At 35.0% G+C, this 57,671-nt stretch carries 47 protein-coding genes, 1 tRNA gene and 1 pseudogene (2 of these 49 running past the window's edge); 24 read left to right on the top strand and 25 right to left on the bottom strand.

Translation table 11 applies throughout. From position 1 onward, the window contains the following. Positions 1-410: the 3' portion of an invasion associated locus B family protein gene (locus ACFIML_RS01280; protein WP_375610352.1), read on the top strand. The gene continues 202 nt to the left of window position 1, outside the view; the window shows 410 of its 612 coding nt (coding positions 203-612); its start codon lies off the left edge, out of view; the stop codon is at positions 408-410. 89 nt (positions 411-499) lie between these two features. Here the strand turns inward: ACFIML_RS01280 and ACFIML_RS01275 are convergent, their stop codons facing one another. Then, complete coding sequence (locus ACFIML_RS01275; RefSeq protein WP_375606849.1) at positions 500-3,130, bottom strand: Rne/Rng family ribonuclease; 2,631 nt, start codon at positions 3,128-3,130, stop codon at positions 500-502. A 606-nt stretch (positions 3,131-3,736) separates the two neighbouring features. Between ACFIML_RS01275 and ACFIML_RS01270 the strand changes: the two genes are divergently transcribed. The 4 genes and pseudogenes from ACFIML_RS01270 to ACFIML_RS01255 all read left to right on the top strand — a co-directional run. Further along, positions 3,737-4,966 carry an N-acetylmuramoyl-L-alanine amidase gene (locus tag ACFIML_RS01270; protein ID WP_375606850.1) on the top strand — a complete coding sequence of 410 codons (1,230 nt, stop codon included), beginning with the start codon at positions 3,737-3,739 and terminating at the stop codon, positions 4,964-4,966. A 170-nt stretch (positions 4,967-5,136) separates the two neighbouring features. Beyond that, positions 5,137-7,602, top strand: coding sequence for a penicillin-binding protein 1A (locus ACFIML_RS01265; protein ID WP_375606851.1), 2,466 nt, complete (start codon positions 5,137-5,139; stop codon positions 7,600-7,602). Between the two features lie 166 nt (positions 7,603-7,768). Next, a protein-coding gene (prfB, locus tag ACFIML_RS01260; protein WP_375606852.1) for a peptide chain release factor 2 occupies positions 7,769-8,897 on the top strand; the annotation gives its coding sequence in 2 pieces (ribosomal slippage) (positions 7,769-7,837 and positions 7,839-8,897; 1,128 coding nt in all). 462 nt (positions 8,898-9,359) lie between these two features. Then, positions 9,360-9,788: pseudogene (locus ACFIML_RS01255) on the top strand (hypothetical protein); the annotation flags it as partial. A 193-nt stretch (positions 9,789-9,981) separates the two neighbouring features. Here ACFIML_RS01255 and ACFIML_RS01250 read toward each other — a convergent pair. The 3 genes from ACFIML_RS01250 to ACFIML_RS01240 all read right to left on the bottom strand — a co-directional run bounded on the left by ACFIML_RS01250 (position 9,982) and on the right by ACFIML_RS01240 (position 12,935). Continuing rightward, the gene (locus tag ACFIML_RS01250; RefSeq protein ID WP_375687195.1) at positions 9,982-10,467 is read right to left on the bottom strand and encodes a peroxiredoxin; all 486 of its coding nucleotides are present in this window, start codon (positions 10,465-10,467) and stop codon (positions 9,982-9,984) included. A gap of 213 nt (positions 10,468-10,680) precedes the next feature. Next, on the bottom strand, positions 10,681-11,934 hold the full coding sequence (gene tyrS, locus ACFIML_RS01245) for a tyrosine--tRNA ligase (RefSeq protein WP_375606854.1): 1,254 nt from the start codon (positions 11,932-11,934) through the stop codon (positions 10,681-10,683). A 320-nt stretch (positions 11,935-12,254) separates the two neighbouring features. After that, complete coding sequence (locus ACFIML_RS01240) at positions 12,255-12,935, bottom strand: alpha/beta hydrolase (RefSeq protein ID WP_375687192.1); 681 nt, start codon at positions 12,933-12,935, stop codon at positions 12,255-12,257. A gap of 161 nt (positions 12,936-13,096) precedes the next feature. Between ACFIML_RS01240 and ACFIML_RS01235 the strand changes: the two genes are divergently transcribed. The 10 genes from ACFIML_RS01235 to ACFIML_RS01190 all read left to right on the top strand — a co-directional run bounded on the left by ACFIML_RS01235 (position 13,097) and on the right by ACFIML_RS01190 (position 27,279). Then, a complete protein-coding gene (locus tag ACFIML_RS01235) occupies positions 13,097-14,272 on the top strand; it encodes a cysteine desulfurase family protein (RefSeq protein WP_375608373.1) in 1,176 nt (391 codons plus the stop codon). Positions 14,273-14,411: 139 nt separating this feature from the next. Next, positions 14,412-15,923 (top strand): Fe-S cluster assembly protein SufB, encoded by a 1,512-nt coding sequence (gene sufB / locus ACFIML_RS01230; RefSeq protein ID WP_375606857.1) that lies wholly within the window; start codon positions 14,412-14,414, stop codon positions 15,921-15,923. 159 nt (positions 15,924-16,082) lie between these two features. After that, positions 16,083-16,838, top strand: a complete 756-nt coding sequence (sufC, locus tag ACFIML_RS01225) for a Fe-S cluster assembly ATPase SufC (RefSeq protein ID WP_375606924.1) — start codon at positions 16,083-16,085, stop codon at positions 16,836-16,838. An 11-nt stretch (positions 16,839-16,849) separates the two neighbouring features. After that, positions 16,850-18,112 carry a Fe-S cluster assembly protein SufD gene (gene sufD / locus ACFIML_RS01220; RefSeq protein ID WP_375606858.1) on the top strand — a complete coding sequence of 421 codons (1,263 nt, stop codon included), beginning with the start codon at positions 16,850-16,852 and terminating at the stop codon, positions 18,110-18,112. Positions 18,113-18,122: 10 nt separating this feature from the next. After that, entirely contained in the window at positions 18,123-19,367 is a 1,245-nt protein-coding gene (locus tag ACFIML_RS01215) for a cysteine desulfurase (protein ID WP_375687190.1), read from the top strand. After that, on the top strand, positions 19,360-19,761 hold the full coding sequence (locus ACFIML_RS01210) for an SUF system Fe-S cluster assembly protein (protein ID WP_273787976.1): 402 nt from the start codon (positions 19,360-19,362) through the stop codon (positions 19,759-19,761). Before ACFIML_RS01215 ends, ACFIML_RS01210 begins: the two co-directional genes overlap by 8 nt. A gap of 83 nt (positions 19,762-19,844) precedes the next feature. Next, positions 19,845-21,485 (top strand): site-specific DNA-methyltransferase, encoded by a 1,641-nt coding sequence (locus ACFIML_RS01205; protein ID WP_375687188.1) that lies wholly within the window; start codon positions 19,845-19,847, stop codon positions 21,483-21,485. 22 nt (positions 21,486-21,507) lie between these two features. Then, positions 21,508-23,148, top strand: a complete 1,641-nt coding sequence (locus ACFIML_RS01200) for a site-specific DNA-methyltransferase (protein WP_375687186.1) — start codon at positions 21,508-21,510, stop codon at positions 23,146-23,148. A 22-nt stretch (positions 23,149-23,170) separates the two neighbouring features. Beyond that, positions 23,171-25,921, top strand: a complete 2,751-nt coding sequence (locus ACFIML_RS01195) for a DEAD/DEAH box helicase (protein ID WP_375606862.1) — start codon at positions 23,171-23,173, stop codon at positions 25,919-25,921. A gap of 425 nt (positions 25,922-26,346) precedes the next feature. Beyond that, positions 26,347-27,279 (top strand): COG2958 family protein, encoded by a 933-nt coding sequence (locus ACFIML_RS01190; protein ID WP_375606863.1) that lies wholly within the window; start codon positions 26,347-26,349, stop codon positions 27,277-27,279. A gap of 637 nt (positions 27,280-27,916) precedes the next feature. On the opposite strand, the gene sodC is transcribed toward ACFIML_RS01190, so the two are convergent. The 4 genes from sodC to ACFIML_RS01170 all read right to left on the bottom strand — a co-directional run bounded on the left by sodC (position 27,917) and on the right by ACFIML_RS01170 (position 31,227). Then, positions 27,917-28,444 (bottom strand): superoxide dismutase [Cu-Zn] SodC, encoded by a 528-nt coding sequence (gene sodC, locus ACFIML_RS01185; protein WP_375606864.1) that lies wholly within the window; start codon positions 28,442-28,444, stop codon positions 27,917-27,919. Positions 28,445-28,861: 417 nt separating this feature from the next. Next, positions 28,862-29,218 carry a hypothetical protein gene (locus tag ACFIML_RS01180; protein WP_375686526.1) on the bottom strand — a complete coding sequence of 119 codons (357 nt, stop codon included), beginning with the start codon at positions 29,216-29,218 and terminating at the stop codon, positions 28,862-28,864. Then, entirely contained in the window at positions 29,196-29,540 is a 345-nt protein-coding gene (locus tag ACFIML_RS01175) for a hypothetical protein (RefSeq protein ID WP_375606866.1), read from the bottom strand. The genes ACFIML_RS01180 and ACFIML_RS01175 overlap by 23 nt, the downstream gene beginning before the upstream one ends. Before the next feature lie 460 nt (positions 29,541-30,000). Continuing rightward, on the bottom strand, positions 30,001-31,227 hold the full coding sequence (locus ACFIML_RS01170) for a UbiH/UbiF family hydroxylase (protein WP_375610362.1): 1,227 nt from the start codon (positions 31,225-31,227) through the stop codon (positions 30,001-30,003). Between the two features lie 185 nt (positions 31,228-31,412). On the opposite strand from ACFIML_RS01170, the gene pcsA reads away from it, so the two are divergent. Genes pcsA through ACFIML_RS01155 form a run of 3 tightly spaced genes read left to right on the top strand, consistent with a single transcriptional unit; the run spans position 31,413 to position 33,708 of the window. Continuing rightward, positions 31,413-32,225: a phosphatidylcholine synthase gene (pcsA, locus tag ACFIML_RS01165; protein ID WP_375609478.1), complete on the top strand. Its 813-nt coding sequence runs from the start codon at positions 31,413-31,415 to the stop codon at positions 32,223-32,225. 26 nt (positions 32,226-32,251) lie between these two features. Further along, the gene (locus ACFIML_RS01160) at positions 32,252-33,298 is read left to right on the top strand and encodes an enoyl-CoA hydratase/isomerase family protein (RefSeq protein WP_375687184.1); all 1,047 of its coding nucleotides are present in this window, start codon (positions 32,252-32,254) and stop codon (positions 33,296-33,298) included. Then, positions 33,295-33,708, top strand: coding sequence for a DUF6163 family protein (locus ACFIML_RS01155; protein ID WP_375606870.1), 414 nt, complete (start codon positions 33,295-33,297; stop codon positions 33,706-33,708). Before ACFIML_RS01160 ends, ACFIML_RS01155 begins: the two co-directional genes overlap by 4 nt. A gap of 290 nt (positions 33,709-33,998) precedes the next feature. Here the strand turns inward: ACFIML_RS01155 and ACFIML_RS01150 are convergent, their stop codons facing one another. From ACFIML_RS01150 to ACFIML_RS01110, 9 genes are all read right to left on the bottom strand, one after another. After that, the gene (locus ACFIML_RS01150) at positions 33,999-34,358 is read right to left on the bottom strand and encodes a hypothetical protein (RefSeq protein WP_375606871.1); all 360 of its coding nucleotides are present in this window, start codon (positions 34,356-34,358) and stop codon (positions 33,999-34,001) included. 109 nt (positions 34,359-34,467) lie between these two features. After that, positions 34,468-35,277 (bottom strand): MBL fold metallo-hydrolase, encoded by an 810-nt coding sequence (locus ACFIML_RS01145; RefSeq protein WP_375687182.1) that lies wholly within the window; start codon positions 35,275-35,277, stop codon positions 34,468-34,470. Positions 35,278-35,287: 10 nt separating this feature from the next. Beyond that, positions 35,288-36,061, bottom strand: coding sequence for a TatD family hydrolase (locus tag ACFIML_RS01140; protein ID WP_375606873.1), 774 nt, complete (start codon positions 36,059-36,061; stop codon positions 35,288-35,290). Continuing rightward, positions 36,051-37,610, bottom strand: coding sequence for a methionine--tRNA ligase (gene metG / locus ACFIML_RS01135; RefSeq protein ID WP_375687180.1), 1,560 nt, complete (start codon positions 37,608-37,610; stop codon positions 36,051-36,053). Before metG ends, ACFIML_RS01140 begins: the two co-directional genes overlap by 11 nt. 76 nt (positions 37,611-37,686) lie before the next feature. Continuing rightward, positions 37,687-38,730, bottom strand: coding sequence for a DNA polymerase III subunit delta' (locus ACFIML_RS01130; protein WP_375687178.1), 1,044 nt, complete (start codon positions 38,728-38,730; stop codon positions 37,687-37,689). Then, positions 38,727-39,371, bottom strand: a complete 645-nt coding sequence (gene tmk, locus ACFIML_RS01125; protein WP_375614595.1) for a dTMP kinase — start codon at positions 39,369-39,371, stop codon at positions 38,727-38,729. Before tmk ends, ACFIML_RS01130 begins: the two co-directional genes overlap by 4 nt. A gap of 28 nt (positions 39,372-39,399) precedes the next feature. Further along, positions 39,400-40,563: a D-alanyl-D-alanine carboxypeptidase family protein gene (locus tag ACFIML_RS01120; RefSeq protein ID WP_375687176.1), complete on the bottom strand. Its 1,164-nt coding sequence runs from the start codon at positions 40,561-40,563 to the stop codon at positions 39,400-39,402. Between the two features lie 1,085 nt (positions 40,564-41,648). Beyond that, entirely contained in the window at positions 41,649-42,548 is a 900-nt protein-coding gene (locus ACFIML_RS01115) for a septal ring lytic transglycosylase RlpA family protein (protein WP_375606878.1), read from the bottom strand. Positions 42,549-43,077: 529 nt separating this feature from the next. Then, a tRNA-Lys gene (locus ACFIML_RS01110) sits at positions 43,078-43,153 on the bottom strand. A gap of 1,247 nt (positions 43,154-44,400) precedes the next feature. On the opposite strand from ACFIML_RS01110, the gene lexA reads away from it, so the two are divergent. Together lexA and rimO are read left to right on the top strand one after the other, a co-directional pair. Then, positions 44,401-45,105 carry a transcriptional repressor LexA gene (gene lexA / locus ACFIML_RS01105; RefSeq protein WP_375606879.1) on the top strand — a complete coding sequence of 235 codons (705 nt, stop codon included), beginning with the start codon at positions 44,401-44,403 and terminating at the stop codon, positions 45,103-45,105. Between the two features lie 498 nt (positions 45,106-45,603). Next, positions 45,604-46,917 (top strand): 30S ribosomal protein S12 methylthiotransferase RimO, encoded by a 1,314-nt coding sequence (gene rimO, locus ACFIML_RS01100; protein ID WP_375606880.1) that lies wholly within the window; start codon positions 45,604-45,606, stop codon positions 46,915-46,917. A 539-nt stretch (positions 46,918-47,456) separates the two neighbouring features. On the opposite strand, the gene ttcA is transcribed toward rimO, so the two are convergent. The 4 genes from ttcA to ACFIML_RS01080 all read right to left on the bottom strand — a co-directional run bounded on the left by ttcA (position 47,457) and on the right by ACFIML_RS01080 (position 51,042). Then, positions 47,457-48,332, bottom strand: a complete 876-nt coding sequence (gene ttcA / locus ACFIML_RS01095; RefSeq protein WP_375687174.1) for a tRNA 2-thiocytidine(32) synthetase TtcA — start codon at positions 48,330-48,332, stop codon at positions 47,457-47,459. A 265-nt stretch (positions 48,333-48,597) separates the two neighbouring features. Beyond that, entirely contained in the window at positions 48,598-49,215 is a 618-nt protein-coding gene (rpsD, locus tag ACFIML_RS01090) for a 30S ribosomal protein S4 (RefSeq protein WP_375606882.1), read from the bottom strand. Between the two features lie 170 nt (positions 49,216-49,385). After that, a complete protein-coding gene (gene murI, locus ACFIML_RS01085; protein WP_375606883.1) occupies positions 49,386-50,213 on the bottom strand; it encodes a glutamate racemase in 828 nt (275 codons plus the stop codon). Beyond that, positions 50,206-51,042: an RNA methyltransferase gene (locus ACFIML_RS01080; protein WP_375606884.1), complete on the bottom strand. Its 837-nt coding sequence runs from the start codon at positions 51,040-51,042 to the stop codon at positions 50,206-50,208. Before ACFIML_RS01080 ends, murI begins: the two co-directional genes overlap by 8 nt. Before the next feature lie 249 nt (positions 51,043-51,291). Between ACFIML_RS01080 and sfsA the strand changes: the two genes are divergently transcribed. From sfsA to radC, 3 genes are read left to right on the top strand one after another with little or no spacing between them, the layout of a single operon-like run. Continuing rightward, the gene (sfsA, locus tag ACFIML_RS01075) at positions 51,292-52,008 is read left to right on the top strand and encodes a DNA/RNA nuclease SfsA (RefSeq protein ID WP_375686520.1); all 717 of its coding nucleotides are present in this window, start codon (positions 51,292-51,294) and stop codon (positions 52,006-52,008) included. Continuing rightward, positions 52,001-52,831, top strand: coding sequence for a type I methionyl aminopeptidase (map, locus tag ACFIML_RS01070; RefSeq protein WP_375606886.1), 831 nt, complete (start codon positions 52,001-52,003; stop codon positions 52,829-52,831). The genes sfsA and map overlap by 8 nt, the downstream gene beginning before the upstream one ends. Before the next feature lie 17 nt (positions 52,832-52,848). Then, positions 52,849-53,643, top strand: a complete 795-nt coding sequence (radC, locus tag ACFIML_RS01065; protein WP_375606887.1) for a DNA repair protein RadC — start codon at positions 52,849-52,851, stop codon at positions 53,641-53,643. 45 nt (positions 53,644-53,688) lie between these two features. Here radC and ACFIML_RS01060 read toward each other — a convergent pair whose 3' ends face one another. The 4 genes from ACFIML_RS01060 to ACFIML_RS01045 all read right to left on the bottom strand — a co-directional run bounded on the left by ACFIML_RS01060 (position 53,689) and on the right by ACFIML_RS01045 (position 56,628). Further along, entirely contained in the window at positions 53,689-53,901 is a 213-nt protein-coding gene (locus ACFIML_RS01060; protein ID WP_375606888.1) for a DUF3126 family protein, read from the bottom strand. Positions 53,902-54,509: 608 nt separating this feature from the next. Further along, positions 54,510-55,283 (bottom strand): alpha/beta fold hydrolase, encoded by a 774-nt coding sequence (locus ACFIML_RS01055; protein WP_375608351.1) that lies wholly within the window; start codon positions 55,281-55,283, stop codon positions 54,510-54,512. Beyond that, on the bottom strand, positions 55,280-55,792 hold the full coding sequence (locus tag ACFIML_RS01050) for a DUF192 domain-containing protein (RefSeq protein ID WP_375687172.1): 513 nt from the start codon (positions 55,790-55,792) through the stop codon (positions 55,280-55,282). Before ACFIML_RS01050 ends, ACFIML_RS01055 begins: the two co-directional genes overlap by 4 nt. Positions 55,793-56,052: 260 nt before the next feature. Then, positions 56,053-56,628: a cold-shock protein gene (locus tag ACFIML_RS01045; RefSeq protein ID WP_375606891.1), complete on the bottom strand. Its 576-nt coding sequence runs from the start codon at positions 56,626-56,628 to the stop codon at positions 56,053-56,055. A 325-nt stretch (positions 56,629-56,953) separates the two neighbouring features. Between ACFIML_RS01045 and ACFIML_RS01040 the strand changes: the two genes are divergently transcribed. Then, positions 56,954-57,671, top strand: the 5' portion of a protein-coding gene (locus ACFIML_RS01040) for an ABC transporter substrate-binding protein (RefSeq protein ID WP_375606892.1). The gene runs 416 nt beyond the window's last position; only the first 718 of its 1,134 coding nucleotides appear in the window; its start codon is at positions 56,954-56,956; the stop codon falls past the right edge of the window.

The raw sequence follows: 57,671 nt of genomic DNA, 5'->3' as shown, positions 1-57,671 counted from the left end.
TTGTTGAAATAAAAGGGAAGCAAAATGAAAAACGTATAGGCATTCAAGTGCCGACAGGTCGTTTTTTGCCAGAAGGTGTTCATATTAAAATTGGTGATGATTTCTCTAAAAAAATCCCTTATGTGATTTGTAATGGACCAAGTTGTATTGCCAATGATGTTTTAGATGATAAGCTTATAGCAGCTATGAAAAGTGGTACAAAAATGGTTGTAACCACAGTTAATTTCCGTGGTTCAGCTAATCCTATTGAATTTTCTCTGAATGGATTTACAGCAGCCTATACCGGTCCTGGTATGGAAGAAAAAGATTTTCAACAAGAACAAATAAAGCTGCAGCAAGCTATTCAATCAAAACAAAAAGAAATTGAAGAGCGTATGCGTGCTGAGCAAGAAAAAGCAAAACAAAAGTAATAAAACCACACCATAAAATTTGGTCAAAACGTTTTCTATAATTGTTTATTTGAACCGCCACAGTTTTCTGTGGCGGTTTTTTAAAATCCTTAATTTTTCGAAAGAATTCTGCGTTTCCACCAACCAATACGTTCAGTTTTGGAAGAATCATTAGGCGTTGATGAAATAACAACGGGTTGATTAATTGTTTCTTCAATTTGGGAAGGAGAGGTTTCGATAATTTCCTCCATCTCGATTACAGTTTCTTGCTCTAATATTTTTTGTACTTGTGTTGTCTCTTTAGAAGATGATTTTTTACGTGTTCCACGTGTTGATTTTTTACTCTTTTCAAGAGCTTTATCTTCTACCTCATGAATAGATTTGTCTGCTTTTTTTGTTTTAGTTTTACGCACCGAACTGGTTGTAGGTTTTTCTTCAAGAGATTTTTGTTCTGCAATATTTTGATCATTCTCTAAAGAAAGTTGATTTTCTATTACTTTTGAAGAACGTGTTTTACGTTTTTTAGGTTTAATACTTGTATCATTTTTTTCAGATTCACTCTGTTGTTGTATACCTAGAGCTTGTGTATTATTTTTTGTTTCTTCAAGTTCAAAAGATTTAGCAGATGAAACACGACGTTTGCGATGCGCTGCTTTAATTTCTGCTAAAGCTTGCTTAGCAAAATCTCCCACTGGTTCTGCATAAGGAACGCGAATCTGATGAAAACTGTTATCTTGATTGCGTCGACCACCACGACGTCCTCGACGACGTCCTCGATGATAAGAATCATCATTCAAGGTATCTTCTTTTTTATGAACGTTGGAGAGAGAATGATCAGTAATTTCACCGTGACGATTTTTGCGCCGACGCTTTTGGTTTGTTTCAATGGGAGATGGATTTTCAATAGATTCACTCTTTATGAAAACAGAATCTTCAATTTCTTGCTTATTGTCACCTTCCAATGAAGATTGAGAAATTCTCTCTGCTATTGAGCCTTTAGAAATAACAAGATGTTGTGTTCCAATACTATCATCTGCTTCAATACTAATATTAAGTTTAAAGCGAGCTTCTAAATTAACAAGAATATTGCGTTTATGATTTAATACATAAAGCGCAGTTGCTACGGGAGTGCGCACGATAATATTATGTTGCGAATTATGAAGAAGATATTCTTCAATTGAGCGCATGACATGTAACGCAATTGATGATTCAGAACGTATAGTTCCTGTTCCTGCGCAATGTGGGCATGGCTGTGTCGTACTTTCTAAAACCGATATGCGAATACGTTGACGACTCATTTCTAAAAGGCCGAAGTGTGAAATATGACCAACTTGAATACGAGCACGATCGTTTTTTAAACAATCTTTTAATTTTTTTTCGACAAGCTTCACATTACGTTCTTCAAGCATATCGATAAAATCAATCACAATTAAACCAGCAAGGTCACGCAAGCGTAATTGACGCGCGACTTCTTCAGCAGCTTCAAGGTTAGTTTGTAAGGCTGTCTTTTCGACAGAGAATTCTTTTGTAGAGCGGCCAGAATTTACGTCAATAGCAACAAGTGCTTCTGTTTGATTAATAACAAGATAACCACCAGATTTTAAAGAAACTTGTGGTTGCAACATTTTATCAAGTTGAATTTCAATATTATTTCTTGCAAAAATGGGCGTAGGATCACGGTAAGGTTGCACAACTTTTGCATGACTTGGCATGAGCATACGCATAAAGTCTTTCGCTTCACGATATCCTTGGTCTCCAGATACAAGAATTTCACTAATGTTCTTATTGTAAAGATCTCGTATAGAACGCTTGATGAGATTGCTTTCTTCATGGACAAGGCATGGCGCCGTTGACTCGAGTGTCAAAGTGCGAATAGTATCCCATAACCGCATAAGATATTCATAATCACGTTTAATTTCAGCTTTTGTTCTATTGGCACCAGCGGTTCGTAAGATAACTCCCATACCTTTTGGAACGGCTAATTCTTTTACGATTTCTTTAAGACGCTTACGGTCTTGTACGTTCGTAATTTTTCGTGAAATACCACCACCACGTGCTGTGTTGGGCATTAGAACAGAGTAACGACCAGCTAGAGATAGATATGTTGTAAGGGCAGCACCTTTATTACCACGCTCTTCTTTGATAACTTGTACCAACAAAATTTGACGTCGTTTAATGACTTCTTGAATTTTATACTGGCGTCCTTGTTTTCTTTGATAAATCGGGAGCTCTTCACGGATGTCCTCAGCACCGACCATTTCAATCTCATCATAAGAGATATTGGCATTTAATGCTTCTTCTGTATTATCAATTATTGTCGCTTCAGATGTGATATCATTTTCAATATCGGCTGCTATAACATTGTTTTTTTCACTTTTTTTTGTTCTTCTGGAGCGTTTTTTATTTTTAGTTGCTTCTTCCGTAAAGGTATCTATAGAATTTTCTCCTACAGCTTCTTTTTCTTCTTCTTCAAGAAGAGCAAGGCGATCAGCAATAGGAATTTGATAATAATCAGGATGAATTTCAGAAAATGTTAAAAAACCATGTCGGTTTCCACCATATTCAACAAAAGCTGCTTGGAGAGACGGTTCTACACGCGTAATACGTGCGAGATAAATATTCCCCTTGAGCTGTTTTCTATGTTCTGATTCAAAATCAAGTTCTTCAATTTTGTTGCCGTGAACAACAACAACACGTGTTTCCTCCGGATGGGAGGCATCTATAAGCATTTTGTTTGACATAAGTTAATATCCTGAAGGCGACATGCACAATTTTATTCAAACGAATGCTATAACTATTCGTAAACATAAAAGGCTGTCTGCCATAAAAGGGAGGTACCAGAAAAACAGGACGGAACACCACGTGCAAAGGCATGACTGCATTTACACCATTTCTCATCATTATTTCCATCTGTTTTTTATGACTCATATTTCTTAAAAGTCTCCGGTAAAATAATCTTTAAAACAGTTCGGATATCCGAACCAACGAATCTTAAGTAATGCAATCCTAATGTTACAACATAGAAATTTTTCATCCATAAAAAAGTCTCAACGCATAATAGACAAAAAACCTCTAAAGACAACTTAATATGAGTTGTAGATAATTTAGATGACTATTATCAGCTAGGAAGCATAAATATTCTTTTATGTTGATATCATGCGTTTGGCAAGTAACAATGTAAATTTGGCAAGTAACAATGTAAATCATGTATAATTATAATATCTTTATGACCTTAATTCCATTTTGAGGTGTTTATTTAGCTTTTATTGAAAAATAGAGATAAATTGGTGTATTGTTTTATGTAACCAAGATAAATTATTACAAAGGTAATGTAGAGTATTTTGCTTATGATAAAAGTTTTTTTTACCAAAAAGCTGAAAACAGCTTATGGGGATGTTATTGTGCTCGTCACATACTTTTTATTATCTTTTTTGCTACTCCAAACTAGTGTTCAAGCCGCAGATCCTCTGAGACTTATTAATTTTCGAACCATTGGTGATAGTGTTCATACGCGTATTATTGCGGTTTTTAATTCAAAACCAAATGTTCGTTTACAGATTTTGGACAGGCCCGCACGTTTGGTTATCAATTTACCTACAATTGACTTTTCGATGCAAAATACGCCTTTAAAGAAACGGAATACATTATCCGTTATGCTTTCAGATGTGCGTTATGCTTTCTCTGACATACAGACTTCACGCATTATTTTGACAAGTAAAACGGCTTTTGTGGTTGAAAAAAATGTCGTAAAAAAATTAAATAATGGTTTATGGCAGTTGCTGATTGATATTCGTAAAAGTACACAAGAAAAATTTGATGAGATATTAAAAAAACAGCAAAGAAGCAATTTTGATACAAAAACACAGTTAATGCCAGCATATAATTTCCGTGTTGTTCTTGATCCTGGTCATGGTGGTATTGATGGTGGTGCACGGGGTGTTACTGGAATTTTAGAAAAAGATGTGACTTTAGACTTTGCGCGTGCATTGCGAGACGAATTACAAAAGGATTCTCATATTACCGTTGCTTTAACACGAGATTCCAATATTTTTTTAAGACTAAGTGAAAGAGTTAAAAAAGCGCAAGAGTTTGATGCTGATCTTTTTATATCTATTCACGCGGATACGATTGATCTACATTCTCTTCGCGGTGCCACAGTGTATACCATATCAGACAAAGCCTCTGATGCCATTGCAAAATCTTTAGCTGAAAATGAAAATAAAGTTGATTTGCTTGATGGTTTGCCTGCAGATGAAACGCTTGAAGTTACAGATATTTTGATGGATCTTACACGACGTGAAACACATACATTTTCGGTTAATTTTGCAAATAGTGTTATTTCAAGTTTATCAAAGAATCATATTAACTTGATTAATAACCCACATCGGTACGCTAATTTTCAAGTTTTAAGAGCTTCAGATATACCCTCAGTCTTGATAGAGATAGGTTATTTATCCAATAAAGAGGACGAAAAGTTATTAAATGATCCTCATTGGAGAAAACAAATGGCAGCCTCTATTGCTCATTCTATTCGTCAATTTGCTGATTATAGGCAGAAAATGATACAGCCTCTTTAAATTTGTGAGAAAATAGAGTATCAATAGGGGCTTCTAGTGTACCCTAGTATAAATAAAAGATAGAAAACAATTTCTCTTGATCTCAATCTTGTGGTGTTATCCACTTGGTGTGTTTGAAGTATAACGTATTTTTTCTTTGATTAATTCTTAAGAAAGCGATAGCCGTTTTTATGATGATTTTTTTAAGATATCTTCTTCGTTTTTTTGTTGCTATTGGACTTTGTGGTGCAATAATGTGGGGTGTTATGACCAGTGGTCAAGCAAATGCGCTTCCTGATTATGAAGTTCTTTCACTTTATGAGCCGCCAGTAATGACCCGCGTCCATGCTTCTGATGGTCGTCTTATGGCAGAGTTTGCAACAAAACACCGTCTTTATTTGCCGATTCAATCAATACCAAAGCTTGTTATAGATGCTTTTGTTTCGGCTGAAGACAAGAATTTTTATCATCATTTTGGTTTAGATCCCGAAGGGCTTTCTCGCGCTTTGATCAATAATATTCGTAATATTGGTTCTGGAAGACGTCCAGAGGGTGCATCAACTATAACGCAACAAGTCGCTAAAAACTTCCTTTTAAGTTCAGAAACAACGTTAGAACGTAAATTTAAGGAAGCTATTTTAGCAATGCGTATTGAGAAAACTTATTCAAAAGATCATATTCTCGAGCTTTACCTCAATGAAATTTATCTGGGTCGTGGCACTTATGGTATAGCAGCAGCTTCTTTGACTTATTTTAATAAATCCGTTAATGATCTGACGCTAGAACAATGTGCTTATTTGGCTGCTCTTCCAAAAGGACCAGCAAATTATGATCCATTTAAGAATACACAACGTGCTATTGAACGGCGTAATTGGGTTATAGACCGTATGATTGCAAATGGATATGTAACGCGTGAACAAGGTGAAAAAGCGAAAGCTAAACCTTTAGGAGCGACAATACGTGGGAGTGATAGCTATGTTTTTGCGGCTGATTATTTTACTGAAGAAGTGCGGCGTCGTTTAATACATCGCTATGGGGCTAAAACACTTTATGAAGGTGGGCTTTCCATTCGTACAACGCTTGATCCGCATTTACAACTTATTGCACGACGTGCTTTGCACAATGGATTAATTAGATTTGATCATGCGCAAGGATGGCGTGGAGCTTATGCGCATATTGATGAGAAAGGTGATTGGGGGACAGAACTTGCAAATATCACAGGGCTAAGTGATGTTCCTGAATGGCGTTTAGCTGTTGTTCTTTCTACTAATCCCAACAAAGTAGAGATTGGTTTACAGCCACAGCACGAAGCTTCAGGTATATTATCCCAAAAACGGGAAATTGCTGTTTTATCTGAAGCTGATTCAAAATGGGCTCTCCATGTTGTAAAAGAAAATGGTTATCGAAAAACTGTTCAGAACTTATCTCATGTTCTGCAAGTTGGGGATGTCATTTTTGTTGAAAAACTATCCAATACAAACAACACTTATCGTTTACAACAAATTCCAAAGGTTGAAGGTGCAATTGTTGCTATGGAACCTCATACAGGGCGTGTTCTTGCTATGGTGGGAGGATTTTCTTTTGCCGAATCTGAATTCAATCGTGCAACCCAAGCTTACCGCCAACCGGGGTCTGCTTTTAAGCCTTTTGTTTATGCAGCAGCTCTTGATAACGGATATACACCAGCATCCGTTGTTTTAGATGGCCCCATAGAAGTTCGTCAATATAATGGTGAAGTTTGGCAACCCAAAAATTATGGTGGTACCTTTGCAGGACCTTCAACGTTGCGTTACGGTATTGAGCATTCTCGTAATCTTATGACAATACGGCTTGCCAATGATATGGGAATGCCTCTTGTCGCTGAATATGCAGAACGTTTTGGGGTGGTAGATAAATTGCAGCCTTATCTTCCCATGGCTTTAGGGGCTGGTGAAACAACAGTATTACGGATGGTTACAGCTTATTCCGTTATTGCCAATGGCGGACGCTCTATTAAACCTTCTCTGATAGACAGAATTCAAGATCGTTATGGGAAGACAATTTATCGTCATGATGATCGTATTTGCGAAAATTGTAATACGAATTCATGGAATAATCAAAGTGAGCCCACATTGATTGATGAGCGAGATCAAGTTCTTGACCCTATGACGGCTTATCAAATTACATCGATGATGGAAGGGGTTGTTCAGCGTGGTACTGCGGCACGTTTACGTTATCTTAATCGACATATTGCCGCTAAAACAGGAACAACCAATGACTCTAAGGATGTCTGGTTTATGGGATTTACTCCTGACATTGTCGTTGGTATTTTTGTCGGTTATGATCAACCAGCTCCGTTAGGATATAATGGAACAGGAAGTTCATTAGCTGCACCTATTTTTGGTGATTTTATGGTAGATGCTCTTAAAGGGAAGCCAGATGTTCCCTTTAAGATGCCAAAGGGTATGATTTTAATGCCAATTAATCGAAAAACAGGAATGCTTGCCGAAAGAGGAGATCAAGATGTCATTATAGAAGCATTTAAACCAGGGACTGGTCCTGCTGATATCTATCAAGTCATTGGGAGTACGAATTCTTTTCAAGAAGGTGTTCCTGCAGTAACCACTTCTCCACAAGTCAATAAAGCTCTTGAAAGTGGGACGGGTGGGCTGTATTAATCGATAAATTTTTTTGCCATGAGTTATGGTTTTTATCTATTTTTACAATGTCGGTTCCGTAAATAGAATGATAAAACCCTACCATTTTCTGATAGCTGCTTTTAAATTTGTATAAAATGCTAAGAGACATAACCAGAAAGAGTATTAAAAAATACGGTGTTAAATTATGCGAGCAGAAATAGAAACATTAGTTGATGAAATCCAGAAAGCAATTCAATTGCTAAGGGGGCATCTTTGACTGGGATCAATCACTAAAACGTCTCGAATATCTTAATCAAAAAGCGGAAGATCCATCCTTATGGGATGATGCGCAACGAGCACAGGATATGATGCGTGAGCGTCAACGTCTTGATGATTCAATTAATGGCCTTTTATCATTTACAAAAACTCTTGAAGAATGCATTGAGCTTATCGCGATGGGCGAAGAAGAAAGTGATGTTGAAATTATCGCTGAAGCAGAAAATTCAATACGTAATCTTAAAAGCGAGATAGATAAAAAGCAAATTGATGTGCTTCTTTCAGGAGAGGCGGATCCAAATGATACCTATTTAGAAGTTCATGCTGGGGCAGGGGGAACTGAGAGCCAAGATTGGGCTTCTATGCTCTTACGCATGTATATGCGCTGGGCTGAACAGCATGCAATGAAGGTTGAAGTTTTAGAAATTCATGATGGAGAAGAAGCAGGAATAAAGTCAGCGACTATTCTTGTAAAAGGGCATAATGCTTATGGAATGTTAAAAACAGAATCAGGCGTTCATCGCTTAGTGCGGATTTCCCCGTTTGATTCGAATGCAAAGCGCCATACCTCTTTTGCAAGCATTTGGGTTTATCCGGTTATTGATGATAATATTGAGGTTGATGTTTCAGAGGCAGATGTGCGGATTGATACATATCGTGCATCAGGAGCAGGAGGGCAACATGTTAATACGACAGATTCTGCCGTTCGCATCACACATATAAAAACGGGTATTGTTGTTCAATGTCAAACAGAGCGTTCTCAACATAAAAATCGCGCTACGGCTTGGTCGATGTTGCGTGCACGGCTTTATGAAGAAGAGCTTAAAAAAAGAGAAGAAGAAACCAATGCTGCTGAATCTTCTAAAACAGAAATCGGATGGGGACATCAAATTAGATCTTATGTTCTTCAACCCTATCAGCTTGTCAAAGATTTGCGTACAGGAATTGAAAATACTGATCCACAATCTGTACTTAATGGTAACTTAGATGTATTTATAGAAGCAGCGCTTGCTCGACGCATTTATGGACAAGATAAAGAAATTGAAGATATTAATTAATTATATATCATCCTTCAAGGATGCAAATTTGTTTCTTAAGTTGTTCATTTTACTGAGGTTGTGATTTACGGTAGCTCTTGATACTTGAGAGGTTCAAAGAGGTATTCTCTTGTTTCTTTTCTTCAAGTTTTTTCTCACACGCCAATCCTGCTATATAAACGAATTGATTTATAATGATAATTCACTGTTTTGCCTATTGAATGAGAATCCCGCATATCGTAAGATTCTTTCATTTCAAACTTGTTTATGTTGAATCAATCAAAATCACTACTTGCACATAACAAACGGGATGAGTGTGTGGATAAAAATTATAGAAAAAAGGACTCAAAATGGCTCTTATGAACTGTCTTAAGTACTAGGGGCGGTCTCAATCATCCACGAGCTGGCAAAGTGTGTGATGGTGCCGGCTTGTTTCTTCACAAGCGTAAAGATGGGGGTGCTCAATGGATTTTTTATTATTTCATGGGAGATTTATCATTATACCATTCACGAGGTGTCGTCGTGAAATGGATTTTGGAGGCAGATGTCTCTTTAAAACAAGCTTGTGAATGTGCACCCTAATGGCGCTTCTGTTTTACGTGAGGGGCGTGATCCTATTAAAGAACGCAATAAACAAAAGCGTGAGATAATAAGCAATCTCCATTATTTAAAAGATATTGCTCTAGAGACTTTTGAAAGTTGTAAAACCGAACTAAAGAATGATGGCAAAGGTGGCAAATGGTTTTTATCTTTACGGCTTTAATTCTCCCACAATTAGGCTGTATTTCCGTTTCAGAGATTACACAAACAGAGATACACAATATCTTGCTCTTATTTGGCATACAAAAGCTGGCGCTGCTTACAAAGCTCTCATTTCGTTTCAATCGTTGTCTCAAACATGCTGCTGCACTATGACGGATGCAAGTGAATTGATTTTGATTCATTCAAAATAAGAAGAATTTACGATATTCAGGAGGATAATTTAAATGTAGAATAATCAGTTGTTCTTATAAAGCAATATATTATAAAAATTGAAACCATTGGAAAAATTAATATCAATTGGGAAGGAAAACTTTTGCTTTTTAAGATAAATCAAGCATTCTCTTTACAAGTCACCATTACGATGTAAAAGTGTTGCAGCAGCTAAAACATTCTCAGCATGTCCAGATACACTTACTTTGCGCCATTCTTCTGTTATTATTCCATATGCATCAATTAAAAAAGTGCTCCGTTCAACACCCATATATTTGCGTCCATACATACTTTTCTCCACCCAAACACCATAAGCTTCAAGGGTCCTTTTTTCTTCATCAGAAACCAAGATGACATCAAGTTCATGTTTTACTTTAAATTTATCATGTTTTTTTACATTATCTGGAGAGATTCCAATAACAACAACACCGATTTCATCAAATTTCGTCTTTAATTTCGTAAAATCAAGCGCTTCGCTTGTGCATCCACTGGTATCATCTTTGGGATAAAAATATAAAACAACAGGTTTTCCTTTAAAGTCAGAAAGACATACTGTCTCTCCTCCATCGCGTGGTAAATTAAAATCAGGAGCAAGAGTACCTTTCATTGAGTTTATCATTTTTTTATCTTTCTTTTTAAGCGCAAAGATCAATTACTAGCATACAGAGAAGGAATAAAGTTTCAACTCTCTAAAATAGAATTATTTTAAAGACTTTTTCGCCATCATATAAAATTATTCTGTCATAAGAATTAAATTAAAAAATGAGGGAAGAAAGCGTAAGAAAGATCAATATCATGGATATAAATATAGAATGAATGAGAAATCAATAGATTATAGCGGTTTGATCAAAATATGTTTTTTCTTTCCGAAAGAAAGTTTAATGATTCCTTCTGCTGTCACATCTTTTTCAATAATAAGGTGTGTTTCATCCTCAATAATTTGATCATTAACACGTACGCCCCCACCTTGAACGTGTCGGCGTGCCTCACTATTAGATTTAGCAAGTCCTGCTTGTACTAAAAGAGTGAGCAATCCAACACCTTTTTTTAATTTTGAGGAATTAATTTCAACAGTTGGAAGATTTTCTCCCAGAGTTTTTTCTTCAAACGTTTTGCGAGCCGTTTCTGCAGCTTCATCGGCAAGAGCGCGTCCATGCAACATTGCTGTAATTTCTGTTGCAAGAATTTTTTTTGCTTCGTTAATTTCAGTTCCTTGTAATAGAGAAAGTTTAAGAATCTCATCCATCGGTAATGGAGTATAGAGCTTTAGAAATCGTGTTACATCAGCATCTTCTGTATTGCGCCAGTATTGCCAAAATTGATAAGGTGAAAGCTTATCCGCATTCAGCCATACAGCCCCATTCAATGATTTACCCATTTTGGCACCGGAAGAGGTTGTCAGCAATGGTGATGTTAACGCATATAATTGCGGTGTTCCTAAACGATGCCCTAATTCGATTCCGTTAATAATATTGCCCCACTGATCAGAGCCCCCCATTTGCATACGCAACCCATAACGTTTATAAAGTTCAACAAAGTCATAAGCTTGCAGAATCATATAATTAAACTCTAAGAATGACAAAGAGTGCTCACGCTCAAGTCTGAGTCTGACAGAATCAAATGACAACATACGGTTGACAGAAAAATGCTTTCCTACATCACGCAAAAATTCTAAGTAGTTTAAATTGCATAACCATTCAGCATTATTCACAATACAAGCATCGGTTTCTCGGTCACCGAATGTCAAATAGTTAGCAAATACCTTTTTAATACCATCAATATTTGCAGCAATATCATCTTGTGTCAGAAGGCGTCGCGCTTCGTCTTTGAAGGAAGGATCACCAATCAATCCGGTCCCTCCACCCATTAAAGCAATGGGGCGATGACCCGTTTTTTGTAACCAATAAAGCATCATAATCTGAAGAAGACTTCCAGCATGTAAACTCGATGCTGTTGGATCAAATCCAGTATAAGCGCTTACAGTTTCTTTTGAAAAAAGATCATCTAAGCCTTTTTCATCTGAAATTTGGTGGATAAAACCACGTTCGCTCATAATATGTAAAAAATCAGATTTAAAGGCAAACACAGATTTAATTTCCTAATTTAAGAGTGCATTTATTGTATATAACAGGCGATTATATAATAAGTTATTAATGTGTTATCTATCATAACTGACGCACACCTCACAAGAGAAAGAGACATATTGGTAGTATAAAGATAATAACACAGGTATTATTTCTTTTTTACGCTAAAAAAGAGCCTTCTTAGTAATAGAAAAAAGGTATTCTGTTACTCTCATTTCTATCCTGAAATAAAATTTAGAAAAGTTTTAATATAGACTGAAAAAATACTTTGTTATGATCAGGGACGATTTTTGCTAATTTTTTATAAATCTATCGTATTTTCCTAAGTTAGTGAAAGTATTTCAGAAGGAGGAGCGAGAAGTTCATTGGAGATATGGTTATCCAAATATTGGGCACATCGCTCAATAAGTTCTTCATGACATCCACTGAAAAAGTGATTAGCCTCTTCCAATATTTCTTGTGTGATGATGATACCTTTTTGTGTTTTTAATTTATCGACAAGTATTTGAACATCTTTTGGAGGGGCAACTTTATCGATACCGCCATGAATGATAAGTCCAGAAGATGGACAAGGTGCAAGAAATGAAAAGTCATAAACATTAGGCTGAGGAGCAACTGAGATAAATCCCTCAATTTCCGGTCGGCGCATTAAAAGCTGCATACCAATCCATGCTCCAAATGAGTATCCTGCTACCCAACAATTTTTAGAGTCTGGATGTTGTGTTTGCACCCAATCCAGAGCAGCAGCAGCATCTGAAAGTTCTCCTATTCCATAATCAAATTCACCCTGACTACGACCAATACCACGAAAGTTAAAACGTAAAGTTGTAAAGCCACGTTGTTGGAACATATAAAAGAGGTCATAGACAATTTTATGATTCATAGTTCCACCAAATTGGGGATGAGGATGCAAAATGATCGCAATGGGTGCATTTTTTTGTTGTGAAGGTTGATAACGCCCTTCGAGCCGACCCGCAGGACCGTTAAAAATAATTTCTGGCATAAAATGCTCCCTTAATGCAATAAAAGGCTCTCTTTGACCCTGGTCGACTTTTACCATAGAATCTCTTAAATAATTATTAGATATTCTTTTTTTAGTGCACTTTTCAAGAAAATTGCGCTATTTTTTTAATCAATTCATAAGATTAATGATTGCGATGTAAAATGGTTATAAAACGCCGATATTTTGATCATAACGCAACAACACCACTCAAAAAAGTGGCACGGATGGCGCTACTAGAATCTTTAGAGATATTTGGTAATCCATCATCGGTTCATAAGGAAGGGCGTGCGGCTAAAACTTTGTTGCAAAAGGCCCGTCGGCAAATCGCTGAAAATCTTAAAACAGATCCAGATCACGTGATATTTACCTCTGGTGCGAGTGAAGCTGCAATGACTTTGTTAACACCCTTTTACAATATTGGGAAAGCAAAAGTTAAATTTTCTCATCTTTACCTTGGAGCGACTGAACATCCCTCTGTTGCAGAGGGAGGGCGTTTTTCTAAAGAGTTGATAAGCGTCATTGCTGTTGATCAAGATGGGCTCATTCAACAAGATAAATTAACATCACTCTTAGCGGCTCACGATAAAACAAAAGGTTTACCTCTTGTTGCTATTCAAGCTGCAAATAGTGAAACTGGTGTTGTTCAACCATTAAAAGAAATAGCTGCTGTTGTTCGCGATTTAGGAGGCACTCTTGTTGTTGATTTGACACAATATGTAGATAAAAATTTTGTTGATATTCATCAGTTAGGAGGAGACTTTTTTATACTGTCTGCCCATAAAATTGGCGGTCCTAAAGGGATAGGTGCTTTTGTTTCATGTGGTAATCTTCTCACTCCACATCCTCTTATTGTCGGGGGAGGACAGGAAAAAGGTTTACGGGGAGGAACAGAAGCATTGCCTCTTATAGCTGCTTTTGGAGCAGCAATGGCTGATTGTTTCACGCAAGAAGAAAGAAAACAATTAATATATTTACGCAATAAATTAGAAGATGGACTACAAAAAATAAGTAGAAATGTTGAAATTTTTGGTAAAAGAGTTCAACGTTTGCCAAATACAACTTACTTTACCGTGAAAAATATAAAAGCTGAAACGATGCAAATTGCTTTTGATTTAGAAGGGTTTTCTGTATCAGCTGGTTCTGCCTGTTCTTCGGGAAAAGTAAAACAAAGCAAAGTGTTGGAGGCAATGGGGTATCATGTTCCAAATGGTGCCATTCGCATTTCGCTAGGGCGTGGTACAACTTCTGAAGATATTGATGATTTTCTGTCGTTTTTTTCTCAAATTATAAGCAGGAAAAAAGGAGAAGATTTATCATCAGAAAGTTATAAAAATTAGAATTATTTTAAAAATAAAATAAGTTTGATTGAAATTTTTGCACTTTACCTATAGCCTAGGAGATAACTTGCTTACTTTAATCTTGTAAAAAACAAGACTTTAGTTACCGGTTTTTGACGCCAAAAAATGGAGAAAATTTATGCCGGCAGTACAAGAAACGATACGCCAAGTACGTGAAATAGATGTTGACCAATATAAATATGGTTTTGAAACCAATATTGAAACCGATAAAGCTCCAAAAGGCTTAAATGAGGATATTATCAAATTTATTTCCGTTAAAAAAAATGAGCCTGAATGGATGCTAACATGGCGCTTAAAAGCTTACCGCCGTTGGCTGACAATGCAAGAGCCTCATTGGGCGCGTCTTGAATATCCTAAAATTGATTTTCAGGAGCTTTATTATTATGCTGCTCCAAAAAATCATACAGGACCAAAATCTTTGGATGAAGTGGATCCTGAGTTATTAGCAACGTACGAAAAACTTGGCATTCCTCTTAAAGAACAAGAGATTTTGGCAGGAGTAAGAAAACAGTCTGATCCCTCCACTTTTGATGACAGTATGTCTGTATCGGGGCAGGTGGCTGTTGATGCAGTCTTTGATTCTGTTTCTGTTGTAACAACATTCAAAAAAGAGCTGGCACGTGCTGGTGTGATTTTTTGTTCTATTTCAGAGGCGATTATTGAACATTCTGAGCTTATTAAAGAATATTTAGGAACAGTTGTACCTATAAGTGATAATTATTATGCGGCTTTAAATGCAGCTGTCTTTACAGATGGTTCATTTGTTTATATTCCCAAAGGGGTTCGTTGTCCTATGGAGCTTTCAACTTATTTTAGGATTAATGAACGCAACACTGGCCAATTTGAACGAACATTGATTATCGCCGCTGAAGATTCCTATGTTTCTTATCTTGAAGGGTGTACAGCACCCCAACGTGATGAAAACCAACTTCATGCTGCTGTTGTTGAGCTTATTGCGCTTGAAAATGCAGAGATTAAATATTCTACAGTACAAAACTGGTATCCTGGCGATAAAGATGGAAAGGGCGGTATTTATAATTTTGTGACGAAGCGTGGAGATTGTCGAGGTGATAACTCTAAGATTTCATGGACACAAGTTGAGACCGGTTCTGCGATTACTTGGAAATATCCATCCTGCTTACTGCGCGGTGAGAACGCGCGTGGAGAATTTTATTCTATTGCTGTTGCAAACGGTCATCAACAAATTGATTCCGGTACAAAAATGATTCATTTAGGAAAAAATACATCCAGTCGTATTATTTCCAAAGGCATTTCTGCTGGTTTTTCAAATAACACGTATCGAGGACAAGTTACAGCGCATAGAAAAGCACAAAATGCGCGTAACTTTACGCAATGTGATAGTTTGTTAATCGGGAATGATTGTGGTGCGCATACAGTTCCTTATATTGAAGCAAAAAATGCAACAGCTCAGTTTGAACATGAAGCCACAACATCAAAAATTTCCGATGACCAACTTTTTTATGTTATGCAAAGAGGAATTCCTGAAGAAGAAGCTATCGCATTAATTGTAAATGGTTTTGTAAAAGAGGTCATTCAAAAACTTCCCATGGAATTTGCTGTCGAAGCGCAAAAGCTTATTGGTATTAGCCTTGAAGGTAGTGTTGGATAATTTTATTTAATGAGATAAATAGAAGACTTTATGTAACAAGGCTGTAACGGTAGCACATAATGCTAAAAATGACCTCTATGGTAATTACAAAAGTAGATGGATGCTAAGGTAAAATAATACGCATTGATATCTGAAAAACAGCCAAAACAGGATTAAATGATGTTAGAGATCAAAAATTTGCACGCCCGTATTGCTGAAACCGATACAGAAATTATTCGTGGTTTAAACTTGACAGTTCAAGACGGAGAAGTTGCCGCTATCATGGGACAAAATGGAGCCGGAAAATCAACTTTATCTTATTTGCTTGCTGGTCGTGATGATTATCAAATAACAGAAGGAGATATTCTCTATAATGGACAATCACTTTTAGAAATGGATCCAGCAGAACGTGCTGCATATGGTGTTTTTCTTGCATTTCAATATCCAATGGAAATACCAGGGGTAGCAACAATGGAATTTTTAAAAGTTGCGATGAATTCTCAACGCAAAGCGCGAGGTGACGAAGAACTTAAAATTCCTGAATTTATAAAATGTGTTAAAGAAGTTTCAGCCAAACTTGAAATAGATATGGATATGCTAAAGCGTCCATTAAATGTAGGTTTTTCAGGTGGAGAAAAAAAACGCGCTGAAATTTTACAAATGGCACTTCTTGAGCCTACACTTTGCATTTTAGATGAAACGGATTCTGGTTTAGATATTGATGCGCTAAAAATTGTTGCAGATGGTGTTAATAAACTTCGCGATTCAAAACGTTCATTTTTGGTGATTACCCATTATCAACGGCTGCTTAATTATATTATTCCTGATACGGTACATGTTCTTTATAAAGGACAAATTATCAAAAGCGGTGATAAATCCTTAGCACTTTATTTAGAGCAAAATGGGTATGCTGATCTTATTAGGGAAGCGGTTTGAGGTTATTAAATATGAATGCACAGCAAAACTTGTTAGCGGTTGAAGAAAATATACTCAGTAATTTTAATCAGTATGTAAACCACTTACCTGGTGATAAAGCTGTACAGGAAATCCGCAAGAAAACTATTGAGCAGTTTCAAACGACACGGCTTCCTTCCCGTAAAATCGAAAGTTGGCATTATACCAATCTGCGTACCTTACTGAAGTCTATTAGCAATTTTTCAAAAGTTCAAGACAATCAATTGGTTGATGCATTGCTTTCAGAAAGTGCTGTTTTCTCCATAAACAATGGAAAAACATCGATAGAGTCAAAGATAGACAATATTGCAGTAAAACGCCTTTCAGATGCATTAGAAGATAATTCTTTACAGATAAATCAAAACATTTCTGATGAAGATTTTATTGGACAGTTAAATACAGCTTTTGTTACAGATGGTTGGCTTTTTCACATCCCTGAGAATACAAAGTTAAATATCCCCATTGAGTTACAAAATATACAAATGGGGGGACAATCTCATATTTTTTCGGATATAAAAGTTGATAAAAATAGTCAAGTTATGTTTATTGAACATCAGGTTGGCAATGATAAAGATACCTTTGTCAGTTCAATATTTTCATTAAATGTTGCTGCTGATAGTGATGTTACGTGGATTCTCATTCGCAATCGTGATTTTAATTCTACACAATTTGGTCGATTTTGTGCTGTTCTTGATCAAAGAGCGAAGTTATCACTTTATGTCATTAATATAGGGAGTCAATTAAATCGCCAAGAAATCGATATTGAATTACAGGGAGAAGAATCTGACTTTCAATTACGCGTCATAAATTTATTATCAGGACAAACACATAGTGATCTTACAATGACTGTTCGTCACGTGGAAGAAAAATCAACATCAACCGAAATTATACGCAATGTGGTTACAGATAAGGCTGTTGGTGTTTTCCAAGGAATAATACGTGTTTCTCAAAAAGCGCAAAAAACAGATGCACGCATGGCTTGTAATAGCCTTATTCTTTCAGATGATGCAGAATTTAATGCAAAGCCTGAATTAGAGATTTTTGCTGATGATGTTGCATGCGGTCATGGTGCAACAGTTGCTAATATTAATCATGATTATCTTTTTTATCTCATGGCGCGCGGTATTCCATTTAAAACGGCTCGTGCACTTTTAATTAAAGGATTTATCTCTGAGCTTATTGATGACATCAAGCAAGATAATATTCAGATTATTTTGGAGAATATCATTGGTAAATGGCTTGAAAAAAATGTTTAAGGTGGAAAAAATGGAAAATAACGTACAAACATTTACTTATAATGTAGAAGAAATTCGGCGTGATTTTCCTCTTTTGCACCATCAAGTTTATGGAAAGCGATTAGCCTATCTTGATAGTGCTGCTTCTGCCCAAAAACCACAATCAGTACTCAGTGCAATGAATAATTATTATCACTATAGTTATGCTAATGTGCATAGGGGAATGTACTTTTTAGCCAATGCAGCAACGCAATCCTATGAAAATTCTCGTGAAACCGTTCGTGTTTTTCTAAATGCACAAAAAGCGGAGGAGATTGTTTTTACGAAAAATGCAACAGAAGCTATTAATACTGTTGCTTATGGTTGGGCTATGCCTAAACTCAAGGAAGGTGATGAGATTGTTCTAACGATTATGGAACATCATTCAAATATTATTCCTTGGCATTTTCTTCGGGAACAAAAAGGTGTTAAACTTATTTTTGTTCCTGTCGATGAAAATGGTGTTCTGCACATTGAAGATTTCCAAAAGTCTTTAAGCGAAAAAACGCGGCTTGTTGCTATAACGCATATGTCCAATATATTAGGAACTGTGCCTCCTGTTAAAGAGATTATTAAGCGAGCACATCAAAATTCTATTCCGGTTCTTGTTGATGGTTCTCAAGGGGCAGTACATTTAACCGTTGATGTGCAAGATCTCGATTGTGATTGGTATGTCTTTACAGGTCATAAGCTTTATGGACCTACTGGTATTGGTGTTCTGTATGGTAAAGAAGATAGATTAGAAGAAATGCGTCCTTTTCAAGGGGGAGGGGAAATGATCGAGGAGGTAACAACCGATAAGGTTTTTTATAATGCTCCTCCTTACCGTTTTGAAGCAGGCACTCCTCCTATCGTTGAATCTATTGGATTAGCAGCGGCTATTGATTATATACAAGAGAAAGGTTGTAGCACGATTCATGCCCATGAGAGGTCCCTTTTAGCTTATGCGCAGGAAAAACTTAAAATGGTTGAGTCATTGCGTATTTATGGTCATTCTCCCAATAAAGGAGCTATTATATCATTTACAATTGAAGGGATTCACGCCCATGATATCGCTATGTTTATTGATAGAAGAGGAGTTGCAATCCGCGCCGGAACTCATTGTGCTCAGCCTTTATTACAGCGCTTTGGTCTAGCATCTATTTGCCGCGTATCGTTAGCCATGTATAACACTCAAGAGGATATAGATCAATTAGTAAAAGCATTGCAAGAAACAAGGACATTTTTTAATGGCTGAATCAATTGAAGAGCGTCATTCTACAGAATCCGTTGAAACTGTAAGCGAAAATAAAAAATCTTACATATCAGCAATTCCAGCAGACGAAATTGATCGTATGACAAATGATATTATTGCTGCTCTCAAAACAGTTTATGACCCAGAGATTCCTGCTGATATTTATGAGCTAGGACTGATTTATCGTATTGATATTGAAGATGATCGTTCAGTAAAAATTGAAATGACTCTTACAGCACCGGGATGTCCTGTTGCAGGTGAAATGCCGGGGTGGGTAGAAAATGCAGTTAGTGCAGTTGAAGGGGTTTCGTATGTTGAAGTCACTATGACTTTTGATCCACCATGGACACCTGATTGTATGTCAGAAGAAGCTCAAATTGCTGTCGGATGGTACTAAAAGTATTGTTAAGAGACTCTAATCTAGCCATTCATGAATAAGCTGTTTACTTTTCACAAGCGTTTAAATTTAAGGGCGATCGCATGAGTTATAATAAACAAAAATTAGAACTCACTTGGATTGGAAAAGAAAAACGCCCCAAACTGGAACCTCGTATTTTATTGGAAGATCTTGAAAAATCTTATCACGCTCCGCACCAAGTATCTACCCAAGATATTTTTGATAATAAACTCATTTTTGGTGATAATTTGTTCGCGCTCAAAGCGCTGGAACAAGAATATATGGGGAAGGTAAAGTGTATCTATATCGATCCGCCTTATAATACAGGCAATGTCTTTGAACATTATGAAGATGGTTTGGAGCATTCCCTATGGCTCAGTCTTATGAGAGACAGGCTAGAATTGTTACATCGTTTACTGGCGGAAGATGGAAGTATTTGGATTTCCATTGATGATGATGAACAAGCCTATCTAAAAGTGATGATGGATGAAATTTTTGGTCGCCAAAATTTCATCAACAATATAATTTGGCAAAAGAAATATGCCCCACAGAATGATACAAAGTGGCTTTCCGATAACCATGATTTTATAATGGTTTATGCCAAAGATAAAACGATTTGGCGCCCTCAATTGCTTCCTCGTTCAAACGATATGGATGCGCGCTATAAAAATCCTGATAATGATCCTCGTGGTCCTTGGAAATCGGGAGATTTATCCGTGAAAAGAGTAACACCTAAGGACATTTATGAAATCATCACACCTTCTGGACGCAAGGTAATGCCTCCTAATGGTAGAAGTTGGGCTATGAATAAAAAAAAATTCTTTGAATTATTGAATGATAATCGTATTTGGTTTGGCCCCACAGGAAGCAATGTTCCTTCTTTGAAGCGTTTTTTATCAGAAGTAAAAAATGGTATGGTTTCAATGACCATTTGGCTTTATGAGGAAGTAGGGCATAACCAAGATGCCAAAAAAGAGGTTAAAGTTTTTAATTCTAAGAATGTCTTTACAACTCCCAAACCTGAGCGGTTAATGGAACGCATTATTCAACTTGCCACCAACTCTGGTGATCTTGTATTGGATTCCTTTGCTGGTTCTGGTACGACCGGCGCTGTTGCTCATAAAATGGGCCGCAAGTGGATTATGATTGAACTCGGTGAACATTGTCATACACACATTATTCCTCGTTTAAAACAAGTAATTGATGGAACTGATCAAGGGGGAATTTCTAAAAGTGTCAATTGGCAAGGTGGAGGTGGATTTCGTTATTATCGCCTTGCACCTTCTCTGTTGCAAAAAGACCCATGGGGACAATGGGTTATTAGTCGCGAATATAATGCTGCGATGCTTTCAGAAGCTATGTGCAAACATATGGGATTTACCTATGCGCCGGATGAAAATCATTATTGGATGCAGGGGTATTCAACGGAAACGGATTATATTTATGTCACAACGAGCGCCATGACCCATGAACAACTCCGTATCATGAGCGAAGAAGTGGGCTCTCATCGGACCCTGCTGATTTGTTGTACAGCCTTTGATACAAAATCATCATCCTTTGAGAATCTTACACTTACAAAAATCCCCCGTGCAGTATTGGAAAAATGCGAATGGGGAAGGGATGATTATAGTTTAAATGTAGCCAATCTTGAACCAATGATTGTGGTAAAAGAAAGCGACAAAGATAAAGATATTGCACAACAAGAATTAGATCTATTTGGATAAATATCAACGAGGCAGGTTACGAATGAGCCGTAATAAACAAAAATTAGAACTTAACTGGATTGGAAAAGAAAAACGCCCCAAACTGGAACCTCGTATATTGTTAGAAGATCTTGAAAAATCTTATCATGCCCCGCATCAAATATCATCACAGGATATTTTTGATAATAAACTTATTTTTGGTGATAATTTACTCGCACTCAAGGCACTTGAGCAAGAATATACGGGGAAGGTAAAATGTGTCTACATAGATCCACCTTATAATACAGGCAATGCCTTTGAACATTATGAAGATGGTTTGGAGCATTCCCTATGGCTAAGCCTTATGAGAGACAGGCTAGAATTGTTACATCGCTTATTGGCAGATGATGGAAGTATCTGGATTTCCATTGATGATGATGAACAAGCCTATCTAAAAGTGATGATGGATGAAATTTTTGGTCGCCAAAATTTCATCAACAATATAATTTGGCAAAAGAAATATGCCCCACAGAATGATACAAAGTGGCTTTCCGATAACCATGATTTTATAATGGTTTATGCCAAAGACAAAACGATTTGGCGCCCTAATTTACTTCCTCGTTCAAGCGATATGGATGCGCGCTATAAAAATCCTGATAATGATCCTCGTGGTCCTTGGAAGTCAGATAATTTATCTGCAAAAAGAGTAACACCTAAGGATATTTATGAAATCATCACACCTTCTGGACGCAAAGTTATGCCTCCCGCTGGAGCTAGTTGGCGGGTTAGTAAAGAAAAGTTTGCCAAGCTGTTAGAGGATAATCGTATTTGGTTTGGCCCCACAGGAAGCAATGTTCCTTCTTTGAAGCGTTTTTTATCAGAAGTAAAAAATGGTATGGTTTCAATGACCATTTGGCTTTATGAGGAAGTAGGGCATAACCAAGATGCCAAAAAAGAGGTTAAAGTTTTTAATTCTAAGAATGTCTTTACAACTCCCAAACCTGAGCGGTTAATGGAACGCATTATTCAACTTGCCACCAACTCTGGTGATCTTGTATTGGATTCCTTTGCTGGTTCTGGTACGACCGGCGCTGTTGCTCATAAAATGGGCCGCAAGTGGATTATGATTGAACTTGGTGAACATTGTCATACGCACATTATTCCTCGTTTAAAACAAGTAATTGATGGAACTGATCAAGGGGGAATTTCTAAAAGTATCAATTGGCAAGGTGGCGGTGGATTTCGCTATTATCGCCTTGCACCTTCTCTGTTGCAGAAAGATCCATGGGGACAATGGATTATTAGTCGCGAATATAATGCTGCGATGCTTTCAGAAGCTATGTGCAAACATATGGGATTTACCTATGCGCCGGATGAAAATCATTATTGGATGCAGGGGTATTCAACGGAAACGGATTATATTTATGTCACAACGAGCGCCATGACCCATGAACAACTCCGTATCATGAGCGAAGAAGTGGGCTCTCATCGGACCCTGCTGATTTGTTGTACAGCCTTTGATACAAAATCATCATCCTTTGAGAATCTTACACTTACAAAAATCCCCCGTGCAGTATTGGAAAAATGCGAATGGGGAAGGGATGATTATAGTTTAAATGTAGCCAATCTTGAACCAATGATTGTGGTAAAAGAAAGCGACAAAGATAAAGATATTGCGCAACAAGAATTAGATCTATTTGAATAATATATAAAAAGCGGAGTTTTTTATGAACAGTGTTGAAAAAAGGATTTCAGCTCGCTTATCGTTGCGTGATCCTCAACGTGAATCATTAAATATTTTGGTGAAAATTTTAGAAAATATAGAGCTTTCTAAAAATGCTGATTTAGTTTCGAAATTAGAAATAATAAAAAGTCTCTATCCTTCTGTACAAGATTTTGAACGAAGCTTTCCCTCTTTTTGTTTTGCCTTAGCAACGGGAGTTGGAAAAACGCGACTTATGGGAGCTTTTATTAGCTATCTTTATTTAACAGGTCGTAGCCGACATTTTTTTGTTTTAGCGCCAAACTTGACTATTTATGAAAAATTAAAACAGGATTTTAGTCCTCAAAGTCCGAAGTATGTTTTCAGTGGAATAAGTGAATTCATTGCAAATAGACCCATTATTATTACAGGTGAAGATTATGAAAGTGGTAAAGGTATTCGCGCTGATGAACACCACTATTACGGACAAAAACGTTTGTTTGAAAATCGGGATACGGCCTTTATCAATATTTTTAATATTTCTAAAATTAATACAACGGATAATAAAAAAGGCACACTAAAATCTAGTATTCCGCGAATTAAACGCTTACAAGAAACGATTGGTGAAAGTTATTTTGATTATCTCGTAAATCTTCCTGATTTAGTTTTGTTAATGGATGAAGCGCATCGTTATCGAGCGTCTGCTGGTGCAGCAGCAATTAATGAGTTAAAACCTGTTTTAGGAATAGAACTTACAGCGACACCGAAAACAATAGGTGCAAAACCTGTAGATTTTAAAAATGTTGTTTACAGTTATTCACTTGCAGAGGCTATGAGAGATGGTTTTGTAAAAGAGCCTGCTGTTGCTACACGTAAAGACTTTCATCCTCAAAATTATACATCTGAACAATTAGAACATATTAAATTACAAGATGCAATTCATGCCCATGAAAACGTGAAAGCAGATTTAATTGCCTATGCCAAAGATTATAACAAAAAATTTGTTAAGCCTTTTATTTTAGTTGTCGCTCAAGATACAAATCATGCACAGAAATTGCGTGATTTATTGGAATCAGATGATTTTTTTGCAGGAGCTTATAAGGGAAAAGTTATAGAGATTCATACAAAACAGTCAAATATAGAGGAAGATCAAAATATTCAAAAACTCATTGTGATTGAGAATCCTCATGAGCCAACAGAAATTGTTATTCACGTTAATAAATTAAAGGAGGGATGGGATGTTAGCAATCTTTATACTATCGTACCGTTGCGTGCATCGGCTTCAGAAATTTTAACAGAACAAACAATTGGGCGTGGATTGCGTTTGCCTTATGGGCATAGAACAGGCATAGAATCTATTGATCGTTTAACAATCATTGCGCATGATCGTTTTCAAGATATTATTGATCGTGCGAACGATCCGAATTCAATTATAAAAAAGCATATTGAGATTGGAACAGGGGGTGATATATCCTCTGAAAAATCGGATATAGTGGCAGTTCCAAGTCAAGCAGAAGCTTTATTTATAAAAACGATAGTAACACGTCATTCCGATATAAATGGAACATCTGATTTACACGGTATCATGTTACGTAATACAGATTCACCCACATTAACCTCTGAAGAACAAGAAATTGCTGCTATCGCATGGGATATTATTAAAGAGAATGATAATTTACCAAGTTCTCAAATGCTTTGTTCTGCACCGATACAAGAAAAAATGAATAATAAAATTATGAGTATTATACCGCTAGCACAAAAGTCTCTTGTGTCAAAAGTGGTTACAATTCTGACAAAACAATTACCAGAACTGATCATAGATATTCCTAATATTGTACTCATTCCTTCGCGTGAGGTTACTTATGGTTTTTCTGATTTTGATTTGGAGAATCTAGAAAGTTTAAATTTGCAACCTGTTAGTAAAGAACTTTTAATTCGAGAATTGCGTACCCATAAAAGCATTTTTCTCACTTCTAAAGATAAATATATTAAAGAACCTCATCTTGAAAATTACATCATTCGTGGTTTTATTGATAATGATTTTATCGATTATGATAGCCATACGCCATTATTACGAAAATTGGCTTGTCAGATGGTAGAGCATTTCCAATCTTATTTACCCAATGATATAGCTGTTGAGAACGTATTAATTCACTATCAGCATAAGATTAATACTTTTATTGTTGCGCAATTAAGAAAACATCAATGGGAAACACAAAAAGATTATGAGATTAAAGTTACACGAGGTTTTACAACTTTAACACCTATCCATTATGTTTTGCCGCAAGGAACATCTCCTATTGATTTTCGTAATATTCCTGCCATTAAAAGAGACATTAAGAAACTTATATTCAGCGGCTTTAGGAAATGTTGTTATCCTTTGCAAAAGTTTGACTCAGTAGAAGGGGAATTACGATTTGCTCAAATATTAGAAGACGATGCAAAAGTATTGAAATGGATGAAACCCGCTCGAGGTTTTTTCAAGATAGAATATGATAAAGGATCAGCCTATGAACCAGATTTTGTTGTAGAAACGAAGGATGCCAAATATCTTTGTGAACCTAAAAAAGCTTCTGAAATACAAAACGCTATTGTTTTAAAAAAGAAACAAGCTGCAGTTCAATGGTGTTGTCATGCAACGCATTATGCAGCTACTTACGGTGGTAAAAAATGGTATTATGTTCTTATTCCCCATGATGCTATTAAAGCAAATAGTAGTTTTGAAGGTTTGTGTGCAGAATTTACCATTTCAGAATCTATACTTGAGAGCACATAACTTTTTGCTTTAAAAAAAACATAAGTTTTTTAACTGGTCGATGCGAGAAATAATCAAATGTTTGAATATTATTTTTAATTTTGTTCCCTGTTGCACCATTAATTTAAGAATATGAGCTAATTCTTAAATCATGAAATTATTATTTTTTTCTAACTAACTTAAAGTAAAAGGAAAAATTTATAGGGAAATTATACAATATTATGCTTTTTTATGGGGATTTTCAGCCCATTTATGATTTTTGATAAAAATAGAAGCTTACTTTCTTTATATGAAACAAAACCTTGAATTTGTAGTCACAAATTCAGAAAAAATATTTTAATTTTATAGACAGCTTTTTTCAAAAAAATAGACAGTTTGTTGTGTTCTCTTTTGAAATATCTGAATATAATGGAATATCCAGAAGATAAAAGTAGGCTACTTTACATATGACTTTGAATTTAACAAACACTGTTTTTAATTTTTTAAAGAAAAACCCGACAAAAAAATTTACAGCTCGAGAAATTGCTCAATGGATATTTGAGAATTATCCAGAAAAATGCCACCAAAAACAAAAGCGTTCAACCGCAATAATCACTCCCCTTAACAGTGATGCAGCTCTTATTCAGCAAATTGTCGCTGAAATAGGGTCTCTGCGCTCTCAATTACAAAAGCGTTATCCAGAAATTAAAACCACTGAAGGACGACCACGGCAGTATTATTTTACTAAACAAACAGATAGCGCTGAAATTGATGCAGTAGAGGACAATGAAGAAAGTAGAGATTCTTCTGTTAAAGAGCGTGATCTTTATCCATTAGTATCTAAATTTTTATGGTCAGAGCTTGCAGTTTACAGCAAGCGCATTAATGAGAAATGTTCTCGTAATAAACATGGTGCAGGCGGCAATAAATGGCTTTATCCGGATCTCGTAGGGATACAAGATTTAAGCAGGGAATGGAATCGTGAAATCAAAGACTGTGTTTTGCAATATTTTGATAAAAAGACGAAACTTTGGTCTTTTGAAGTTAAAATTCTCATTAATCGTTCAAATTTACGGAAAGCATTTTTTCAAACAGTTAGCAATTCTTCATGGGCTAATTTGAGCTATTTAGTTGCGAGTGAAATTGAAGGTATTGATACATTAAAAGAACTTCGGATGCTTTCAAGCTTGCATGGAATTGGATTTATAAGACTCGACAAGGAAAACGCCTCTGAGAGTGAGATCATAATTCCAGCGAAAGAACGTAGTGATATTGATTGGGATACTGCTAATAGATTAGTGAAAGAAAACAAGGACTTTTTTGATTATATTAAACTCATTCGTCAATTTTATCAAACTGGTGAAATGCGTCCATTGGATTGGGATTATATGGATCCATGAGGAGTATTAAAAAAGCTCTATTGTTTAAAGGCTCTTTTTGTAGAGTGATAAAAAATTACTTTCATGGTTTTATTTGATGATTATATTTAGGTAATACATTGATTTATAATGATAATTGGTATTTTTGACTTAAATGAAAAGTCTGAATATCATAGCATTCAATCATTTTAAACTATCTTATATTGGTGTTAATCAATCAAGGTTGTTTTCGTGCATCTCACGAGAGAGGCGATAGGGAAGGGGCGTGTGGAAATTCTGTTTGGAGTGTTCTATTTTGTGCAAGAGATGTGATCCCATTAGATACTAGATTTAATGATTATAATTCATTACATATTTTGTATTGTAGAAAGTAAAATTAAACTTTGTTGTTTCTGTTTAACATAACATCAAGCATTGAAAAAATTTTCTCCTCATACTGAAGTTTCTTACAGAAAATTTATTCTGCTCTTTCTTTGTTTCCGATTTCTGTTCGTTCTGATTATTATTAAGTTCTTTATTCTCTGCATTAAATATTTAAAAAGAAATATCAATTTTATAAAATATTCACATAGTTTATTTCATTTCTTGAAATGGATTTAAAAAATAAATTTCTATCATATCTTATGCTCAAGAGAGTGTGTGTAACATAATATTCTATTTATTTTTCAATAATACCGCACGCTAAACGTGCTCCACCTCCGCCAAGCGGTAATGGTTTATCTGATTGATTATCAGCCCCTAAATGAATGACTAAAGAGCGCCCTTTAATTTCAGAGATTGTTTTTAATCGTGGAGCAAGAACGCTCATTACGGCATTTCCTTGCTTATCAACATAAAGTGCCGGTAAATCACCAAGATGACCATTGACATTATAGGGTCCTAAGTGTTTCCCAGTATGCTCTGGATCATAATGTCCACCCGCGCTTCCACCTATTATGCCATCTTTTGTATCACATGAAGGATTTACATGTACATGAAAACCATGAATCCCTTCTGATAAAGTAGATAAATTAGGGATAAAAATCAAACCGTGTATGTTTTCTTCAATTTTAATGCTACCAATAGCCTTTTTGGAATTGTTATTTTCTAATTTATAAATATTTATTTGTTTTGATAGTGCTAATGCAGAATTTTTATGAATTAAAAATGCCATAAAAAACAATAATGATAATAATATTTTTTTCATAAAATACCTTTATACTTATCTTTAAATAGATTATTATCTATAAATAATAATCTATACTAATTATATCTTATATAAGTGTCTTAAATTGAACTTTAAGAAAAATAATTTACATAGAAATATTAGTTCTTATAAAGAGCAAATAAATTAAAATATGTTTATATATTTCTGAACATAATTTTTATTTTTTGATCTATAAAAAATACAGCTTTATGGATGAATAATTATATCTCACTTACATTTCTTCAAGAGATGCTTTTAAAAAATCTACTTTTTGAGATATAATGAGAAATTAAATAAGGAATTCTAGTAAATTAGCTATTATTTCATTTATAATATGATGATCGTTTCATCAAAAAAAATAACATATAATTTGTTGATGATTTAATTGTTTTTCATAGAAAAAATGACGAGGAGTTTCTATTTATTATGAAATTTATAAGAGAAAGAATTATTATGATTCGTATAAATTTCCCATAAAATACAGCATATACCGACACTCCCTCCCATTCCTGATCCTATCAGTGCTCCTATTATTATTCCGGAAGAAAGTGCTACTCTTATACCCATTGCAATAATTGGACCAAATCCTGGAAGAGCAATATAACCATAAGCTGCAAGAGTTGCTGCGATTGCTCCTGATAGGCTACCATTTAAACCGCCAATAAAAGCAAATTCTTTAATAGAATGGCGGCACTTTTTTAATTTTTTTTTCTTACGGCTGTAAAAAGAAACGTTGCTGTAAATTTTAAAATCAATCATATTCTTTTCTCTCATTTTGAATGCTAACTGTTCCTGAATAGTCAACGGATACGAAAAAATGGGACTTTTTAAATTTTACCAAAGCACGCCAGATACCATTGTCATCTAAGCGTAATCGTTTAATATTCTCAAAACCATTTTGCATAAGACAATTTTTAACTTGTGAAGCAGTAAATGAGTTCTGACCTATTTTAGTGACCTTTTGAGTAGAGCTATAGGTAAAGGCTTGACAATAAGGAAGGTGAAAAACTTCACTTATTGAAGTCGTGACTATCAACGAGACACATGCAATCATTATAAAAAAAGTACTTAATTTCAAAAAATTATTTAGTGTCATCTTATTACCATTTGTTGAAACAACACTTCATTAACCTCTGTGTTACTAACAGGTTCCAAAGATGATTTTATTTTTAATATTATAATTAACAATAAAAAGTTTTGAAAATATATTGATTAAATAAAACTGTTTTTTATTTTTCATTTTCTTTATAGTTCTAAATTTAACAGCTATGATTTAGCAAGATATATTTATTATTTAATTTGTAGTATATAATTCAGTTTTCTCTTATTTCATATCAATATACTAATATATATAATAATTATTTAATAAAAAATAGATGTATAGTTATATTAATTATACATATTATTATTACAAATAAATTAAATAAATATAATTAATTATTTTAATATAATTTGTTAATTCTTAGAAAGAACAAAAATATATTTTTACATCAGTAATAGATATGATTAAAAATGCAATTTATTATTTTTTATTTTACGTTATTATCCATTATTGCTTAGTAGAGTTGTTTAGATGATTTTGTTGGAAATATTTGCATAATTTCCTTGAATCCATAACCGGGATACATTCCTTCGCGCATAAATAAATTACGTAATGGCGGGAAACTATGTAACAAACCAAGCCCAATGCTTCGTATGATATGAACAGGCAACATATGAGAAAGTAGAGCAGAGTTCAGTGTATGAACAGCTCCACTTCGGATTAATATATCTGGTTTGCGGCATTTGTTATAATGTGCAACAATCATTTCAGTGTTAGAGTTGGATATTTTATTGGGTAAAATATCAATTAAAGTTTGGACATCACGCAATCCTAAATTCAATCCCTGTGCTCCAATAGGGGGGAAAACATGAGCGGCTTCACCGACTAAAATTGTTCGGTTAGCAGCAAAATGATGAGAAAGAAGTCCGAAAAGCGGCCATGCTTGAATTGATGTTTCTAAGCTTAGCTTTCCAAGCATTGATTGCATTTTGTTTTCGATCATTTTTGCAATTGTTTTTGGTTCTATATTCAATAATTCTTCAGCAAGGGAAGGATGAACAACCCATACAAGACTAGATCTTCGTCCTGGTAGTGGAACCTGTGTAAATGGACCGTGTTCTGTATGAAATTCAGTTGATGTATTTTGATGAGAAAACTCATGAGAAAAGTTGAGAACAAGTGCTTTTTGTGGATAATTCCACTGTTTGACACTTATCCCTGCTGCGGCACGTGTAAGAGAGTGACGCCCATCGGCTGCAACAACAAGTGGTGTTTGAATGACTCTACAATCAGCAAGAGTAATACATACATGGTTTTTTGTATGATGAACAGATTTGGCTGCAGAAACAAATCTTGTAATATTAGGCGTATGTGTAACAGCATCGACTAAAGCACTGTTTAATTTTACATTAGGTATATTATAGCCAAAAGCTTTTTCACCAATTTCAGCAGAAGAAAAATGTACCGTAGGAGCATGCACAATTCTAGAAGTTATATCTATAATTCTCATGGACGATAAAGCAGCTGCATGTTTTTGAAGATTATCCCAAATATTGAGTTTTTGAAGCATGCGTATTGCAGGCATCATAAGAGCAGTTGTTCGTAACTCATCTGTATGAGCAGGGGGCCCAACAAGAAAAACAGAAAGCCCCTCATGTGCAAGACTCAGCGCAGCTAACATTCCGACAGGACCTGCACCAATAACAGCAATATCTTTATGCTCGTTTTTTTCAAAGATCACAACTGTTCGAACCTTTCTCCATTGAGAAAATATTTTAACATTTCCAAATGATCACTCTCTTTTTATTATATGAAGCTCTTCTATTATTATAGTATGTAATAAATAATGCGATATAAAAAAGTAACCTTTTTATGATTTTTTAAAATGTTGAGTTATATCATCGGTAAAAAATGGCGTATTGATAGATGATTGAAGACTTTAAAAACGAGGATAAGAAAACCTTGAAACGTAAACTAACAAAGAAAATCAAAACAAATGCTAAATTATTACGCCATAAAAAAGTAACAATGCCACAAGCAAAGGCCTTTTCCGTTCATTTACTAACAGCTTCGGGATCATTTTTAGCGTTTCTTTCTCTTATATCAGCCTCTCAAAAAGAATGGACAGCTATGTTCTGTTGGCTTGGGCTTGCCCTTCTCGTTGATGGTATAGATGGACCAATTGCACGCAAACTTGATGTTAAATACGTTCTTCCAACATGGTCTGGAGAGCTGTTAGATAATATTATTGATTACGTGACTTATGTCTTAATTCCTGCCTTTGCACTCTATCAAAGTGGTTTTATGGGGGTAGGGTTATCATTTTCATTGAGTGCAATCATTGTTATTTCATCTGCTATTTATTATGCAGATACTAGTATGAAAACCAAAGAAAACTTTTTTAAAGGATTTCCTGTTGTTTGGAATATGATGATTTTTACGCTTTTTGTCGTCAGGCCAGGAGAGTGGATTACTTTTATCATTATTGTTTTATCGGCGATTATATCTTTTTTGCCAATTTATTTTATTCATCCAGTAAGAGTCCTTCGTTTACGTAGAGTTAATTTTCCCATTTTTCTCTTATGGTGTGTTTTTGGTGTTTCTGCCTTCTTTTATCAACTAGAGGCTCCGTATTGGGTTAAAATAGGAATTTCGGTGACAGGAATTTATATATATTGTATTGGTGCAATCATGCAAATATTTCCTCAACTTGGGGGGGGGAATATAAAAAAACAATGAAATAGTTGTTTTTAAAAGGGTGTAAGATGCAAATTGACTTTGGAGCAGGTGATGATATTTCTTTTACGAAAGAAGGATGTGCTGGTATTATAAAGCTCACGCGTCCTTCAGCATTAAACGCTCTTAATCAACGAATGGTTTCAGCTTTAAGAAAAGCTCTCAGAACATGGGAAACAGATGACAATGTTTCTTGTGTCTTAATTGAAGGGGAGGGTCGTGCTTTTTGTGCTGGTGGAGATGTTGTGGAAATCCATCATATGGGGAAAAGTGCCTCTGCTTGTCAATACTTTAGGGATGAATATAGCTTAAATGCTTATATCAAACATTTTTCAAAACCCTACATTTCTTTCTTAAACGGTATTTGGATGGGGGGAGGGGTAGGTATTTCTCTCTATGGTTCGCATCGAATTGTTACAGAAAATACAGTTTTTGCTATGCCAGAAGGTGCGATTGGGTTTTTCCCAGATGTAGGTGCAAGTTTTTTCTTACCATCTCTTCCCAATCATTTTGGCATCTATCTTGCATTAACGGGCGCACGCATAAAGTGGGGAGATTGCTTAAATTTAGGATTAGCAACACATGCAGTTTCTGAAATTGAATTCGATAGGGTTAGAAAAGCTGTTATTGAGCAAGGAGATCCCACTTTAGCTTTAAACCAGCGAGCAATTACAAAAGATTATGAAACGAGTCATGAGATACGTTGTATTATTAACAGTTGTTTTAGTGCCCACAGCTTAGAAGAATGTCTTGAGTTGCTACATAAAAAAAGCAATGAAGATGTTTTATTTGCTAAAGAATGTTATGATATTTTGCAGTCACGTTCTCCGACAAGTTTAAAAGTTATTTGGAAACAAATGAAACAAAATTCATCTCAAACGTTGGAAGACTGTATGAAAATTGAAAACCGCATAGCGCATCATATGATTCATTCACATGATTTTTATGAAGGTATACGTGCTATGTTAATCGATAAGGATAAAAGACCTCAATGGCAGCCAGATAAACTTTCAAATGTGACAGATGAAATGGTAGATTCTTACTTCCAACCTGTTGAACAAGAGTTATTATTGTGAAAAATAATTCACACAAACAGATTTCAAAAATCAATTTAATCTATAACTGTTACTTACGGTTTTTGGCACTTATTTGCTTAGTTCTAGGTATTTTTTATTGGATACGCCTTGTGGGGGTCTTTCCAGGTGTTTTATGGCGTTTTGACCTTATGCCTTGGCAGTGGCAATTTGCATCAGCTATATTGGCTATTCTCTATCCTATTGCTTTAATTGGTCTTTGGATGTATTCACTATGGGGCATTATTTTATGGTGTGTTGCCGCATTGATTGAAACAATAGCAATATATTATTCCGATTTTATTTATCAGCCTTTTGTACCATTGTTTCATGGAATATTATTTTTAGCTTTTATTATCTTACAAATTATGATGATTTTTTTAAAAAGAGTAAAAAATAAAAAACCATTATGAAAAGTCATCAAAAAGTTTTTTAAGTAATAAGTAAAAGATATTCACCTCAATTATCAAACTTCTATTCTTATATATTAAAATACGCCCTTTCTAAAAAAGTTCCATAATATATATTATGCGATAACATGATACAGAAGATAAATCCTTTATCCCAAAAGAAAACCCTACTTTAAAACATCATCATATTTATATCATACAATTTACTTTTAAAATAAAATTTGGTCTTTAAAGTATATTCCTTAAAGACCAAAAATAGTGATAATAAAATTACATATAATAAATAAAAAAAATTACTGTACTATTTTACAACGTTTCATACGTGCAAGATCACTTAAAACAGCATTACGATTATTTAAAGCCGAAATTTCATTGCTTTCACTGGATTTAGGATCCATAAAAAACAGAGCAGGTAAAAATACAACACCTGCCGCTGCTAAAGCTACATTTTTATTTCTTGCTGTAGAACGCTCTCTAATTGTATCATTAATCTGTCGTTTATTAGCAAAAAACTCCCGTTGAATATCGGTGCAACTCATTGATCCATCATGTAATGTTGTCGTTGCAATATTTTTTTCTAAACGCCCCCCACATGCTGTTAAGGAAACTGCTAAAACGGCAATACATACACCCCGCTTAAAATTCTTATACATAAAAACCTCATTTTAAACATAAAAAAGTGACATTTATGTCAAAAATAAAACAAAATAAAGGATAATCTTCAAAAAATTTTATTTAACGTAAAATATTGTATGAATAAACTTATGCAGTTGTTTCGAAAGTAAGGCCCTGATACGCAGGCTTTACAGAGGATGGAACGTAATTTACGACTGCATTATAATCCAGCGATCTATCCATATGTGTGAGTATTGCTTGTTTTGGCTTTAAATATTTTATCCATTGTAATGCTTGATCAACAGAAAAATGACTTGGGTGAGGTTTAAATTGAAGGGCTTCAATGATGAGAACATCCAAACCCATTAATTTTGATAATGTTTTTTCAGGAAACTCACTAACATCTGTACAATAGGCAACATTTCCGATACGGAAACCTAAAGAATGAATATTTCCATGGTGTTGTAAATGCGTATTAACGCTTATTGCTCCACCCTCCCCTTGAATAATAAATTGGCTATCTTCATTGATAAGATGCTCTTTTAAAATAGGAGAATAAGATGAATCTTTTGGTGTTTGAAAACAATATCCGAAAGCATTTTTGAGATGTTCTAGTGTAAATCTGTCAGCATAGATATCTATTAAACATTTTTGTGCAAGTGCATAGCTGCGTAAATCATCAATACCGTGGATATGATCTGCATGAGAATGTGTGTAAAGAGCAGCATCAAGATGGTCCACATGCGCTTCAATCATTTGTGAGCGAAAATCCGGCCCCGTATCAATAACGATTGTTGTTTTTTTCCCTGATGGTTTAATGCGTTCAACTAATAAAGAACTTCTGTAGCGTTTATTTTTAGGATTATTCGGATCACATATTCCCCAATCACCATTAGGTCTTGGCACTCCTGGAGAAGGACCACACCCTAATATTGTAAATCGGTATTGATCACACATAGCTTTTGCCTTATTTCATTTTGCTAAATAAACGAAAAGCATTACGGGTTGTTATTTGAGCTGTTTCTTCAATGCTTAAACCAATTGTTTCAGCCAAAACAGCTGCTGTATAGCATACAAAAGATGGTTCATTTGTTTTCCCCCGATGAGGGGTAGGTGCTAAAAATGGTGCATCTGTTTCCACCAACAAATGTTCATGGGGCACAATTTTTGCTATTTCACGGATTTCAAGAGCGTTTTTAAAAGTAAGAATACCTGAAAAAGAAATATAACCACCAAGCTCAATTCCAGCACGAGCAAGTTGCATTCCAGATGAATAACAGTGAAGGATAAAGGGAAAAGCTCCTTCTTTTATCTGTTTGCGCAATATTTTTTCCATATCGATATCGGCATTGCGTGAATGGATAACAAGAGGAATCTGTGTTTCTCTAGAAGCGATGATATGTTCTTGAAAAACTTTCTTTTGTTCTTCTGGTGTAGAGTAATCATAATGATAATCAAGCCCCCCTTCCCCAAACGCAACAATTTTAGGATGATTCGAGAGCTGTATAAGCTCTTCCGCTGTAATATTTTGTTCTTCATGCGCATGATTGGGGTGTGTTCCAACGGAACAAAAGACTTGATCATAGCTTTGCGCAATAGCTAACAGCTTATCTAACTTATGAACATGGGTTGAAATTGTTATCATACGTTTAACGTTAGCATCTAAAGCCCGTTGGATAACATTATCCAAATCTTGTGAAAAATCTTCAAAATCAAGATGACAATGTGTATCAATCAACATGATGAGTATCTTCTTTCTTCAAGATATAACGAGGAAAAATTGGTTCTGGTGGTGGAAGATCAAGTCCTTCTTGAATTTTCGCATGGCTTATATGATACAAAAACCGATCATCTTCAGCAATCGCAAGGCTATCAAGAAGTTTTGCTGCTGATTGAGGTATGAAAGGCAAAAGCATTATTCCTATTCGCCGCAAGATTTCTACAGTTATATAAAGAACTGTAGAAAACCGATCTCGATCATTTTTACGTAAACTCCAAGGTTGTTCGTTGGCAAAATAGCGATTGGCATCTGCTACAATTGAAAAAATAGCTGAAAGGGCTAAATGCATACTATGAGAAGACATTGCTTGATGTACAGTTTCCAGCACCTGAAGAGATTGTTCTAAAAGCTGTTTATCTTGAACTAAGAATGAAGTTGGTTTTGGGACTTGTGCATTACAATTTTTGGCAATCATAGATAAAGAGCGCTGTGCCAAATTACCAAGATCATTAGCAAGATCAGCATTAATACGGTTCACTAAACTCTCATGGCTATAACTACCATCTTGTCCAAATGGCACTTCACGGAGAAGAAAATAACGGACCTGATCAAGACCGTAATGATCAACCATTTCAAAAGGATCAACGACATTTCCAATAGATTTTGACATTTTTGCACCACGATTAAGTAAAAAACCATGTGCAAAAATATTCTTAGGCAAATCAATTCCAGCAGACATTAAAAATGCTGGCCAATAGACTGCATGGAAACGAATAATATCCTTACCAATAATATGCGTATTTGCAGGCCAAAAATCACGTTTTGTTGAATTTTCATTGAAAAAACCAATTGCTGATAGATAATTTGTAAGTGCATCAACCCAAACATACATTACGTGCTTTGGATTATCAGGAACAGCAACGCCCCAATTAAAACTTGTGCGTGAAATAGAGATATCTTTTAAACCCGATTTGATAAAACTTATAATTTCATTTCGCCGCTCAAGTGGAGCAATAAAATCAGGATGTTTTTCATAATATTCAAGAAGAGCCTTTTCATAACGAGAAAGCCTAAAAAAATAACTTTCTTCTTCATTCCATTCAACTGGAGAGCCTAATTCCTTCTCGCGACGGATATTGTCTTGTCCAACTTCCGTATCTTTCTCTTCATAATAGGCTTCTTGGCGAATCGAATACCACCCCGTATAACGGCCGAGATAAATATCACCATTTGCTTCCATCTTTTTCCAAATTTCTTGACACGCTTGATAATGGCGTTCTTCTGTCGTACGGATAAAATCATCATTAGAACAATTTAATACTGCAAGCATTTTTTGAAATACCGCACTATTACGATCTGCAAGTTGCTGAGGTGTCATGCCTAATGCAGCTGCGGTTTGTTGCATCTTGAGACCATGCTCATCTGTACCAGAAAGAAAAAATACATTTTTCCCGTTTAACCGTTGAAAGCGGGCTAAAACATCGCTTGCAATGGCACTATAAGCATGTCCAATATGTGGAGCACCATTAGGATAAAAAATGGGAGTTGTTATGTAATATGTGTCACGCATGTCATACTCGTTGTAAAACGCTATAAATAGAAGATATTATGACATAGCGTTTGTTCATCGCATTGTCACGGAAAAACTAATTCTCATGAATGATCTTATGAACTTTAAAAAGTAAGTTAATAACAAACTGCTTTTTATCGAGATTAAACAGTTGTATTTCCTCTATTTCTTGATGAATCTCCTGCCATTTTCCCGCATATTTTTTTGAGAGAAATAAGTCTCCCTTTTCAACGAGCATGATAGCTTTTTTTTGAATTTTATTAAGAATTTCATCACAAAATTGTTGAAATTGGAATGTAGAAGAAACAGATGAAAATGTTTGTGCAAGAGTATGTACAATCGTTGCGTTACAAACAGGTTTCTCTAGGAAAGCATCAATTGTTTTAATAATTTCAAGACCGCCATGGCAAATAAGTAAAGCGGCTTTTCGAGGGCTTCCTTTAGATTTTTTAATAATCATTTCAATTGTTTTTTCATCAGGTAAATCCTGATCGGCGAAAATATGTATAATAACTTTTTTCATTTCATCGTTATTCAACGGACGAAAAGAAATTTTTTGACACCGTGAATGGATTGTTGGAAGCAATTTTCCTGAAGAATGTGCGATAATAACAAATAACGTTTTTGTAGGTGGTTCTTCAAGTATTTTGAGAATTGCATTTGCTGCATTTCTATTCATATCATCTGCAGAATCAATAATAACAATACGCCATCCATTATCTTGCGATGTTCGACTTAAAAAATGCATAATATCACGGATATCATCAACGAGTATTCCTGTTTTAAACTTTTGCGTTTTCACATCAAATCGACGTGAAATATACAAAAGACCAGGGTGACTTCCTTGTGTAATTTGGCGCCATGGGGTAGAATAAGGATCGGGTTTCAGGAAAGAACTCTGTTGAAAACTTAAAATATTCCAAGCAAGATGAAAGGCTAATGTAGCCTTTCCAATCCCATATTCTCCTTCAAATAATAATGCATGATGCAAACGCTCTTCTTTAAGCATTTGTGTCAAAAAATGACGAACATCCTCATGACCAAAGAGAACATTGTTCTGGGATGGTGATAAAATTGTATCAATATCATCATATTGGCGTAAGGTATTTACATTACTCATGAAAGCTGCTCCAACAATACCTGATGACAAATATTTTTTATTTGATGAGCAATGGCTTCCACTGAGCCAGTGGCATCAATGACTCGAAATCTATGGGGTTCCCGTTTGGCCAATTGAAGAAAAGCCTGACGCCTTTGTTCTTGAATTTCCAACTGATCTTTTTCAAAATAATCAATTTCTTCTGTTTTTTTTCTTCGCAAATTTGCACGCTTCATACCACACACTGCTGGCATATCTAATAAAAATGTTAAATGAGGCAAAATACCATTGAGCGCAATACACTCTAAAACAGAAAGAAGAGAAGAACTGACGGTATCATTGAGGCCTTGATAAACGCGTGTAGAATCAATAAAGCGGTCACATAAAACGATTTTACCTTTTTGCAAAGAAGGTGCGATAACCTCAGTAACATGGTCGACACGTGCCGCTGTAAACAAAACAGCTTCAATCAATGGTCCATATTGTTGTATCTTCCCTGACAATAAAATATGTCGGATTGCTTCTGCTCCTGCCGTTCCTCCTGGTTCTCGTGTTGTAACAACATCATAACCTTTGTGAGAGAGATACTCAGCAAGCAAAGAAATCTGTACTGTTTTTCCTACTCCTTCCCCTCCTTCGAATGTAATAAAATAACCTGACACGTATGACCTTAACCTTATTAGCGCGTAACTATAAATATTTCCGTAACCATCCAATTGTGATTTCATAGAATGCATTTTTTACTTTTGCAAAGAAACTTCCTTCCTGAACATTCATTCCGGCAAAAACTGGTTTTTCCAGAAGAACCTTTTTATCTTCTAAAATTTGAATAACGCCAACTGATTGCCCAGAAACGATGGGGGCTTTCAATGGACCAAGATATTTAATTTTTGCTTTAACATTTACTTTTTTTTCATTCGAAAGCATAAAACTTATTGGTGTTTTAACAATGAGTGGAACAAAATTTTGCTTACCACCATAAACAGGAGCACGACCAACCGTTTCTTCTCTTGTGAAAATCGTTTTGAGATCAAATGCCGTCATTCCCCATTGAAGAATGCGTTCTATTTCTTTTGTATATTTTTTTCTATCTTGCAAACCATTGATTGCTAAAAAAAGACGTTGATGATTTTTAGAAATGGTGGCAACCATTGAAAAACCTTCTTTTTTACTGTAGCCAAAACCAAATCCTTCTATACCAATTTCCTTAGAAATAAGAGGGTTTTTGTTACGTTGAAAAATATTATTCCACGTAAAATGAGGTTCACGATAAAGTGCATAATAATCTGGATATTCCTGAGTAATGTAACGTGCTAATATAATCATATCACGCACTGTTACAAATTGTCCCTCTTCGGGAAGCCCTGTTGCATTAACAAAATGACTCTGAGATAATCCAATCATTTTAGCGCGCTGATTCATCAACTTTGCGAAATGAGCTTCATCTCCTGATATGCCTTCAGCAAGAATAATAGCAGCATCATTTCCATTGACAATAATTAAACCACGCAACAGATCATAAACACTGATTTCTGTTTTTATCTTTGCAAACATAGTGGTTGTACCAGAAGGTGCTCCACCCTTGCGCCAAGCATTTTCACTGACCTTAAATTTCTGCGTACTTTTTAATAATCCTTTTTTTAATTGATGAAATACAACTTCTGCTGTCATCAATTTTACTAATGAAGCAGGGAAAAAAGGAATAGCACTTTGTTTTTCATAGAGTACTGTCTCTGTATCATCATCGAGTAATAACAATTGGGATGCGGGAGTTTGAAAATCTTGCGCTCTCCCCCATGTATCAAATGCCAATACTCCCCATAATATTAATAAGATCCTTAATACTGTATACATAGCCGCTCCTCCCATCTAAAAATCAGCATAAAGAATTTACTATATAGGAAAAAACTTTTTGATTGCTGCAAATTGAGGAATTATTTACAACTCACAAAAAGATTTTATTTTCATTTAGCTTTAGAAAAAAATAATATGACACGCTTTTTATCTTCCATGTAGGTTCAGTTTAATTTTAAAGTATGAGAGACAAAATATTTTTTCCTATTTTTATTGATAGTATTTTGATTTGTTATGATAAATTATAATCTTTTAACGTGGATTTGATTCAAAATACTGTAAGATTCTCTCATCCCCTCCTCTCATATTAAATTCAATAAAATCACTTGCTTACGCGTCATAAGCAGGGTTCGTATATGGATAAAAATTATTAAAAAAGAGAGTAAAATACTTCTTATCAACCTCTCAAGTGTTAAGAATTATCGCACAAAACATTGGGGCTTGCAAAGTCTATGACGTTGTCGGTTTATATCTTCATAAGTGTGAAGATGGTGATATCTAAAGGCGTTACAGTTATGCCATTCACAGGCGCTGTCGTAAAATAGGCTTGTAGCGTGTTGAAATATATCTCTTTTAAATAAGTCCATGAATTGGCAATGTAAGTGTATTTTGTTTGAGACGCTCTGTTTTTCGTGAGGGAACTTACTCCATTAAAGAACATGATAAACAAAAGCATGAGATAATGCATAATCTTTTCATAGGATATTACCGTAGATACTTTAGAAAGATGCAAGGCCGAATCAAAAGAAAATATTTTTTTACTTGTTAAGCTTTTTATTCTTCTCAAATCGATTGTACAGTTGTTTTAGAGATTACACAAACAGACTGACACAATAATCTACCTTCATCTAGCAAAAGCTATTACAGCAAGAAAAGTACACGCTTTATTAAGCAAGCAATATCATAAAACGACGAAAATACTAGCAATGGAGTGGAAAGGCCCGTACTGAATTTATAATAATAGCACCCAACCACGCTTTTTGAAAAGGACAACGCGCCTTAAGATGAAACCCCTACACTAAATCCGTAAGTTCTTATCTTTTTTACTAGAAAATTATATTGATAAAAAATCAACGCATTTTTTCTTAAAACAGTTGTAGCCAATTGACCTTTGTTTTTTTGTTTAGCTTATTTATAGAAGCAACTTGATCGAATGGCATCGGCTTATCAACCATGATAGGACCAATTTCCGGCAATTTAACTGCAACAGTTTTATTACGTTGTTCCTGTTCAACAGCAGCTGCTTTAGCTAATTCTTTTTTGTTCCCTATATTGCGCTGCTCTTTTAACAAAACAGTTTCTCTTTTTTTCGAAACATTCTCCGACGCTAATGAATATGACACGGCGTTTCCTGGAGTATAAGAGGCCATTAAATATGCACCATCATAATAGCCAATGGGTGCTTCAGCGATATATTCCACCTTAACATCTGCTACTCCCTTATCGACATAACCAAGTATTGTCGCAGCTTGCCTTGATAAATCAATGATTCTGTCTTTCATAAAAGGTCCGCGATCATTCACTCTAACAACGATTGAAGATCCATTTCTCAAATTAGTAACACGAGCATAGCTAGGTAAAGGCATTGTAGGATGAGCGGCAGTCAAAAGATTCATGTCATAAATTTCACCATTAGCTGTTAATCGTCCATGAAAGTCTGAACCATACCATGATGCCTCACCAACACGTTTATAAGTTGGATCATTTTGAGGATAATACCACTTTCCTTTTATTTGATAAGGTTTACCAACAATCGCTCGTCCACGCTTTTTTTCTTCCGATTGATTTTTCTTATTGGAGACTTGTTGAGGTAGTACAGAAGTGTTTACGTTAATTGGTTTATTATGATAGGAATCTTTTATTGAAAAATTCATAGTTTGGCTTGCACAACAAGATACCAGTGACTGAGAAATGACAATCATAGAAAACAATTGAAGTGTTGGTTTAATCATAAAAGTAATTTTCTTTTTTCTATTTGAAGGCATCTATTCAGTCCACTTATTTCTGTTAAGTAATACTGTAAAAACCACATCACGCTTTTTGTACGCAACGGAAGAATTTACGTTTTTTAATGATTCCCCTCGCGTATATACCACTCTTAAATTGGCTTCTTTTACCAAGAAATTAACGTATTGTTAACTTTTTTATGGTTTTCATACGAAATAAATGTACTATAGTAGATGTTAAAAAGATTAAAAGTTAAATAAATCAACATCTTATAGAAAATTCATTTCATAATATTAAAGTGTGAATAAGTGGTGATTTTAGCAACTGTTTTGCGAATCATGTAATGTATTGAGTATTAAAAAACCACCTATGGATTGAGAAAATTAGAAACTATATGTGCTGCCAACGCAGGTACAACCCTATCCGTAAGCTTAAAGCTCTTTTTTGTTGGGAAGGAGACAGCATAGCATCGCTCTATTCCAAAACAGCTGATAGAAAATGACAGACTATAGAATCAAAACAAAAAAGATTCTTAAATTTTTATAGCCTATTGATATTACTTAAATTTGGTGAGCGCGCAGGGATTCGAACCCTGGACCTACTGATTAAAAGTCAGTTGCTCTACCAGCTGAGCTACGCGCTCCCACACAAGCTATCTAGTTTGCATACTATGTAGTTTGCAGAAAGTGAAGGGAACATACGGTTGACTTTCCATTTGGTCAACACCTTTTGGAAAAAATATTATTATTTTCTGCAGTTATCAATAATTTTCCGTTTTCGCTCCTTTACTTCATCATTGTATAAGTACTTTTTAATCTTCTTTTTGAAGTTTCAATAAAGGAAAAATTTCACTGCAAAATATTGCATAGATTCGAAGCGTTAAAATTATGAGAAATCCCCCCTTCCCCTCACATGGGTTGTTGAGCATAATGGGTAGAGAAGAAAAATACCTTTTATTATAATATTATTTTTATATTTTAGTGTTCAATTTTCAAATATGAATACAGATTTATAAGATAATATATTGATTTATAATAATTTATCATTTTTTACTTGAGTGAAAATTCTCAAATACTGTAAATTTTTCTCATTTCAAATCTTTTTTATATTGAAACAATAAAAAGCATTTGCTCGACCAATAAAAGTGAGGGAATAAAACTATATAAAAAAAGAAATGAAAATGATACTTATGCCTTCTTTCAATAACTAAAAATTATCGAAACATTAAGGGGATAGCAAAATAGTATGATAGTGTTAGCACGTTTGATATAAAAATGCGGCAATCCAATAGATTTTATATTATTCATCACAAAATCTTGATGAAAGCAAGCACATTGAGAGATACTTTTTTAAACAAATGTACCAATGAGCGACAATAGCATTCTAGAGGGATGACTTTTATTCATGCACAATGGCTATATAATGAAAGCCAATTTATTCTATAAAATAAAGCAGACATAATAATGCAAAATGATTCTCGATACACCTTGAGTGATCAGTTCTATTATTGACAATAATGTTTTCTAATTCACTTTTTATATCAGAAATTACAAGATACGTATATATATTTTTAAAAGAGAAAGATACCACTGATCATAAACTTTAGTGTCGAATAATTCAGTTTATTTCAGAGCTATAAAATATTTTTATATATGATGTAATATTAATGTATTTATATAATGTATAAATAATATTTTAATAATGTTATTAAATAAATAATTTTATATTTATAATACATTAAATATAAATAAACATATTAACTTATTAAATTCACTTATAAGATCAAAAATAAAGCAAATAATTTTGATTTAGCGAAAAAAACTTGCATAATTATTATGTATACACGTATTTTTACTTTATTCCTTTTTATTATTTTGATTGGAACATTGAATGCTGACATGTAAACAATATGAGTTACTCTTGTTTATTCACAATCATATAAAAGAAACAGGAGTTTCTCCTTCTTTTGAAGAAATGAAAAATGCATTAGAACTTTCTTCAAAGTCTGGTATTCATAAGCTTATTATAGCTTTAGAACAAAGAGGTTTTATACGTCGTTTGCCCAATCGTGCGCGTGCAATGGAGGTGATTCGACTCCCTGAGAAAATAACATTTAACCTTTCTTTAGCACGTAAGATTTCTCCCAGTATGATAGAAAAAAATAAAAGAGAAATATCAAAAAACTTGAGTAATTTTGAAGTAGAAGAAAAAAAAAATACCACCATTCCCATTATGGGACGCATTTCTGCGAGCGTTCCTGCTTCTGCTATACTGCAACAAACAAGCACACTTTCTCTTCCACACGATATGGTTAATACAGGTGAGCACTATGCACTAGAAGTTAAAGATAATTCTATGGTGGAGGCTGGTATCCTTGATAAAGATACGATCATTGTGAAACGCCAAAATACAGCAATATCAGGTGAAATTATTGTCGCGTTTATTGATAAAAAAGAGGCAACATTAAAACGTTATCGACGCAAAGGAGCCTCTATTGCATTAGAAGCTGCGAATCCTCACTATGAAGTACGTACATACAAATCCGAGCGTGTAGAGATACAAGGCAAGCTTACTGGACTTATTCGTAAATATTAAATAACAATAATATTAAATAACAATCGCATTTTATATTACGCTATACATACGCCAATAAAATACAGTAAAAAAAACCGTTGGACATTTTTAATATTGTGCCACAAGAAATTGATTTTCTTCTCACTCCTCAAAAGACATCCTCCCCCAATCTGATCTGAGAATAATTCAGATTCTTGTTGAATGAATTCTTTTTTCCCTTCCCTTTTACGCGCTTCACTTACGCAAGGCTTGATAAGTAAGCTTAGAAATATTCATTACACGCTCTAAAGTACTGAATGTTTTAAGGAGTTTGCTTTATATCATCGCTCTCAACGATGGTATTTTACAGTATAATAAGATAAAATCATATGCATGTATAAAATCACGTAAAATATTGTAGAAAAAAATCAAATAAATTTGTAACAGATTGTATTGCATATGTATAAAAATAAAGAACATTTTTTCTTTTTAAGCCAATAAAAGAGTCATTCAATTGTTCATAGTCATTATAGGATTATTATGGTTGCACCTCGTATTAGTTTTGTCTCTCTCGGATGCCCAAAAGCACTCGTAGATTCTGAGCGAATTATTACACGCCTTCGCTCTGAAGGGTATGAGATTTCACGTCAACATCAAGGAGCTGATGTCGTTATTGTGAATACCTGTGGTTTTCTTGACTCGGCAAGGAGAGAATCATTAGCCAATATTGATGAAGCTCTTAAAAAAAATGGAAAAGTTATTGTAACAGGGTGTCTTGGTGCTGATCCTGATGCTATTCGCCAAACATATCCTAATGTATTGGCTATTACAAAACCGCAAGCTTATGAAAGCGTTATAGAAGCTGTTCATACAGCAATTCCCCCTGTTCATGATCCTTTTCTTGATTTAGTTCCTCCCCAAGGTATTCGTTTAACTCCTCGCCATTATGCCTACTTAAAGATTTCTGAAGGATGCTCTAATCGGTGTAGTTTTTGTATCATACCTACTTTGCGTGGTGATCTCACTTCACGTCCCATCAGCGATGTTCTTCGTGAAGCTGAAAAACTCGTGCAAGCGGGTGTAAAAGAACTTTTGGTTATTTCACAAGATACGAGTGCTTATGGTGTTGATCTTAAATATCTCGAAAATTCTTGGAAAGATCGTACAATCAAAACCAAATTCTTTGATCTTTGTCGCGAATTAGGCGATATGGGTATTTGGGTACGTATGCATTACGTTTATCCTTATCCCCATGTTGATGAAGTTATCGAACTTATGGCTGCAAAAAAAATTCTTCCTTATCTGGATATACCTTTTCAGCATGCATCACCGACTGTTTTGCGTCACATGAAGCGTCCCGCACTTATGGAAAAAACAAACCGTAGAATTGAAAAATGGCGAAAAATATGTCCAGATCTTACTTTGCGATCAACATTTATAGTTGGTTTTCCTGGTGAAACGAATGAAGATTTTAATATACTTCTAGAATGGCTAGAAGAAGCAAAAATTGAACGCGCTGGGTGCTTTAAATATGAAGAAGTAAAAGGAGCTGCCGCAAATGATTTGGGATTAAAAAATATTCCTGAGGAGGTGAAAGAAAACCGCTGGCATCGTTTTATGGCAAAACAACAACAAATTTCTACACATCTTTTAAAGAAAAAAATTGGAAAAAGACTCCGAGTGCTTATCGATGAAAGTCAAGGAAAAGTTGCCAAAGGACGTAGTCAATACGATGCTCCAGAAATAGATGGTGTTGTCCATATATCATCACGACGTCCACTGCGTGTTGGTGAATTTGTCACTGTTAAAATCGAACAATCGGATGCCTATGACCTTTATGGTATAGCAGTTTAAAAAATTAACTCCCTCCCTATCCTCAATGATGAAGATTTCTATTAGCATCGGTTTGTAAAAAGATCAGCTACTCACAATCGAACTTGATCACTTATATAGCTTACTTCATGAGAATTTACGAGCAATCTTTGCTCTGAATGTTTGCTATACACTCCCAAAATACCAAGCAGTTATATATTCTCTTAATTTAATACCTTATAAATGAGCTTTAAATGACGGTGACGGCGGCGCAAAAGAATAAAATCCACAAGGTTTCCCATTTTTAATTAACAAAAGAGCAAATCGACAGCCGTATTATTTTTTCATTTTTCATATTACGACAGTCATTGGTTAGTGAAAGGAAACTTTTTTCAAGAGTGTTTTATGCACACAAGAATTTCCTTTGTGATATGCAAACGGATGTTTTTTATGGATGCAATATAAGAGAATTTGAAACAAAACAATCTGACGATATTTAAATGAAAAAAATAAATTATCATTATAAATAAGTCTCTTATCTTAAACTCTTTAAACTTATTTTTTTTAATATCTAATTTTTATTAACACGTTTTAAAATCAAAGAATTTCTTATCAAGCAAATGACTTGGGCGCACATTTGTTAAAGCGCGAATCATCGTATCTTTACGTCCTGGCATTTGTTTTTCAATGTTTTTCAGCATTTCTTTCATTGCATTACGTTGTAACCCATCTTGACTGCCGCAAAGATTACAAGGAATAATTGGGAATTGCATTGCTTGAGAAAATTTTTCCATATCTTCTTCAGCAGCATAGACAAGAGGACGTAATACAAAAAGATCACCTTCATCATTTTTAAGTTTTCCAGGCATAGCGGCTAATCGACCACCATGAAACAAATTCATGAAAAACGTTTCCAAAACATCATCACGATGATGACCTAAAACTAATGCAGAACAGCCCTCCTCACGTGCAATGCGATAGAGATTTCCTCGTCGTAAACGAGAACAAAGGGAACAATATGTCTGCGTCTTTGCCAATTTATCTGTAACAATGGAATAAGTATCCTGATATTCAATACGATAGGGAATTTTATAAGAACTTAAAAAGTCTGGAAGAATATGTTTCGGGAATCCTGGTTGTCCTTGATCAAGATTACAAGCAAGAATTTCAATGGGTAAAAGACCACGCCATTTTAAGTCTAAAAGAAGCGCTAATAAACCATAAGAGTCTTTTCCACCCGATAAAGCGACAAGCCATTTTTTTCCCGTAGAGAGCATAGAAAAATCATCCAAAGCCTGCCGCATATGACGCAAAAGCCGTTTGCGCAATTTATTAAATTCTACGCTGGAAGGAGCAACCCGAAATATTGGATGACATTCATCTGCTTCTCTTTCCAAAAGATCATCTCTCTCTTCGTTTTCCTCTATTGCCTGATATTCAACTGAAACATCATTCATAATACCATATCCTGCACAAGTAATAGCTCGTTTTGCAAAGACAGAAACAAATATAAAGTAAACTTACATTTATGTTTTTTGAATTTATAAAATTAGATACATAAAAAAGAAATGGAACTATATAAGTTTATCGCTCTAAAACATAGCAATAAACTTAATATAGAACCATTCACAAAAAACACTTGTTAACTTCAAAGATTATAAAAAACACACTATTTTGAAGTTATAATCACAGAAAGAGGAAAACATGTTTCCTCATAAAAAATTATCGAGAATAAAATTCAACAACCAAATTAGGTTCCATTTGCACAGCATAAGGAACATCTGCAAAAGCAGGAATACGTGTAAAGGTTGCTTTCATCTGTTTATGATCAGCTTCAATATAATCAGGGACATCACGTTCTGCCAATTGTACTGCTTCTAAAACTAAAACAAGTTGTTTTGATTTTTCCCGAACCTCAATAACATCACCAGGCTTACAACGATAAGATTGAATATTTGTACGCCGCCCATTTACGTTAACATGACCGTGGTTGATAAATTGACGAGAAGCAAAAATTGTAGGTACAAATTTTGCGCGATAGACGACAGCATCCAAACGTGACTCTAACAGACCGATAAGATTTTCACCAGTATCACCCCGTCGACGAGCGGCTTCTTCATAAGTTTTATGAAATTGCTTTTCTGAAATATCTCCATAAAACCCTTTCAGCTTTTGTTTAGCGCGCAACTGCACCCCATAGTCAGAAAGTTTTCCTTTACGACGCTGTCCATGCTGACCTGGACCATAATCACGACGATTGACGGGAGATTTTGGACGACCCCAAATATTTTCTCCCATACGACGGTCAATTTTATACTTTGTTGTTTCGCGTTTACTCATCGCATTTCCTTTAAAATAAAACACGAGATCTTAAGACCCCAAGGAAACGCGCCCTCCTCTGCCTTTAAATACTAAAGACTGACAGAATACCTTAACATATCAATATGCAAAGTTATCCACGGGACACGTCAATTAATGCCATTTTCTTGAAAGAAAAAGCTGGAACAGTTCTATTGATCTCGTATCCCAAAGTCAACTCTTTTCATGAGCTTTAAGCCAAATCCTTTTAATAAACGCTCCGTTGAAGAAGTGACTTTTTTTGATGTTAGCAACACAAAATCTTGATATTTCTTTACAGGTTGCTGCTGTATTTTTTCCGACAATGGCAATAATGATCTGGTATGTTTAGCGATAGCCTTTGCTGGATCAATCCATTTAACGGACCATAAAGCTTGTTCACGAAAGAAGCTAATCAAAAAAGGATAATGTGTGCAGGCTAAAACAATAATATCAGTATATTTGCCATTTTTTTCCACAAAACATGGCAGGATTTCTTTCTTTATCTCTTTCGAATCGATAGATTTTCCCCGTAAATAATTTTCAGCAAATCCAGCAAGCTTTTCACTTCCCACAAGCTGAACATGACACTGTCCAGCAAAAGAGTTGATTAATTCATTTGTATAAGCACGTTTAACTGTTCCAGGGGTTGCTAATACGGAAATAAAACCAGATTTCGTCTGTTCAGCAGCTAATTTAATTGCAGGAACCGTTCCTACAAAAGGAACATGAGGAAAATTTTGTCGTAAATCTGCCATCATCAGTGTAGAAACAGTATTGCAAGCAATGACACATAAGGCGGGATTATAACGTGTTAAAAGATTTGTAAAAATCTTTAAAATATGGTCTTTCAAAACATTTTCTTCCCAATTGCCATAAGGGAATCCCGCATCATCAGCCACATAAATAAATTGCCTTTCAGGGATAAGAACACGCACTTCCCTTAAGACAGTTAAACCACCAATACCACTATCAAAAAAAAGAACAGGCTGTTCATCCATCAGTTTTCACACTTGTTTGTAATTTTTTACGGTCGCGCTCTTTAGGTGCTCCACTCCCCCTTGGATATTGTGGTGAAAAATAATCCAGTGAAGATATAACGCCCCGCAATAAACGAACCTCAGGTTCACTAAAGTTAGCACGCGTAAAAACAGAGCGTAAATTTGCAAGCATCACTTCTTTGCGTTCTGGGGGTCTAAAATATCCACGAATATCCAAAGCCTCTTCTAACTGAGATAAAAAACCATGAAATATTGTTTTATTTGCAGGTTCCATCTCTGCGGCACGAAATGCCGTATCGCTGACATTCTCTAGACCTGTTTTCATCCATTCGTAAGACATTAAAAGAACCGCTTGCGCAATATTGAGAGATGCAAAAGCAGGATTAACTGGAAAAGTGATGATTTCATCAACAAGACTGATTTCATCATTTTCTAGTCCCCATCTCTCTCTTCCAAAGACAATACCTGTCTTATGTCCGATACTTTCACGCTGACGTAATACGCTTGCTGCTTCGACAGCACTTTTTACAGTTTTAAATCCACATCTTTCACGCGCTGTTGTGGCAAAAACATAGTGTAAATCTGCAATTGAATCACGCAATGTATCAAAAATCACAGCGTTGTTAATGACATGATCAGCTTTACTTGCAGCAGCTCTAGCTTTTTCATTTGGAAACATTTCTCGAGGATTGACTAATCGAAGCTTAGAAAGCCCAAAATTCGCCATTGCCCTTGCGACCATACCAATATTTTCAGGAAGCTGCGGTTCAACTAAAATAATAACGGGACCATTTGTTAAATTTTCACGATTCTTATTCGTTCCTGCCATCAATACTCCCTAATTGCACTTAACTTATGCTCCATTCGCTGTTTTTTTAAAAGCAATCTTCTTCAAAGTACACCAATGCTTGTTAATAATAAATTTTAAAAGCCATTCAAAGTAGACTATGGAGTTTATACAATTTATATAAGATATCGTAACATTTTTTACATTAATTTTATCTTGTTTAGTAGGTGACAACTCCTACCCGTCATAATCTCAGTTGAATTATGAAATCATAAATCCTAAAAAAGGAATATGTATTTTATTCCCAAACTTTTTCCTGCAAAGCTTATCCGTCGTTATAAACGTTTTCTTGCGGATGTTAAACAAGATGATCAACATGTTTTCACCGTGTCGGTCCCTAATACAGGATCAATGCTTGGATTAACAGCTTCCAACTCCAATATTTGGCTTTCATATCATAACAACAGCAAGCGAAAATATGCCTATCAATTAGAAATTGTTGAAACCGATAATACTTTGGTTGGCATTAATACCACTTTACCTAATAAACTCGCACTAGAAGCAATTCAAAACGGATTACTACCAGAATTAAGTGGGTATAAAACAATCTTAAAAGAACAACGCTATGGGATACAATCACGAATTGACTTTCTTTTACGTGATGACATTCTTCCTGATTGTTACCTAGAAGTTAAAAATGTTCATTTTATTCGTCAAAAAGGATTAGCAGAATTTCCTGATACAGAAACAAAACGTGGTGCACGTCACCTTGAAGAACTTATAGGGGTTGTACAACAAGGAAAACGAGCAGCTATGCTTTATATTATTCAACGAGAAGATTGCTCAGCTTTTACAATTTGTCATGATCTTGATCCACTCTATGGACGTAAGTTTGATTTAGCATTAAAATCAGGAGTAGAATGTTATGCTGTAAAGTGTCATGTAAGTGTAGAAGGCATTTTTCCGATTCAGAGAGTGAAAATAGAAAACAGAAGAAACAATGACTGAGTATATTGAATATAATGAAATACCTTTAAAATTTAATGGGAAAATCCGCATTTTTGATGATTATGCTTTTGCTAAAATGCGTGAAGTTGGTCGTATTGCTGCAGAATGCCTTGATGCGCTTACGGATATTATTAAGCCAGGTGTTACTACGCAAGAAATTGATGATTTTGTATTCATTTTTGGTGCTAAGCGAGGAGCTCTTCCTGCTGATTTAAATTATCATGGATACAGCCATTCATGCTGTACATCCATCAATCACGTTGTTTGTCATGGTATTCCCAATAAAAGACCCTTGCAAGAAGGCGATATTGTGAATGTTGATGTAACCTTTATCCTTGATGGTTGGCATGGAGATTCAAGTCGAATGTATCCTGTTGGAAAAATCAGACGTGCTGCAGAACGCCTTTTACAAATAACCTATGAAAGTCTTATGAAAGGAATTGCTGTTGTTAAGCCTGGAGCAACCACAGGTGATATTGGTGCTGCTATTCAACAGTATGCAGAATCTGAACGGTGCTCAATTGTGAGAGATTTTTGCGGACATGGTATCGGTCAGCTTTTTCATGATGCACCCAATATCCTCCATTATGGAAACCCTGGAGAAGGAGTCGAATTAAAACAAGGTATGATGTTTACAATTGAGCCTATGATTAACCTTGGTAAGCCACAAGTTAAGATTTTATCTGATGGTTGGACTGCCGTTACCCGCGACCGCTCTTTGACAGCACAATATGAACATACGATTGGTGTCACAAATGAGGGGTGTGAAATATTTACACAATCTCCTAAAAATATTTTTTATATTCCCAATTCGTATACCTAATGCACTGTAGAGATGTTATGGCTAAAAAATTAAATCAAAAGGAAGATATTCAAAGTAATCACTTTGCATTAACATCAAGTTTTCCACTCATCCCAGTATCTGAAAGAAAAAGTAAAGAGCCTGAGAAAAACACACAGCTTCATAAACATTATCAAGGACATCGTGAACGTCTTCGGAAACGCTATTTAAAGTCAAAAGGAAATGCAATTGAAGATTATGAATATCTTGAATTATTGCTTTTTCGCACAATCCCCCGCGCAAATACAAAACCCATAGCTAAAAATTTGATAGCACGTTTTGGTTCATTAGCTGATGTATTGGGAGCTGATATTCACCGGCTTCAAGAAGTTCAAGGATGTGGTCCCGCAACTGCAATTGATTTAAAAATTATCTCAGATGTTGCTGGACGTCTTGCTCGTGCACAATTATTTAAACGCGATATTTTTTCATCATGGGATAAAGTGTTAGCTTATTGTAAAGCTGTTATGGCTCACGAAACCCGTGAACAATTTCGTATTTTATTTCTTGATAAGAAAAACGGCTTACTTGCTGATGAGGTGCAACAAACTGGAACTATTGATCATACCCCTGTGTATCCTCGTGAAGTTATTTCTCGAGCTTTAGAGTTATCCGCATCAGGATTGATTTTAGTCCACAATCACCCTTCTGGCGATTCCACACCATCTGACGCAGATATAACAATGACATACAGATTAAAAGACGCAGCAAATGCATTAGGCATTACTATCCACGATCACCTTATTATCGCACGAAATAACCACACGAGCTTTAAAGCATTAAAGCTTATATAAACCTTATAGGATGAAAAAAGGCTTCATTCAACAATGAATAACGAATCAATTTTCTAAATCAATATCTAATATAGCCATTGAAAAATTATAGGACAGCTCATCTTCATCTTCATCTCGATAAATAATACCTAAAAACTCATCCCCCATATAAACCTCACAAGAATCATCTTTCTTAGGCCGTGCTTTGACGTGCAATGCTGAGTTTTGGAATATATTTTTTAAATAATTATTAAGTTTTTTTATTTCATCAGCATTCACTATACTCTCCTATTTTTTGAGACAATTAAAACAATTGCGTGTCATGCAAATAAGACACACCTATGATTCTATAAAGTTAGTAAAAAAGCTTAATCTGAATATTCACTTAATATTACATATATTTACACTGCTTTTTATACATTCATAAAAAACTTCTACAAAAGGAATCCTCATTATTAAATATACCCGTATAAATTAAAAAACGGCAGAAAATTGTATATTTTTAATAATTTTACTTTATTTCTAATTTTAGCATCTGCATTTACAGATTCCTATTCGGGAGAAAAATTGATCAACCATTTATAGTTTTGTTCCTTCTATAAAAAATTCAAAGAACAAAACTTTTTTATTTAAAGCTACAGTTTTTAGCAAAAAACATTATTATATCATTAAAAAATAATTCTTTTTAACGACTTTTTAAAGTAGATATTGTCTAACCTTAGAAGAATTACATCTCTAAAAAATATACAAAATAAGCTAATAAGAGTTCATTTTTCTCTCCATTTTTATAAGAATTCATTTCATAATGGGAAATTTTTAAATAAGCTTTCAGTTTATATAGAAGAATATTAGGTATTTTTGTAAATACTAAAACCTATGAAGAATGCTTATTTTATAGGATAACGAGAAAGAAAATCGATAACTCCTTTTTTATAAACTTTATCGCCTACAGCAAGCATATGATCACGACCAGGAATTGATAAAGCTTCACCATAAGGCAACAAGGCTGCTAATGGCTCTGCAGCGCCACCAATTTCATCTAATGAACCAACGGCAACAAGTGCAGGTTGTTCGATTTTGTAAATTTCAGATGCCGTTAACTCCTGTTTTGATGTGATAATACAAGCAGCCAGAGCACGTCTATCGCTTTTCGTTTGATCAGCAAATTTACGGAACATTAAACCGCGCGTATTGGTAATGGTAGAAATATCTTCCGCTAAAAGAGCTTCAGCCACAGGCTCCCAATTTCCTGCTCCCGTTACCATACCAATACCTAAACCACCAAAAATAACGCTGTTCACATATGTTGGATGCAAAAGAGCCATAAAAGCACTAATACGAGCTCCCATAGAATATCCCATAACATGGGCTTTAGATAACTCTAAATGCTGTAGTAACTTTATCGCATCACCAGCCATAGCTTGAGGTGTATAAAAAGCAGGATCATAACTTTTAACTGAATCTCCGTGACCGCGATTATCAAGAGCAATAACACGATATCCTGCTTCCGTGAGAATACGAAACCAACCTGTCGCATACCAATTCACCCGTGCAGAAGATCCAAAACCATGGATCAACAAAACAGGAGCGCCTTGCCCTTCTTCTCGATAAGCAAATCGCAAACCATCATATTCAAAAAAACGAATATCTTCAGCGGTCATTTTTTATTGCACTTTCCACAAAGTACAGGATGAATAACACGTTGCCCTTTTTGTATCTGTTTTTCAGAAACTTCACCAGCATTAACTTCAAGTGCAAAAGCTGCAGGAACTCCTGATGAAATAGTGTTTGTTGAAAATGGAGAAGTATTTTCAATAATCGATACAATAATTCCCTCAGAGTTTAAAAAAATCATATCTAAAGGTAAAGGTGTATTTGCCATCCACATAAAAAACTTCTGCTCATCTCCCGATAGATAACCTTTTTGCTGCTTAAAGAGCATTGCACGATCGCGTGGAAAATCAGTCCGATACATTAAACCAGCTGCTGCTTGAGATGGTGTAAAAGCAAGCTCTACCTTATAATAAATCGCACCTTGCTTTGTATGTATTTCTAAAGGAATTGGATGAACGGGAATCTCTATGGGCTTCTTTGCTAAAACAACATGCACGTTTAACATAAAAAGTATCGCCAATAAAATGACATGCTCTTTTTTAAAAGGCTTTAACATTCTTGTCTCCACCACAGAAAAATTTCAAACTTTGTTTCTAAAATAAAAAGTGCTAAAAAATCAAAAAAAGAGAGCTGTTTCCTTGTTTTTTTCTTTTTTTTCTCAACACAATAGGCGCAATTTTTCCATTTGGTTTATCGATTCACGAGAGTCATATTTTCTTGAAATATATTTACCTCTCTAGCTTTTTATGCAATAATTACCTTTAAAAAACACAGAAAACATACTGATTTTACTAGTGAAATTCAATGCATAATAATTTAATGCGTAGAAAAAGGAATACCTATATCTGGATAAATTTCTGCTGTCATTAAACCTTTTTCCCCTTTTCCAAAACGCACAAGAACAACTTGGCCCGAACGAAGCTCTGCTAAACCAAAACGGCGCAACGTCTCCATATGAATAAAAATATCTTCTGTTCCTTGTCCACGGCTAAGAAAACCGAAACCTTTATCACGATTAAACCATTTAACAATTGCACGTTCTAGGCCACTTTCTGGAGTCACAACAACATGGGTACGGGCTGGAACTTCTGATGGGTGAACAGCTGAAGAACAATCTATGGATTTCACCTGAACGCACTTTAATCCTCGTTCAGTTTTTTCCACAGCACAAATAACTTTAGCTCCTTCCATCGCTGTTTGAAAACCATCCCGTCGCATTACTGTAACATGCAATAATATATCGGGAAAATGAGGTAAATCAGGTACAATAAATCCATACCCCTTACTACCATCAAACCACTTAATGACACCACTTATTTCAATAATCTCTCCACAAGCACCTATACTCTCCTCAGATAGGGAACAATCCTTTAATGCATCCTTACTCGTCATAATAACGTGATCCTGTAGCTTTTATAAATTGTACGATATTGATTCTCTAAGTTTAAGTAAACATTGCTCTTGTACCAACACGCAAGTCCCAAGATAAGATTTCCCCATATTGTCGTATCTTCTATGTTAACATCAGAGAATATCAACATGAATATTTATAAAACTATTTGATTGTACGCTTTATATATCTTACAAGGAATGCCCTACAAAAGAGATCATATAAAAGGTTTTTTTACATAATGATATTTTCATTAATGTGTAACTTGCATGATGAAGAAGTTCAATATAAGGTGCAAAAACGACAATTCAATTAAGGAAAATGCGCATGCAATTGAAAAAAATCCTTACGACAATCACAGCATTCATGGCATTTACAGCAAATGTGTATGCAAGTGAACCTATCAAAATTGGTGTTTATCTTCCATTAAGTGGTCAAAATGCATTTGGAGGTCAGCTTGAAATTAGAGGTATAGAATTAGCCCATAAAAAAGTTCCAGAAATTTTAGGCCGTAAAGTGGAACTTGTTATTATTGATAATAAGTCTGATAAAGTAGAAGCAGCTAATGCTGTTATGCGTTTAACAGCAAGTGAAAAAGTGAGTGGAATCATTGGCAGCTATGGCTCTTCGCTTTCGTTGGCAGGTGGTGAAATATCTGAAAAAGCAAAGACTCCAACCATTGCAACGTCCTCAACGAGTCCCCTTGTTACACAGGGTAAAAAATATTACTTTCGCGCTTGCTTTATTGATTCCTATCAAGGAGTAGGAATCGCAACTTATGTAAGCCAAACTTTACACGCAAAAAAAGCTGCTATCCTCAAAGATATTTCAAACGATTATGCTATTGGTCTTGCAAGTTATTTTACACGTGCTTTCAAAAAATTAGGTGGTGAAGTTATCTCAAATTTAAACTATAATTCCGGAGATCAGGATTTTTCAGCTGTTCTTACGCAAATTATTGCACAAAAACCTGATATTTTATTCATTCCATCTTATTTTTCTGAAGGTGCTATCATCATGAAACAAGCACGAGAATTAGGAGCGA

The organism is Bartonella sp. AC62GZZY (genome assembly GCF_042196525.1).
Classification (GTDB): domain Bacteria; phylum Pseudomonadota; class Alphaproteobacteria; order Rhizobiales; family Rhizobiaceae; genus Bartonella.
The sequence above is the reverse complement of the archived record's forward strand: the minus strand, read 5'-3'. Positions and strand labels throughout refer to the sequence as shown.

Excerpts from the sequence above, each read along its gene's own strand:
- ACFIML_RS01050 (WP_375687172.1), bottom strand. The coding sequence starts at position 55,792 with ATGTTAAAGCCTTTTAAAAAAGAGCATGTCATTTTATTGGCGATACTT.
- ACFIML_RS01130 (WP_375687178.1), bottom strand. The coding sequence starts at position 38,730 with ATGAGTAATGTAAATACCTTACGCCAATATGATGATATTGATACAATT.
- ACFIML_RS01270 (WP_375606850.1), top strand. The coding sequence starts at position 3,737 with ATGATAAAAGTTTTTTTTACCAAAAAGCTGAAAACAGCTTATGGGGAT.
- ACFIML_RS01240 (WP_375687192.1), bottom strand. The coding sequence starts at position 12,935 with ATGCCAGAAATTATTTTTAACGGTCCTGCGGGTCGGCTCGAAGGGCGT.
- ACFIML_RS01235 (WP_375608373.1), top strand. The coding sequence starts at position 13,097 with ATGGTTATAAAACGCCGATATTTTGATCATAACGCAACAACACCACTC.
- sufB (WP_375606857.1), top strand. The coding sequence starts at position 14,412 with ATGCCGGCAGTACAAGAAACGATACGCCAAGTACGTGAAATAGATGTT.
- ACFIML_RS01145 (WP_375687182.1), bottom strand. The coding sequence starts at position 35,277 with ATGTGTGATCAATACCGATTTACAATATTAGGGTGTGGTCCTTCTCCA.
- lexA (WP_375606879.1), top strand. The coding sequence starts at position 44,401 with ATGCTGACATGTAAACAATATGAGTTACTCTTGTTTATTCACAATCAT.
- map (WP_375606886.1), top strand. The coding sequence starts at position 52,001 with ATGACTGAGTATATTGAATATAATGAAATACCTTTAAAATTTAATGGG.
- ACFIML_RS01160 (WP_375687184.1), top strand. The coding sequence starts at position 32,252 with ATGCAAATTGACTTTGGAGCAGGTGATGATATTTCTTTTACGAAAGAA.
- metG (WP_375687180.1), bottom strand. The coding sequence starts at position 37,610 with ATGCGTGACACATATTACATAACAACTCCCATTTTTTATCCTAATGGT.
- ACFIML_RS01180 (WP_375686526.1), bottom strand. The coding sequence starts at position 29,218 with ATGAGAGAAAAGAATATGATTGATTTTAAAATTTACAGCAACGTTTCT.
- murI (WP_375606883.1), bottom strand. The coding sequence starts at position 50,213 with ATGGATGAACAGCCTGTTCTTTTTTTTGATAGTGGTATTGGTGGTTTA.
- ACFIML_RS01250 (WP_375687195.1), bottom strand. The coding sequence starts at position 10,467 with ATGATAAACTCAATGAAAGGTACTCTTGCTCCTGATTTTAATTTACCA.
- ACFIML_RS01275 (WP_375606849.1), bottom strand. The coding sequence starts at position 3,130 with ATGTCAAACAAAATGCTTATAGATGCCTCCCATCCGGAGGAAACACGT.
- ACFIML_RS01175 (WP_375606866.1), bottom strand. The coding sequence starts at position 29,540 with ATGACACTAAATAATTTTTTGAAATTAAGTACTTTTTTTATAATGATT.
- sufC (WP_375606924.1), top strand. The coding sequence starts at position 16,083 with ATGTTAGAGATCAAAAATTTGCACGCCCGTATTGCTGAAACCGATACA.
- ACFIML_RS01150 (WP_375606871.1), bottom strand. The coding sequence starts at position 34,358 with ATGTATAAGAATTTTAAGCGGGGTGTATGTATTGCCGTTTTAGCAGTT.
- ACFIML_RS01190 (WP_375606863.1), top strand. The coding sequence starts at position 26,347 with ATGACTTTGAATTTAACAAACACTGTTTTTAATTTTTTAAAGAAAAAC.
- ACFIML_RS01215 (WP_375687190.1), top strand. The coding sequence starts at position 18,123 with ATGGAAAATAACGTACAAACATTTACTTATAATGTAGAAGAAATTCGG.
- ACFIML_RS01140 (WP_375606873.1), bottom strand. The coding sequence starts at position 36,061 with ATGTTGATTGATACACATTGTCATCTTGATTTTGAAGATTTTTCACAA.
- ACFIML_RS01200 (WP_375687186.1), top strand. The coding sequence starts at position 21,508 with ATGAGCCGTAATAAACAAAAATTAGAACTTAACTGGATTGGAAAAGAA.
- ACFIML_RS01265 (WP_375606851.1), top strand. The coding sequence starts at position 5,137 with ATGATGATTTTTTTAAGATATCTTCTTCGTTTTTTTGTTGCTATTGGA.
- ACFIML_RS01195 (WP_375606862.1), top strand. The coding sequence starts at position 23,171 with ATGAACAGTGTTGAAAAAAGGATTTCAGCTCGCTTATCGTTGCGTGAT.
- radC (WP_375606887.1), top strand. The coding sequence starts at position 52,849 with ATGGCTAAAAAATTAAATCAAAAGGAAGATATTCAAAGTAATCACTTT.
- ACFIML_RS01120 (WP_375687176.1), bottom strand. The coding sequence starts at position 40,563 with ATGTATACAGTATTAAGGATCTTATTAATATTATGGGGAGTATTGGCA.
- sfsA (WP_375686520.1), top strand. The coding sequence starts at position 51,292 with ATGTATTTTATTCCCAAACTTTTTCCTGCAAAGCTTATCCGTCGTTAT.
- ACFIML_RS01045 (WP_375606891.1), bottom strand. The coding sequence starts at position 56,628 with ATGACGAGTAAGGATGCATTAAAGGATTGTTCCCTATCTGAGGAGAGT.
- ttcA (WP_375687174.1), bottom strand. The coding sequence starts at position 48,332 with ATGAATGATGTTTCAGTTGAATATCAGGCAATAGAGGAAAACGAAGAG.
- ACFIML_RS01115 (WP_375606878.1), bottom strand. The coding sequence starts at position 42,548 with ATGCCTTCAAATAGAAAAAAGAAAATTACTTTTATGATTAAACCAACA.
- rpsD (WP_375606882.1), bottom strand. The coding sequence starts at position 49,215 with ATGAGTAAACGCGAAACAACAAAGTATAAAATTGACCGTCGTATGGGA.
- sodC (WP_375606864.1), bottom strand. The coding sequence starts at position 28,444 with ATGAAAAAAATATTATTATCATTATTGTTTTTTATGGCATTTTTAATT.
- pcsA (WP_375609478.1), top strand. The coding sequence starts at position 31,413 with ATGATTGAAGACTTTAAAAACGAGGATAAGAAAACCTTGAAACGTAAA.
- ACFIML_RS01210 (WP_273787976.1), top strand. The coding sequence starts at position 19,360 with ATGGCTGAATCAATTGAAGAGCGTCATTCTACAGAATCCGTTGAAACT.
- ACFIML_RS01055 (WP_375608351.1), bottom strand. The coding sequence starts at position 55,283 with ATGACCGCTGAAGATATTCGTTTTTTTGAATATGATGGTTTGCGATTT.
- ACFIML_RS01205 (WP_375687188.1), top strand. The coding sequence starts at position 19,845 with ATGAGTTATAATAAACAAAAATTAGAACTCACTTGGATTGGAAAAGAA.
- ACFIML_RS01080 (WP_375606884.1), bottom strand. The coding sequence starts at position 51,042 with ATGGCAGGAACGAATAAGAATCGTGAAAATTTAACAAATGGTCCCGTT.
- sufD (WP_375606858.1), top strand. The coding sequence starts at position 16,850 with ATGAATGCACAGCAAAACTTGTTAGCGGTTGAAGAAAATATACTCAGT.
- rimO (WP_375606880.1), top strand. The coding sequence starts at position 45,604 with ATGGTTGCACCTCGTATTAGTTTTGTCTCTCTCGGATGCCCAAAAGCA.